The 57,325-nt window shown below is 66.9% G+C and carries 54 protein-coding genes, 1 tRNA gene and 1 pseudogene (2 of these 56 only partly in view); 26 read left to right on the top strand and 30 right to left on the bottom strand.

All coding sequences use genetic code 11. The annotated features are described in order from the left end of the window. The 9 genes from ACWDUD_RS02995 to ACWDUD_RS02955 form a co-directional block, all read right to left on the bottom strand. Window positions 1-435, bottom strand: the beginning of a protein-coding gene (locus ACWDUD_RS02995) for a DUF4082 domain-containing protein (RefSeq protein ID WP_450108266.1). Its footprint begins 1,299 nt before the window's first position; the window shows 435 of its 1,734 coding nt (coding positions 1-435); it begins with the start codon at window positions 433-435; its stop codon lies off the left edge, out of view. A gap of 37 nt (window positions 436-472) precedes the next feature. Then, the gene (locus ACWDUD_RS02990) at window positions 473-1,870 is read right to left on the bottom strand and encodes an O-antigen ligase family protein (RefSeq protein ID WP_197253018.1); all 1,398 of its coding nucleotides are present in this window, start codon (window positions 1,868-1,870) and stop codon (window positions 473-475) included. Further along, window positions 1,867-2,520, bottom strand: a complete 654-nt coding sequence (locus ACWDUD_RS02985; protein WP_450108265.1) for a hypothetical protein — start codon at window positions 2,518-2,520, stop codon at window positions 1,867-1,869. Before ACWDUD_RS02985 ends, ACWDUD_RS02990 begins: the two co-directional genes overlap by 4 nt. Before the next feature lie 243 nt (window positions 2,521-2,763). Then, a complete protein-coding gene (locus ACWDUD_RS02980) occupies window positions 2,764-3,987 on the bottom strand; it encodes a hypothetical protein (protein WP_197253016.1) in 1,224 nt (407 codons plus the stop codon). After that, on the bottom strand, window positions 3,984-5,285 hold the full coding sequence (locus tag ACWDUD_RS02975; protein WP_197253015.1) for a Wzz/FepE/Etk N-terminal domain-containing protein: 1,302 nt from the start codon (window positions 5,283-5,285) through the stop codon (window positions 3,984-3,986). Before ACWDUD_RS02975 ends, ACWDUD_RS02980 begins: the two co-directional genes overlap by 4 nt. After that, window positions 5,282-5,971 carry an SGNH/GDSL hydrolase family protein gene (locus ACWDUD_RS02970; RefSeq protein ID WP_248674951.1) on the bottom strand — a complete coding sequence of 230 codons (690 nt, stop codon included), beginning with the start codon at window positions 5,969-5,971 and terminating at the stop codon, window positions 5,282-5,284. Before ACWDUD_RS02970 ends, ACWDUD_RS02975 begins: the two co-directional genes overlap by 4 nt. Window positions 5,972-6,273: 302 nt before the next feature. After that, window positions 6,274-6,930, bottom strand: a complete 657-nt coding sequence (locus ACWDUD_RS02965; RefSeq protein ID WP_197253013.1) for an SGNH/GDSL hydrolase family protein — start codon at window positions 6,928-6,930, stop codon at window positions 6,274-6,276. Continuing rightward, window positions 6,927-8,078 (bottom strand): glycosyltransferase, encoded by a 1,152-nt coding sequence (locus tag ACWDUD_RS02960; RefSeq protein ID WP_197253012.1) that lies wholly within the window; start codon window positions 8,076-8,078, stop codon window positions 6,927-6,929. The genes ACWDUD_RS02965 and ACWDUD_RS02960 overlap by 4 nt, the downstream gene beginning before the upstream one ends. 3 nt (window positions 8,079-8,081) lie before the next feature. Further along, window positions 8,082-8,630, bottom strand: coding sequence for a WcaF family extracellular polysaccharide biosynthesis acetyltransferase (locus tag ACWDUD_RS02955; RefSeq protein ID WP_197253011.1), 549 nt, complete (start codon window positions 8,628-8,630; stop codon window positions 8,082-8,084). 73 nt (window positions 8,631-8,703) lie between these two features. Between ACWDUD_RS02955 and ACWDUD_RS02950 the strand changes: the two genes are divergently transcribed. The 3 genes and pseudogenes from ACWDUD_RS02950 to ACWDUD_RS02940 all read left to right on the top strand — a co-directional run. Then, window positions 8,704-9,972, top strand: a complete 1,269-nt coding sequence (locus ACWDUD_RS02950; RefSeq protein ID WP_248676281.1) for a hypothetical protein — start codon at window positions 8,704-8,706, stop codon at window positions 9,970-9,972. Further along, entirely contained in the window at window positions 9,969-10,877 is a 909-nt protein-coding gene (locus ACWDUD_RS02945) for a glycosyltransferase family 2 protein (RefSeq protein ID WP_197253010.1), read from the top strand. Before ACWDUD_RS02950 ends, ACWDUD_RS02945 begins: the two co-directional genes overlap by 4 nt. After that, window positions 10,874-11,764, top strand: a pseudogene (locus ACWDUD_RS02940) (oligosaccharide flippase family protein); the annotation flags it as partial. The gene ACWDUD_RS02945 and the pseudogene ACWDUD_RS02940, both read left to right, overlap by 4 nt. A gap of 400 nt (window positions 11,765-12,164) precedes the next feature. Here ACWDUD_RS02940 and ACWDUD_RS02935 read toward each other — a convergent pair. After that, a complete protein-coding gene (locus ACWDUD_RS02935; RefSeq protein ID WP_197253009.1) occupies window positions 12,165-12,779 on the bottom strand; it encodes a serine acetyltransferase in 615 nt (204 codons plus the stop codon). Window positions 12,780-12,789: 10 nt separating this feature from the next. Beyond that, a complete protein-coding gene (locus tag ACWDUD_RS02930; protein ID WP_248676282.1) occupies window positions 12,790-13,287 on the bottom strand; it encodes a YdcF family protein in 498 nt (165 codons plus the stop codon). 229 nt (window positions 13,288-13,516) lie between these two features. Here ACWDUD_RS02930 and ACWDUD_RS02925 point away from each other — a divergent pair, with 229 nt between their 5' ends. Continuing rightward, window positions 13,517-14,689, top strand: a complete 1,173-nt coding sequence (locus ACWDUD_RS02925) for a glycosyltransferase (RefSeq protein WP_197253008.1) — start codon at window positions 13,517-13,519, stop codon at window positions 14,687-14,689. On the opposite strand, the gene ACWDUD_RS02920 is transcribed toward ACWDUD_RS02925, so the two are convergent. The 4 genes from ACWDUD_RS02920 to ACWDUD_RS02905 are packed head-to-tail and all read right to left on the bottom strand — an operon-like array spanning window position 14,686 to window position 19,206. Then, complete coding sequence (locus ACWDUD_RS02920; protein WP_231610859.1) at window positions 14,686-16,167, bottom strand: lipopolysaccharide biosynthesis protein; 1,482 nt, start codon at window positions 16,165-16,167, stop codon at window positions 14,686-14,688. The genes ACWDUD_RS02925 and ACWDUD_RS02920 overlap by 4 nt on opposite strands. 45 nt (window positions 16,168-16,212) lie before the next feature. Continuing rightward, complete coding sequence (locus ACWDUD_RS02915; RefSeq protein WP_248676283.1) at window positions 16,213-17,178, bottom strand: TIGR03621 family F420-dependent LLM class oxidoreductase; 966 nt, start codon at window positions 17,176-17,178, stop codon at window positions 16,213-16,215. Window positions 17,179-17,191: 13 nt separating this feature from the next. Next, window positions 17,192-18,097, bottom strand: coding sequence for a hypothetical protein (locus ACWDUD_RS02910; RefSeq protein ID WP_450108264.1), 906 nt, complete (start codon window positions 18,095-18,097; stop codon window positions 17,192-17,194). Continuing rightward, entirely contained in the window at window positions 18,094-19,206 is a 1,113-nt protein-coding gene (locus tag ACWDUD_RS02905) for a class I SAM-dependent methyltransferase (protein WP_197253004.1), read from the bottom strand. Before ACWDUD_RS02905 ends, ACWDUD_RS02910 begins: the two co-directional genes overlap by 4 nt. A 14-nt stretch (window positions 19,207-19,220) precedes the next feature. On the opposite strand from ACWDUD_RS02905, the gene rfbC reads away from it, so the two are divergent. Then, a complete protein-coding gene (gene rfbC / locus ACWDUD_RS02900; protein ID WP_197253003.1) occupies window positions 19,221-19,775 on the top strand; it encodes a dTDP-4-dehydrorhamnose 3,5-epimerase in 555 nt (184 codons plus the stop codon). On the opposite strand, the gene ACWDUD_RS02895 is transcribed toward rfbC, so the two are convergent. The 4 genes from ACWDUD_RS02895 to ACWDUD_RS02880 are packed head-to-tail and all read right to left on the bottom strand — an operon-like array spanning window position 19,759 to window position 23,488. Next, window positions 19,759-20,787, bottom strand: coding sequence for an NAD-dependent epimerase/dehydratase family protein (locus ACWDUD_RS02895; RefSeq protein WP_197253002.1), 1,029 nt, complete (start codon window positions 20,785-20,787; stop codon window positions 19,759-19,761). The two genes, rfbC and ACWDUD_RS02895, sit on opposite strands and share 17 nt — an antisense overlap. A gap of 3 nt (window positions 20,788-20,790) precedes the next feature. Next, window positions 20,791-21,444, bottom strand: coding sequence for a PIG-L deacetylase family protein (locus ACWDUD_RS02890; RefSeq protein WP_197253001.1), 654 nt, complete (start codon window positions 21,442-21,444; stop codon window positions 20,791-20,793). Further along, entirely contained in the window at window positions 21,441-22,235 is a 795-nt protein-coding gene (locus ACWDUD_RS02885) for a glycosyltransferase family protein (RefSeq protein WP_197253000.1), read from the bottom strand. Before ACWDUD_RS02885 ends, ACWDUD_RS02890 begins: the two co-directional genes overlap by 4 nt. Next, window positions 22,232-23,488: a class I SAM-dependent methyltransferase gene (locus ACWDUD_RS02880; RefSeq protein WP_248676285.1), complete on the bottom strand. Its 1,257-nt coding sequence runs from the start codon at window positions 23,486-23,488 to the stop codon at window positions 22,232-22,234. Before ACWDUD_RS02880 ends, ACWDUD_RS02885 begins: the two co-directional genes overlap by 4 nt. Before the next feature lie 248 nt (window positions 23,489-23,736). Here ACWDUD_RS02880 and ACWDUD_RS02875 point away from each other — a divergent pair, with 248 nt between their 5' ends. The 6 genes from ACWDUD_RS02875 (at window position 23,737) to ACWDUD_RS02850 (ending at window position 31,286) form a co-directional block, all read left to right on the top strand. Beyond that, on the top strand, window positions 23,737-24,216 hold the full coding sequence (locus ACWDUD_RS02875) for a GyrI-like domain-containing protein (RefSeq protein ID WP_197252998.1): 480 nt from the start codon (window positions 23,737-23,739) through the stop codon (window positions 24,214-24,216). Window positions 24,217-24,272: 56 nt separating this feature from the next. Beyond that, window positions 24,273-24,638, top strand: coding sequence for a hypothetical protein (locus tag ACWDUD_RS02870; RefSeq protein ID WP_231610852.1), 366 nt, complete (start codon window positions 24,273-24,275; stop codon window positions 24,636-24,638). A 234-nt stretch (window positions 24,639-24,872) separates the two neighbouring features. Then, on the top strand, window positions 24,873-25,484 hold the full coding sequence (locus tag ACWDUD_RS02865) for a hypothetical protein (protein ID WP_248676286.1): 612 nt from the start codon (window positions 24,873-24,875) through the stop codon (window positions 25,482-25,484). After that, entirely contained in the window at window positions 25,481-27,610 is a 2,130-nt protein-coding gene (locus ACWDUD_RS02860; RefSeq protein ID WP_248676287.1) for an Rv1355c family protein, read from the top strand. Before ACWDUD_RS02865 ends, ACWDUD_RS02860 begins: the two co-directional genes overlap by 4 nt. Before the next feature lie 57 nt (window positions 27,611-27,667). Then, complete coding sequence (locus ACWDUD_RS02855) at window positions 27,668-29,554, top strand: bifunctional diguanylate cyclase/phosphodiesterase (protein ID WP_248676288.1); 1,887 nt, start codon at window positions 27,668-27,670, stop codon at window positions 29,552-29,554. Between the two features lie 193 nt (window positions 29,555-29,747). Then, on the top strand, window positions 29,748-31,286 hold the full coding sequence (locus ACWDUD_RS02850) for a sugar transferase (RefSeq protein WP_450108263.1): 1,539 nt from the start codon (window positions 29,748-29,750) through the stop codon (window positions 31,284-31,286). A gap of 89 nt (window positions 31,287-31,375) precedes the next feature. On the opposite strand, the gene efeB is transcribed toward ACWDUD_RS02850, so the two are convergent. Genes efeB through efeU form a run of 3 tightly spaced genes read right to left on the bottom strand, consistent with a single transcriptional unit; the run spans window position 31,376 to window position 34,716 of the window. Further along, the gene (gene efeB / locus ACWDUD_RS02845; protein WP_248676449.1) at window positions 31,376-32,650 is read right to left on the bottom strand and encodes an iron uptake transporter deferrochelatase/peroxidase subunit; all 1,275 of its coding nucleotides are present in this window, start codon (window positions 32,648-32,650) and stop codon (window positions 31,376-31,378) included. Then, window positions 32,647-33,786 (bottom strand): iron uptake system protein EfeO, encoded by a 1,140-nt coding sequence (gene efeO / locus ACWDUD_RS02840; protein WP_450108262.1) that lies wholly within the window; start codon window positions 33,784-33,786, stop codon window positions 32,647-32,649. Before efeO ends, efeB begins: the two co-directional genes overlap by 4 nt. Before the next feature lie 45 nt (window positions 33,787-33,831). Then, complete coding sequence (gene efeU, locus ACWDUD_RS02835) at window positions 33,832-34,716, bottom strand: iron uptake transporter permease EfeU (protein WP_450108261.1); 885 nt, start codon at window positions 34,714-34,716, stop codon at window positions 33,832-33,834. A 137-nt stretch (window positions 34,717-34,853) separates the two neighbouring features. On the opposite strand from efeU, the gene ACWDUD_RS02830 reads away from it, so the two are divergent. The 7 genes from ACWDUD_RS02830 to ACWDUD_RS02800 all read left to right on the top strand — a co-directional run bounded on the left by ACWDUD_RS02830 (window position 34,854) and on the right by ACWDUD_RS02800 (window position 39,525). Further along, window positions 34,854-35,639, top strand: a complete 786-nt coding sequence (locus ACWDUD_RS02830; RefSeq protein WP_450108260.1) for a lytic transglycosylase domain-containing protein — start codon at window positions 34,854-34,856, stop codon at window positions 35,637-35,639. A gap of 154 nt (window positions 35,640-35,793) precedes the next feature. Further along, entirely contained in the window at window positions 35,794-37,080 is a 1,287-nt protein-coding gene (gene eno, locus ACWDUD_RS02825; protein ID WP_450108259.1) for a phosphopyruvate hydratase, read from the top strand. Window positions 37,081-37,207: 127 nt separating this feature from the next. Next, entirely contained in the window at window positions 37,208-37,795 is a 588-nt protein-coding gene (locus ACWDUD_RS02820; RefSeq protein ID WP_450108258.1) for an FtsB family cell division protein, read from the top strand. After that, on the top strand, window positions 37,792-38,319 hold the full coding sequence (locus tag ACWDUD_RS02815; protein ID WP_197255424.1) for a DUF501 domain-containing protein: 528 nt from the start codon (window positions 37,792-37,794) through the stop codon (window positions 38,317-38,319). Before ACWDUD_RS02820 ends, ACWDUD_RS02815 begins: the two co-directional genes overlap by 4 nt. Further along, on the top strand, window positions 38,316-39,263 hold the full coding sequence (locus ACWDUD_RS02810) for a Ppx/GppA phosphatase family protein (RefSeq protein ID WP_450108257.1): 948 nt from the start codon (window positions 38,316-38,318) through the stop codon (window positions 39,261-39,263). The genes ACWDUD_RS02815 and ACWDUD_RS02810 overlap by 4 nt, the downstream gene beginning before the upstream one ends. Window positions 39,264-39,280: 17 nt before the next feature. After that, window positions 39,281-39,409: a hypothetical protein gene (locus ACWDUD_RS02805; protein ID WP_420749477.1), complete on the top strand. Its 129-nt coding sequence runs from the start codon at window positions 39,281-39,283 to the stop codon at window positions 39,407-39,409. A gap of 42 nt (window positions 39,410-39,451) precedes the next feature. After that, a tRNA-Leu gene (locus ACWDUD_RS02800) sits at window positions 39,452-39,525 on the top strand. A 169-nt stretch (window positions 39,526-39,694) separates the two neighbouring features. Here the strand turns inward: ACWDUD_RS02800 and ACWDUD_RS02795 are convergent. From ACWDUD_RS02795 to ACWDUD_RS02775, 5 genes are all read right to left on the bottom strand, one after another. Continuing rightward, a complete protein-coding gene (locus ACWDUD_RS02795) occupies window positions 39,695-40,054 on the bottom strand; it encodes a hypothetical protein (RefSeq protein WP_450108256.1) in 360 nt (119 codons plus the stop codon). Between the two features lie 11 nt (window positions 40,055-40,065). Beyond that, complete coding sequence (locus ACWDUD_RS02790; protein ID WP_450108255.1) at window positions 40,066-40,845, bottom strand: FHA domain-containing protein; 780 nt, start codon at window positions 40,843-40,845, stop codon at window positions 40,066-40,068. A gap of 76 nt (window positions 40,846-40,921) precedes the next feature. Further along, window positions 40,922-41,662, bottom strand: coding sequence for an FHA domain-containing protein (locus ACWDUD_RS02785; RefSeq protein WP_450108254.1), 741 nt, complete (start codon window positions 41,660-41,662; stop codon window positions 40,922-40,924). Window positions 41,663-41,775: 113 nt separating this feature from the next. Continuing rightward, complete coding sequence (locus ACWDUD_RS02780; protein ID WP_450108253.1) at window positions 41,776-41,955, bottom strand: hypothetical protein; 180 nt, start codon at window positions 41,953-41,955, stop codon at window positions 41,776-41,778. Window positions 41,956-42,247: 292 nt separating this feature from the next. Next, window positions 42,248-42,385, bottom strand: coding sequence for a hypothetical protein (locus tag ACWDUD_RS02775; protein ID WP_197251635.1), 138 nt, complete (start codon window positions 42,383-42,385; stop codon window positions 42,248-42,250). Between the two features lie 259 nt (window positions 42,386-42,644). Between ACWDUD_RS02775 and ACWDUD_RS02770 the strand changes: the two genes are divergently transcribed. Both ACWDUD_RS02770 and ACWDUD_RS02765 read left to right on the top strand, forming a co-directional pair. Continuing rightward, window positions 42,645-44,105, top strand: a complete 1,461-nt coding sequence (locus ACWDUD_RS02770) for a SulP family inorganic anion transporter (RefSeq protein WP_450108252.1) — start codon at window positions 42,645-42,647, stop codon at window positions 44,103-44,105. Between the two features lie 93 nt (window positions 44,106-44,198). After that, complete coding sequence (locus ACWDUD_RS02765; protein WP_450108251.1) at window positions 44,199-45,602, top strand: DUF4389 domain-containing protein; 1,404 nt, start codon at window positions 44,199-44,201, stop codon at window positions 45,600-45,602. Here the strand turns inward: ACWDUD_RS02765 and ACWDUD_RS02760 are convergent. From ACWDUD_RS02760 to ACWDUD_RS02750, 3 genes are all read right to left on the bottom strand, one after another. Beyond that, the gene (locus ACWDUD_RS02760) at window positions 45,592-45,789 is read right to left on the bottom strand and encodes a CsbD family protein (protein WP_197251633.1); all 198 of its coding nucleotides are present in this window, start codon (window positions 45,787-45,789) and stop codon (window positions 45,592-45,594) included. The two genes, ACWDUD_RS02765 and ACWDUD_RS02760, sit on opposite strands and share 11 nt — an antisense overlap. 180 nt (window positions 45,790-45,969) lie before the next feature. Further along, the gene (locus tag ACWDUD_RS02755) at window positions 45,970-46,989 is read right to left on the bottom strand and encodes a magnesium transporter CorA family protein (RefSeq protein WP_450108250.1); all 1,020 of its coding nucleotides are present in this window, start codon (window positions 46,987-46,989) and stop codon (window positions 45,970-45,972) included. A 32-nt stretch (window positions 46,990-47,021) separates the two neighbouring features. After that, a complete protein-coding gene (locus tag ACWDUD_RS02750; RefSeq protein ID WP_450108249.1) occupies window positions 47,022-50,561 on the bottom strand; it encodes a protein kinase domain-containing protein in 3,540 nt (1,179 codons plus the stop codon). 142 nt (window positions 50,562-50,703) lie between these two features. Here ACWDUD_RS02750 and ACWDUD_RS02745 point away from each other — a divergent pair, with 142 nt between their 5' ends. The 6 genes from ACWDUD_RS02745 to ACWDUD_RS02720 form a co-directional block, all read left to right on the top strand. Then, a complete protein-coding gene (locus ACWDUD_RS02745) occupies window positions 50,704-51,078 on the top strand; it encodes a hypothetical protein (protein ID WP_450108248.1) in 375 nt (124 codons plus the stop codon). Beyond that, window positions 51,072-52,205: a class I SAM-dependent methyltransferase gene (locus ACWDUD_RS02740; RefSeq protein WP_450108247.1), complete on the top strand. Its 1,134-nt coding sequence runs from the start codon at window positions 51,072-51,074 to the stop codon at window positions 52,203-52,205. Before ACWDUD_RS02745 ends, ACWDUD_RS02740 begins: the two co-directional genes overlap by 7 nt. A gap of 107 nt (window positions 52,206-52,312) precedes the next feature. Next, the gene (locus ACWDUD_RS02735; protein WP_450108246.1) at window positions 52,313-53,164 is read left to right on the top strand and encodes a Bax inhibitor-1/YccA family protein; all 852 of its coding nucleotides are present in this window, start codon (window positions 52,313-52,315) and stop codon (window positions 53,162-53,164) included. A 150-nt stretch (window positions 53,165-53,314) separates the two neighbouring features. After that, window positions 53,315-54,700: a cystathionine beta-synthase gene (locus ACWDUD_RS02730; protein WP_197257247.1), complete on the top strand. Its 1,386-nt coding sequence runs from the start codon at window positions 53,315-53,317 to the stop codon at window positions 54,698-54,700. A 102-nt stretch (window positions 54,701-54,802) separates the two neighbouring features. Further along, entirely contained in the window at window positions 54,803-55,954 is a 1,152-nt protein-coding gene (locus tag ACWDUD_RS02725; RefSeq protein ID WP_450108245.1) for a cystathionine gamma-synthase, read from the top strand. Window positions 55,955-56,018: 64 nt separating this feature from the next. Further along, window positions 56,019-57,325: the 5' portion of an SEC-C domain-containing protein gene (locus tag ACWDUD_RS02720; protein ID WP_450108244.1), read on the top strand. Its footprint extends 580 nt past the window's final position; 1,307 of the gene's 1,887 nt are visible here — the first part of the coding sequence; it begins with the start codon at window positions 56,019-56,021; its stop codon lies off the right edge, out of view.

Here is a 57,325-nt window from a genome sequence, read left to right as displayed (position 1 = left end):
GGTTCCTACGGTTGCACCCCCATCGAATGCGTCGGGATCGGCCGAATGGTTTCCCTGCGAGGCGCGATAGGAGATCACGTAGTTCCTGTCCGCCTGTATCGGAATCGGAGTGTCGAAAGGAATCTCTCGCCAACCGTCCGGCCCGGCGGGTATGGGTGTGGTTCCCAGGACGGTGCCGTCGGTCGACCACAGGGTCGCCGTGACCGGGGCAGTGTTCGCGGACCCTTGGAAAAACCTTGCTGCCGTGACGGTTCCGTTGCTGGATGCGGAGAACTCGGTGCCGAGCTCGATCGATCGACTGTTCGGATCTGCGATTACCGGCGGTACGGATCCGTCGGGCCACATGCTTTCCGCCGCCGTATCGGCGACTCGAGGCTCCTCGGACGGGATGCGCGTGCAGGAGGCGCAGATCATCGCGACGAGAATCGGAGCCACGAGCAATCGTGCGATCGATCGTCGGTCGAACACTGTTCTAGCCTTCCGGCGGCCCGGCGGTATCGTGCCCGACGAAGTGGCGGCCGGGCGTGGCAGGTTCCGGTACCGCAATGTTGTAGGTCGACCAGAGCAGGCCGAACACGATGAAGAACGTCAAAGTCGCCTGTTGGTAGTAGAACAGGTCGAAGGTGGTGCTGGAGACGAGGATTCCGACCATCACCGACCCCATCATGTAGGCCTGATCGCGTTCCCGAGTCGAGTCGGCGCGGCGTAGGCCCGCCGAGATGGCGAAGATCGCACCACCGGTCAGCAGGATCATCGCAGTGAGGCCTACGGCGCCGCCCTGGACGAGCATCCGCAGCCATTCGTTGTCCAGGAGCGGGTATGCACTCGGGGGCGCGCCCCCGAGACCGAGGCCGAAGATGGGATGTTCACGAAAGGTCTGCGACACTGCGGCATAGTCGGCCGTACGTGTCAGAATACTGTCGTCTTGTACCGATCCGGTGATCGTTCTCCACAAGGCATCGAACGTCTCCGGGAAGTACGCGATGTAGCCGAATATTGCGATAGTTCCGGCGACGACGGCAACGAGGAGTTGGCGCACCCGGAACGCGAACATGTAGACGAGCAGGCACGCGAGCAGAGTAAGCACCCCGGTGCGGGAGATGGCGGCAGGCATGGAAACCAGTGCCACACAGCAGGCGACCGCCGAAGCCCAGCGCAGCGTACGGTTCGTGGCAAAGCGCGCAAAATGAATCGTCATCGGCACGGTCACGGCAGCGAGAACGGAGAACTCGATCGCGTGCTCGGACGTTCCGAGCACGCGGACGGTGCCCATCCGCTCCGTGAGAGAGAGGTACTCGGACTCGAGGTTCGCCACGAAGCCCGGTGGCATCAGCAGAAAGCGAAGATCGAGCGAGAGCATGCTCTGGAGCAAACCGACAGAGCACGCGAAAGTGAGCCCGGCGGTGAGACAACCGAGGATGATGGTGCGCTGGCGAACAGTGTGGACTCGCACGAGGACGAACAGGGCAACCCCGACGTTTGCGATGAGGCCGATGATGGCCCGAGTCTTGTTCGCCTCCACGAGGGCGTCGCCGGTGCGGAGCAGTCCGACCCCGTAGACCAGTGTCAGCAGCAGGAAGAAGAGGAGTACGACGATCACGCCGGGATTGACGGTGCGGTGATCCGTATTGCGCCGCAGCGTGAGGAAGCCGAGAACAGCGAGTCCGAAGAGCATCACGGCGATCACGCGGGCGGGTGAGCCGTTGCTCTTGAGCGGCCCCGGCGGAACTGCATAGGCAGGCAGAGCAGGGATGAGGAGGCACAGGAAGCAGAGCAACCAAGGAGTGCGTTCCCGCTGCCCGGATGTGCCGGCCACGTCCGCGTAGCCGCCGGTATGCCGACCGAGTGCAGCGAACGAGGTGGTTTTCATCGGGCATCGACCGCGTCGTCGTCCGGAGCTGCACGCCCGCGCTCCGCGTCGGGGTCGTATGGGGTCGCACCGTCACCCGGTGTCTCGGAGATCGGCGGTCTCGGTGTTGTCGACGCGGCCGATCTCCGCCGGGTGATCAGGACGTCGACAAGCACGGTAACCAGGATCGAGAGGCCGGTACCGGCACCGAGGATCGCGACGGTCGACCGCGTGCGGGTGGGCATCGCAGCGGCCGGCGTTCCCGGTGGTGTGACGACGAACGGCGTCACCATTTGATCCTCGGGTACACGCGCCTGCTGCTGCAGGGTCCGCAGCGTCACTTCGGCCTGCGCCGCCACCAATTCGAGGGTCTTCGTCACTTCGGCGGGGTCCGAAGAGGTCTGCTCGACGAAGACCATGGGTAGTTGGGGATTCGGGGGTGGGGTTGGAAAAGCTTTCGCGGTGTAGTCGGGTGAGCCTCCGGCTGCCACAACGCGGTCCACCACAGCCGGCTCTCTCAACCCCAATGCTGTCAAATTGGCCACCAGTGAGGCTCCGCCGACATCGAGCAGGCCGTTCCGCCGGACCTCACCGCCGGCCGTGGGCGCGTCCTGCCTGACACTCGGGGGAGCCAGACCGATAATCGTGTTCGCGTAGTAGACGGGCTGCACGGAACTGTAGACGCTGTAGCTGTACCACGCCGTGATTGCCAGTAGCGGAAGCAGGACATACCACCGCCGGAAGCACGACCGCGCGACATCGAACAGGTCCACGTCAATGCTCCCTCGTCATCGGTTCAGCCACCACGTGATACGCACGCAACGTCGAACCGCACTCGACGACTCGGCCACCCTCAGGGCTCCGACCAGCATCAACCCTACCGAACAGAGCCCTGTGTGCATGTCGATTCCGTCCTAGTCGACTCCGCTTCGGTCGACTAGGACGACACCCACCGGAGAAATCCCACAGTCGCGGAGACTTTCGGTCGCTCGGGCCAGGTCCCGTCTGCGGGTCTCGGCCGGTACGACGATCAGCAGCACTCCATCGGCGTACCCACCGACTATCGATGCCGTGCAGGTTGACAGGACAGGGCTCACCGCGACGACGACGGTTGTTCCGTCGATACGCAGATCTTCGATCATCGATTCGGGATCGGCACCCCGGAAGCCGCTTTCACCGGAGGGAGGAGAATCGGACAATCCGCGTGCAGAGGGTCCTCTCGACTGTTCTTGTAGGGGGGACCGATCTCGAATCGCGCTCTCGTCGTAGTCGAGAACGACCGCACGGTCACCGGCCGAGATCATGACCTGACCGAGATTCGACGCGACCACTGCCGTATCGGCCTCGCCGTTCGGGGACGCCAGGACCCAGACCGCCGACCGGTCGTCCGGCCCGGCACGTCGCCGGGTGAAGGAGCGCAGACGCAACCGCAGTCGGCGATACTCGTCGAGTTCGTCGTCCGTCGGCGTACCGGTACCTTGGACGCGTACGAGCACCGGAGCGCCGGATACTTCGGCGGCGCAGCGCGCGGTTCGTACGAGCGGGTCGGTTCGAGCCCGGATCCATGCCGCGACGCTACCGAGTAACAGACCGAAGAGCACTACTGCGGTGGCGAGACCTGCGCGTTCGGTCCACGACTGTCGTGGCTCCGATGCTGTCGAAACGATCGTGGTTTCGACTTTCTGATCGTCTTCACCGGTGGGTGTCTCCAGAACATCGACGTATCGGACGAACTCACGTGTGACCGTGTCGGCCAGAAGGCGCGCTCGTTCGGGGTCTTCGTCGGTGACCGCGACGTCGATGAGGGAGGTCTTCGGTGGGACGATCGTTGCGCTGACCTTGCCGGCCACCTGCTGAGCGCTCATCGGCACAGCGAGCGCGTCGACGACGAGATTGCTTACGACTTCGCTGGTCAGCAGAGCGACATAGGAATTCACTCTTCCGGAGACGACCTCGTCGTTCTGGTAGGCAGTTGCCGTCGTGGAACCTTCGATCGACACCATCAGCCTGGCGGTCGATACGTATCGGCTCGGGGTCAGCAACAGCCACACGGCACCGATGGCGATCACGACTATCGTGACGACGACGAACGTCCTCCGGTAGGGCCTCGTTTCGGCGAGGAATGCATTCGATCTCAATCTGTGGCCTCGATCCGCTTGTCGGCCTCGGATTTACGGATCGAATTCGACCGAGCCCGCGCGTCGAACAGCACGACCGTATTCGCCGGCAGTAGTGGTGAGACCTGCCGGAGCTGTTCCTCCGTGGTGGCATTCTCTCTTACCGCGAGCACTGCCACATCGGATTCGGCCTCGATCGTCGCGGCGGTCGTCACCGAAGGACAGGCCAGCACCACGAACGCGTACAGCTCACGAAGCTCGTGGAGCGTACTGCGAAGCGCGGCGGACGCCGCAGGACTCCCGAGATCGCCCGGTGTGGTGCCCACGCCCACGAAGTCGCCGGCCGGTGTTCGGACAACGGCGTTCGACGCTGCCGCGTCCCCACGCGCGAGGTCGGAAATTCCCGGCACATCGAGCCCGGACAGCAGCGAGGTCGAGTCGGCGTCTCGGAAGTCGAGATCGACCAGGACCACCGAATCACCGTGCGCGGTGAATACCGACGCCAGGGCGACGGCCGAATCCGACGTGGTCGGGCCTGGGCCGGCGCCGACCACCGTGATCACCCCGCGTCCGGGCTGCGGTAGGGCGGCGAGCAAACGATGCAGGATCGCCCGCACCTCCGGCGTGAGTTCGTCGGCGGGACCACCGCGGATCGAGCCGATCAACGGCCGCCCGGAGATTCGTGCGGCATCGAGCGGGTCTCGGATCGAACGGTCGAAAAGCGAACGTAGCACCGCTGCGGTCGCGCCGAGAACCAGACCGGCCACAGCCGCCGCGAGCAGGGTGACCGGGACCGTCGCCCCGAGGAACACAACGCGGGCGGCGGGCGTCGGCGTGTCGACCACCACCAATTCGGCTCGGGGAACCAGTGATCCGGGAACCGACTCCAACGTGCGAACGGTTGCCGCCAGTTCGGAAAGTAGTACCGTCGCGATCCGATCGGCCTCGGTGGGGGAGCGGGCTCCGAATTCGAAATCGATGAGCGCGGTCCCGGACGGATTGTGTGCCGTCACCCGCTCCGACAGCTCCGTAGGGGTGACCTCGAGTCCGAGATCGGCGACCACGCGGGCCGCGAGGTCATTGCTGCGGGCCAACGCGGCATAGGTGCGGGCGCGTCCCTGGGCATAGGAGTCGCCTCCGTCGAGAACCCGGCTCACGTCTCCGGGTGTGCGAACGAAAACGGTTGCGTCGTAACGGTACAGAGGAGGTCGGATGAACAGGAACAGGGTGGTCGCGGCCAGTGCGAGCAGCGCACCCCACACGAGCCAGCGCCATCGCTCGCGTAGTACCCGGACGTATTCGGCGATCGGTCCTGTCATGGCCGGACCTGCTGTTCGAGAGGTTCGAGCGATTCGGTCAGTGCCGCGCCTATCGCCTGGGATCCCAGCGCGTTCGGGTGCCTACGGTCTTCGGCGAGCAATCTCGACGTGTCCCGATCGATCATCGATGCGATGGGATCGACGAACAGCACGTCCTGGGCGGCAGGTTCGGTGGCGAGCCGAGCGATGAATGCGTCGTCGAATCCGAGATCGTCCGCGGGATCGGTGAGGAAGCGGGGCCTGACGAAGACCACCGCGGCCTCGGGCCATGTCCGCCGGACGTCCTCGATGGTCGCCACCATTTCCCGGTAGACGTCCTCCGAAGGCGGAAAGAGATCGTTTCGACCACCGTCGAGCACGACGACATCGGGATCGTGGACGGTGGCCAGCCGGGGGATACGTTCGGTGAACGAGGTCGATCGGCCCGAGTACTCGTCGACGACGAATCTGTTGGCCGGACCGCCGCTGATGTACCCGGTTCCCGGTACGGCGGAGAGATTGCACAACCAGCCCATCTCGACCGCGGTGGTACACGCGTAGGACATCTCGGCGAGCCCGTTCCCTGCAGTGTACGAATCGCCGATGAACAGTGCGGAGGGACGGTTGTACTCTGCGACCTGTTGCCGGGTGACGTCCGTGGACGCGGCTGTGGCATCGGTCGTGACCGTCGGTCCCGCGACGATCACGACGCCGACGGCGATCGCAGCTGCCGAGACGAGCGCGGCCAGGTCCCAACGATTGAGCCGGCCCGTGGTCCGGCCATTTCCGGAAACCGGTCGTCGTCCGGAAACCGCCCGTGGTCCGGAAACCGCCCGTGGTCCGGAAACCGCCCGTGGTCCGGAAACCGCCCGTGGTCCGGAAACCGGTCGTCGTCCGGAATCCGGTCGCCGCACGCGTCGGGCATCGGCTCGGCGGCGGACCAGGACGATGCCGAGCAGGATCACTACAGCGAGCACAGTTGCGGCCACCGCCGTCCGCCGGCTGCGGGTCATCGGGAGACCTCCGTACGCACCCACGCGGCGATACTGTCGGCGAGCTCGGACTGCCCGGCGTCCGTGGGACCACTGAGATCGGGCCACATCCGATCCTCGGTCAGCAATGGGGGATCGAGCGCATCGAAGTAGGGGACCCCTGCCTGCTCGGCGGTGGCCCGCAGGGCCTCGGACACCCGGATCACCGATTCCGGAGGCGGCGACTCGAACCACGATGGCCCGACGACGAGCGTTCGCTTGCCTGCGAGAATGCTCTTGTTGATCGCGTCGATCGCCCCCACGGATATCGCATCCGTCTCCGGGAGGCCGGTATCCGCGAGTCCGCCGACGATCAGGACGACGTCCGGGTCGTCACGTAGCGCTCGGTCGACCTGGTAGGTGAAGGCGTGCCCACCCTGCCCGTCGGCGACGTAGCCGGAGTCGGGAAGAGCGAAGTTGGCGACCGACCATCCCGTTCGTTCGGCCATGAGCGTCGGCCACACCACCCGGTTGCGGAACCCGGCCGACCAGTCGTCCCCGACCACCGCGACCCTGAGCGGGGAACGGTCCGCGTCGCTGCGCGTCGCGAGCCCCGACGCGGCGAGGAGACCACCTATCAGGACGACGGCGACGACTGTCGCCAGAATGCGGGGGAGGGTGACGACGTGTTTCATCGCGTGCCCACCAGGTTGTCGTACGTGTCGAGCAGTCTGTCGGCGACTGCGGGCATGCCCTGGTGAACCTGCACGGTACGGCGTCCGTTCTCGCCCATCGCGCGTGCCAGGGAGTCGTTCGTGAGCAGGGTTGCAACTGCTTCGACCAGGGCTGGAACCGCAGGGTCCGCGACGATACCGCTACCGGTTCGCTCGATCAGGGGTGCCAGTCCGCAGTCGCGTGTCACCACGACGGGAAGGCCGACGGACATCGCCTCCAGCACCGACATCGGGTACGGCTCGCGGACCGCGGGCAGTACGTACACGCTCGCCTCGGCCATTCTGCGGGGAACATCGGCAGGGTCGAGAGCTCCTTCCCACGAGATTCGGGCATCCGGCGCGGCCGCGAGTGCGGTGCGCAACGCCCGGCCGTCGCCTCCGTCGGGCCCGATGAGGGTGAACCGCGCGTCGACTCCCGAGGACAGCAGCGCTCTCGCAGTCTCCACGAACGCCGTCGGGCGCTTGCGTGCATGGATGCGCGCAACGAAGAGGACCTCGGGAGGTTTCGTGTTCGATCGGGGAGGGGTGTTCGATGGGCGCGGCGGATAGATGGGGACGCCGTTTCCGAGTTCCACGAACCGGGGGCGGGCGGGAACGGACCTGGTTCGCGTCACGGCGTCCAACTGGTCCTTCTCCAGCGGCGTCAGGTGGAACACCGCCCCGGCGGCCAGCAGCACCTTGCGCGTCCACACGGCGTCGAGCGGACCGGCGAGCGGATGGCGGGACGGAATGATCATGCCGTGGGTCTGGACCGCATAGGGGATTTCGTGACGTCGCGCGCACACCGCCACGGGAAGAACCACGAGATCACGACCGAGGTGGATGTGGACGACATCGAAGCCGGTCCGGTTGTGGTGGAACCATCGTTGCAGACCGGGCGCGCCGACACCTGCGAACCCCGTTCCGGGAACGAGGGTTCGAGCAGTGAAGAGGCGTACCGGAACGCCGTCGACCCGGTTCGGTGGCACCCGGTAGCCGCGGGTGCCGGCGGCGACCGTCACTTCGTGGCCCCGGTCGATCAGTTCCGCACTCTGGTTGAGCGCGACGCGGGCCGGTCCCCCGTATGCGCCGTCGGGATCGAGAAGCGTGACAACCTGGAGGATGCGCACGAATCATCCCGGGGTGACGATCGCACGAGGAGCACGCACGAGTGAATCGGGAGGAACGTCCGACGTCACGAGTGCCCTTGCGCCCACGACCGAATTCGCGCCGACGGTCACTCCCCGCAGGACGGTGGCACCGGCGCACAGCCAGACCCCGTCCTCGATGACAATCGGACCGTTGTCGAATTCGAAGGTCGGCGATTGCCGGTCGTGGCTTCCGGTACACAGATATGCGTACTGCGAAACGCAGACATCCGAGCCGATGACGATCTCGTCGAGGTTGTAGAGGTCGGCGTTCGTTCCGATCCACGAATCGTTGCCGATCGTAAGCTTCCAGGGCCATTGGACATTCACGCGATGCCTGATGAGCACGCCGGTACCGATCTCGGCGCCGAACAAGCGCAGCAGGGTGCACCGCAGGCGGGCCGGACACCACACCTGGGTGAAGATCAGCGTCGATACCACGACCCAGAGGGCCTGGGCCGCGAAACCGCGGCCCTTGTCGTAGGAGTGACCTCGCCGGGATCGCAACGATCGCTTCGATTGTGCAGCGGACACACACACCTCCGCAGGGCACGGCACTACACTTCGAGAGGGTACGCCGTGTTCGGCTCCGAGCGAGGGGCATTACGTGACAGTTCTCGCGAGAGCATCCGTCCGCACCGTGGCGGAACGGCGGACCGCCCACATCCGGGTGCTGGCCCGGGTACTGCTGTTGGCCGCCGGTGCCACGTCGGGCATTCAGCTGGCGAACTTCACCGTCACCGGATTGTCGCTGGTCTGTCTCCTGCTCGCACCCGGATTCCTGCTGATGAAGCATCGGGGAGTCGATCTGCTCCCGATCGTTCTGGCTCTCGTGGGATCGTTGTCGTTTCTCGTCTCGTGTGCTGTCAACGACGTAAGCCTGCTGTGGCCGAATGCAACTGCGTTTCCGGCAATTCTGCTCTACCTCGTCGGCCTGACGGTTCTCACCGCGCGTTCGATCGATGCGATCGCCACGGTCCTCGCCGGAATCGCCACCGGCACAATGATTTTCTTTCTCACTCAGGGCATCGAACTGACCCGGACCGGAAGCATTCCGGACCTGTGGAAATACGGTATCGCTCATGCGGTGACGATTCTGGTGCTCTTCGGGATGACGACCGCCCGCGTACCTCCCTTGCTGCAGGGGGCGGCACTCATGGTGCTCGGGCTGGCGAGCCTGGGGCTGAATTTCCGGTCCCACGCCCTCGTGTGTCTGCTCGCGGGCGCAACGGTCTGCACTCGGCAGATCCTCGGCTCCCGGATCGGCCGCGTCTGGCAGTTCCTGGGAATCGGAGCGTTCGGGCTCGTCTTCGCCCAGGTGATGCCGATCGCCGCTCGAGCGGGGCTTTTCGGAGCCGCCTTGCAGCAGAAGACACTGGAGCAGGAAGCCACGAACCTGCCGTTGCTGTTGGCCGGACGCACCGAACTGCCGATGAACATCACGGCGATTCTCGAGCGACCGTTCCTGGGATGGGGCAGTGCGTTCAACCTGACTCCGGACTTGTACACACAGGCCGAGCACCTGGCGATCAGGATGGGCTTCGACCCCGGGTTTCCGTTCGACCTCTACTGGCGTCTACCGCCGAGCGACTACTCGGCAACGCATTCGATCCTGCTGGGTTCGTGGGTGGAGGGCGGCGTCCTTGCGGTTCTGCTGCCGCTGTGGCTGCTGGTCGCCTGCCTCGGCGTGGTGTGGAACAGCTCCCGCTTCGGACGGTGGACACCGCTCGTGGTGACAGTAGCGTTCCAGGGAATCTGGGATCTGCTCTATGCGCCCTGGACATACAACATGATCGCGGAGTTCGCGTGCATCGCGCTCTTCTACTGCGCTGTGCACTTCCGCCGGTCCGTATCCGTCGCACCGGATTCGTCGTGAGACCGACTGTGAGCGTCGTGATTCCCACCTTGTCCCGGCCTTCTCTGGACCGGGCGGTGCGATCCGTCCTCGAGCAGACATATCCGGTCGACGAGATCATCGTCGTGGCCGATACCGAACTGCCGGTGACGGTGCCTCCCGACGATCGCATTGTGCTGCTCCGCAGCGGGGGTAATGCGGGACCCGCCCGGTGCCGGCAAATCGGTATCGCCGCCACCCACGGTGAAGTCATCGCGCTACTCGACGACGACGACGAGTGGTGCCGGGTCAAGCTCGAACGCCAGTTGGCAGCCGTCGCGAACGATGTGGGGGCGGGGACACCCTGGATCGCATCGTCACGGATGGTTGTGGTCGGTCCCGGAGACCGGCGGCGCATCTGGCCGCGTCGCCTGGCGTCATCGGACCAATCGATAGCGGAGTACCTGTACCGGTTCACCGGATTCACGATGGGTGGCGCCGCTCTGCAGACCTCGACCCTGTGCTTTCCCAAAGAGCTCGTGCACTTCGTGCCGTGGGACGTGGATCCGGACGCGCCGCACGAAGAGGCGAGCTGGCTGCTGCGGATCCGGCGCGCTGTCCCCGATGTGCGCCTGATTCATCATCCCGAAGTGCTGAGCACCTACAACGTGGGCGACCCGTCCTTCTCCCGGGCTTCGACGGACCGCACCGACGAGTATCTGGCCTGGGGATTGAGGTATCTGGGCGGGGAATCAGCGCGTGTGCGCGGTGACTATCTCAGCACGAGTCCGGTGAGTGCAGCGGTGTCGGCGCGATCGTTTGCCGGAGTGGGACGCTCGACGTGGTCGGCGATCCGATACGGGAGACCCGGGCCGTTCGCTGTCTCGTATGCGATCCTCGGTGCCGCACGCACACTCGTGCGCGCCGTCCTCGCGCCGGTTCGATGATGGCGACGGGCAGCGACCGTCTCACGCACGACGAACGCCGTGCCCTCGTTCGCGGAACGCTCTACCGCATCGTGGGTACTCCGGTGGTCGCCGTTCTGGGGCTGGCCAACACGGCCGTGATCGCGCACGAAACCGGGTCGGCGGTCTTCGGATTGGTGTCACTCGTCGCCACGATCACGTTGCTGGTGCCGTTCGCCGACCTCGGTATCGGCGCGACGGTGCTGAGTGCCGGTTCGAGACTTCAGGACAACGGTGACGATCCGGGTGCGGCCGATGTGATCAGGCGTGCCTACCGCGTCCTGTTCGCCGTTGCGGGCGCGACGGTGGCCGTCGCCCTGATCGTGATGGCACTCGACGGTTGGACGGTATTGGTGGGCATCTCCAGCGGCCCGGCGGATCGCTGGGCGATCACGGTCGCCGCATGTCTGTTCGCCTTCACGATTCCTGCCGGTCTCGGGTTGCGGATCCTGATCGGCATCGGCCGGATTCCTTCGGCGACAGTGATCCAGATGAGCTGCCCGGCCGCTGCTCTGGTCATCACCCTGACGCTGTACGCGATCCGAGCGGACGAAATCTGGTATGCGGTCTCGGCATTGGGCGGCCTGCTAGCTGGGCAGATCCTTGGAACCGTACTGGCGCTGCGCGCGAGCGGCCTGGGATGGTCGGCCTTTGCGCGGGTCTCTGCATCGAACACCGGAACCCGGTTGCTTGCGGGGAGTGGATGGCTGTTCGTCGTCGGGGTCGGTACGGCGGTCGGATTACAAACAGGTCGGGTGCTTCTGGCGCATCTGTCCACGCCGGCGGACCTGTCGGAGTACGCGGTGATGGCGCAGATCTACGGTGTGGTCTGGTCGGTGATCTCGACGGCCGGACTGGCCTATTGGCCGGTCTTCGTGAAGCGGCAGGGCGCCGCCGAGGGGACGATCCGGATGTGGTGGCGGCTCACGGCAGTTTTCGCCGTGGGCGCCGCGGGCGCAACCATCGGACTGACGCTGCTCGGTCCGTGGGCGGCGGACGTCCTCTCCGGCGGGCAGATAGACGTGCCGGCGATGCTCGCGTTGGCATTCGGCCTGTTACTGGTGGCGCAGGCCGTGCATTTTCCGGCGAGTGTACTGCTGGTCATCCCGGGGGAAGCCCGGTGGCAGGCGTTGTGGACGGTCGTGATGGCGGCGATCGGCGTGGGTCTGGGGTGCATGCTCGCGGGGCCGTTCGGCGCTGTGGGAGTCGTGTGCGCCGCGGCGCTGGGCGTCTACCTCGCGCAGGTGCTTCCGGATCTCTTGTGGGTCCCTAGGCTTGTTCGTCGTCGAATGACCGACGGTGCAGATCGAGCGGGGTGGCAGGTGGGGCCACGACGGTCGTACCGGGAGGCACGTCGTGAATCACGGTCGCGTTCGCACCCACAACTGCCCCGTCGTGCAGGGTGACGGGCCCGATCACGATCGCGCCCGCACCGACCCGCACATCGTTGCCGAGAGTGGGTCGTCCCCGTGCGTCGTGGCCGATGGTGACTTGCTGGTTGATCCAGCAATGACGTCCGATCGACTCGGCGGTCACGATCGTGCCGACGCCGTGCTGGATGAACAGGCCCGGCCCGATCCGGTTCGCCTCGAGGGTGAGAGTCGGTGCGGGGCGGTACACCGCGCGCATCACCATCTGCACCAGTAGTGGTGTGGACCGAAGACGGAAATGGACGAGCGTTCGGAACTCGGTGAGCGCGCCGGACAGATAGGCGAACCGCGAGTAATCGTCGAGCCTCAGCAGATCGTCGTTGTCGATGCAGCGCATCCACCAGTCGACGTCCTCGGCGATGGTGTCGGCCGCGTCGGAGTGGGCACCGACCCACCACAGCGGGTATGCCCAGATTCGTGCACACCGTATGAGCAGCGCCCGGTTCCGTCGCATCGTCCGGCCCTCAGCATCCCGGCTCGAGTTCGGCCTTGAGGAATCCCGCTGTCTGATACACGTACTCGGATGCCCATCGCCAGGGCGGCAGATCCGCCGGGCTCGCGATCATGATCAGCTCACCGTCGAAGCATCGCTCGAGGATGAATCTGGCGCGGGAGATGTGCGGTACGAACGTCACCACGATCACCCGATCCCAGCCGTACTGCTCGGCCATACGGCCCAGTTCGCGTGCTTCGCCGCGCGTCGTCGGTGGATCGGGAAGGAAGCAGTCCAGTTCGAAGCCGGGAAACTCCTTTCCGCAGTTCTCGGCGGCCCAGTCTTCGCCGGGTCCGTCGGGATGGGACAGAACGACTCTCGGGGCCCATCCTTCCATTCCGAGTTCGACACCGAGAGTGTGGCGGCGCCAGTCGTCTCCGCCGAGGACGAAGATCGCGTCGGCGGGCCGCAGCGAATCGATCTGCGGTCGTACATAGACCGGCAACCCGGCGATCAGTGAGGCGATCACCAGGAAGCAGATCGATGCCGCCGCAAGTCGGAGGCGAGACCGTGTGTTTCGAAGCGTCACCCACGTGTTCTCCGTTCCGAGCCGAGGTCGGTGACTCCCGGCCAGTCTAACGACCCCGAACAGCCGATTACTTCGGATGCGCGTCGAAACCGGAACGCACAGGCTCGCTCTCGCGGTCGCGGCACGATCTGCGACCGTCCCGGACGCGATCGACCTATCATCGGAGGGTATGGAGCCAAGCCATGAGGCGTCTCCTCGGCCGGATGTGTTCTTCGGGTTCTCGTACGAGATGTTCGACGACGCGGTCGGTCGTGAATTCTGCCGGCCACCGGACCAGACGCTGCTGGCGCTTGCTCACGATTCGCGGATCGGACGATTGATGGTCGCCGATCCCTGGCGTTCCTACGTGGTGTCGGCGGCGCGGCGGCGGCCGGTTCGGCTCATCGAGGACATTTCGGTCGCGGGGCGGGACGCGATTCGTGTTCGGCCCCACCGGCTGCGGACCGATGACGCATCCGATATCGGCACCGTCGAGCGTTCCTATCGACGTTACGGTGAGGTGCTCGGCCGTGCCCTGGCCCGCAGTCGCGGTGAGCGGGAGCCCGCCCCCGATTCGGCGGCCCTGGTCACCTATCACCCGTTCGCGGCGGCGTTCTGTGACTCCGCGTGGATCAGTCGGATCGTGTACTTCGGACAGGACGACTGGGCGACCGGGGAGGGGGTGGCCAAATGGTGGGACGTCTATCGGGAGGCCTACCGGCGCATCGATCGTCGTTGCGCTGCGATCTTCGCGGTATCCGAGGAACTGGCGGACCGTCTGTCGCCGCGAACGGAGGTCGTCCCCAACGGGGTCATAGCCGATGTCTGGCGCCCGAGGCGCCCTGCCGCCGATCGCATCGCGTCATTGCCTCGGCCTCGCGTGGTCTACACGGGCACGATCGACGACCGCCTCGACCGTGCCCTCGTGGAATCGACGGCGAGCATGGTGGGTTCCGTTGTCATGATCGGGTATCCCGGGGATACGCAGACCATCGAGTGGTTGCGTTCCCTCGATCGTGTGCACGTGTTCGACCCGGTGGGTCAGGACGAACTGGCTGCGATGGTGCAGGCCTGCGACGTCGGAATGATCCCGCACCGCGACGACCCCTGTATCCGGGCGATGTCCCCGCTCAAGCTCTACGAATACCTGGCCGCGGGTCTGCCCGTACTGTCGGTCGATCTCCCGCCTGTCCACGGCGTCGACGATGAACGGGTGCGCATCTGCCGGCGGGAAGACTGGGCGAAGAGCCTGACACAGGTCCTCGGAATGGGCAGCGCGACGGAGCAACATCGCCAGGCGTTCATCGACGCAGTGTCGTGGGAACGGCGGATGCGACCGGTGGTGGACGCCGCTGTCGGCTAGCTGCGCGTCGACTGTTGCGGCACCGGTGCGGGACGGTCTTCGACGCCCAGCACCCGTCCGATGATGTGTCGAAGCTCGGCGTACTGCGCCGGATGGGCAAGGCGCAGAGTAACTCCACCTGCGGCTGCGGCCGCGAGTGATCCGAACCCGAGCACCACGAGTTCATGGCCGGGTACAGCGATGGCGATCAACAGGTACGTCGCGCCGACCCACGTGGCCGTGTGGGCGCCCGGAATCAGTAGTCCGATCTGATCCCGCAGGCCGACAGCGAGAAGCCGCCGCCGGATCAACCACTCGACCGGGACGAGAAACGCGGTGGCGAGACTGTATCCGGCGGCGACTCCGAACGGGCCGAACGGCAGTCCCGCCACGATCCCCGCCGTGGACACCGCGGTGGTGAGCCACGCGTATCGAAGGTTGAGGGTGGCGTGTCCGAGTCCGAGCATCAGCGGCGCGGTCGACGGCTGATAGATCGCCTGCATCGCTCCGGCGAGAGCGAGAACCTGGACGATGGATACCGCCGGGTTCCACTGCGGACCGAAGAGCACGAGCACCAGTTGGGGCGCAGCCACGGCCGCGAATGTCATGACGGGCAATGCCAGGGTGGCGTCGGTACGGGTCGCTCGTGCCAATTCCTTTCGCAGTGCAGCGAGATCGTCTGCGAGCCGGGAGAAGACGGGAAACAGCACGGCGCCGACGGTGATGGAGGCGAGCTGGACCGGCAGCAGGAGCAGTCGATATGCCAAGCCGTAGAAGGCGAGTGCCTGAGGTCCGTGGAACCGCCCGACCAGCAGATTGTCGATGTTGCGGGACACGGAATTGATCAGAATTCCGGCCGCGAAGGCTCGCAGGGAAAATGCGGCAATCTCGCGGAGGCGACGAAAGTGAAGGTTCGGCCACCGCCCGGCACCCACCAGGAGGAATACCACGAACAGCACGATATCGGTGATGAGGATCTGCACCACGAGCGCCCAATAGCTTCCCCCGGCAAGCGCGACGCACAATCCGGCCGCGCCGCCGGCCATTGCTGCTGTGATGTCGGCGATGCCGATCCTGCGAAACTCCATGTCGCGTTGAAGCATCGCCCGCGGGGTGATGGAGGCCGCGCGGATGATCAGGCACGGCGCCAGTGTCGCGAGAACTACAGCGAGCTCCGGGGTCTGCATGAAGGACGCCCACCAGGGGGCAATGGCGATGGTGAGGAGTGTGAAGGCCGCTCCGACCCCCAGGTTGACCGTGACGACAGCACCCGGCATGTCGGGTTCCACGTGCTCACGCTGGATCAGTGCGCTGGAGAAGCCCTGATCCAGGAGCAACCCGATCACTCCGATGTACACCAGCGCCTGGGCGACGATGCCGAAAGCCTCCGGACCGATCAGCCGGGCGAGCAGAATCGCGAACACCATCCGCGAAACTTCCCGCCCCACCATCGAGATGCCGCTCCAACGGATTCCCCAGGACAGACCACCGTCGGCCATGGTCACCTCCCGAAGGGTCGTGAGCACGAACGTCGGCTCGACACGTCAAGTCGAGGCGAGCTCGTTCGACCGGTCGAGCTGTTCGATGATCCGGGCTGCGGCACCGTCACTCCTCCCGAGGTTCCAGTAGGTGATACCGAATCGGTCGCGCCACTCCCGCAGCTGATCCGCGCACCGGGCAGCTGTGCCGGTGAGGACGGCCGGAGAGCCTTTCAACAACTCGGCGTGAGCCTCGACGCGGGCCGCCCACGACGACCGAGGGGTGGAGGGGGAGGGGAAATCCGTGACATCGACGTGGTAGCAGCTGAACTGAAATGTGGGAGGGGGACGACCCGCTGCGGCGGCGGCAGATCGGACTCGGTCGACCTTCTCCGTGATCCGGACCGCAGTGAGATCTGTGACCGCTGCGTCGTCGATCGCATTGTCGTCCATTCGCGCATGCAGTCCGACGATGTCGGCGGTCCGGCCTGCCAGGTCGAGCATCCGAGGCCCTCCTGCGCCGACGAGTATGGGAGGGCTCGGCTGCTGGACACATCGTGGAAGTGCCTCCATGTGGTCGATTCGGTAGTGTTCCCCGACGAAATCGACGGTGTCCGTGGTGAAGTACCGGCGGATGATCTCCAACGATTCCGCCAGCCGCGCGACTCGGGTTCCGCCGCTGTAGAAGGGGTGGCCCAGCGTCGTGCAATCGGCGGGTTCCCAGCCGGCACCGATGCCGAGTTCGACACGTCCCCCCGAGAGAACATCCACGGTCGCCACTTCTTTCGCGAGCAGTGCGGGGTGGTGGAGGTCGTTCGGCACCGTGAGGGACAGGACCCTCAGTCGAGTGGTACTCGCCGCTGCGTAGGCCATTGCCACGAGTGGGGACAGTTGCCAGCCCCGGGTTACATGCTCGGAAACGGAGACGGTGTCGAAGCCCATGGATTCGAGCCTGCGGACTTCGGACACCCAGGTATCGCCGTTGCCTCGGAACCGAGGCATCGGCGCGATCATTCTGATCGAGTCGGACATGTTCCTCCTGCACTCACGTGAGGGTCTCGCGCACAGGGGTGAACCGATCTTCGTAGGCACTCGCGATGTCGTCGCCGATGGGTTCGAAATCCTTGATCCGGAGGAAATCTCGCAAGGAGGTCCCCGTGCAGGCCGAATCGATGTTCGGAGCCTCTCGCCGGCGAACGACGTCGTCGAGGTGGACTGTACGGAAATCGATACTGAACCGGGTCCGGCCGGACGTGTTCGGCACGGTCGAATGCAGCTGATTGGCCGAGAACAACATGACCCCGCCTGCTTCCGGAACTACACGTACCTGGGGATCGAGTTCGATCGGCTCCTCCGGCCTGGGCTGGTCCCGTGTGTCGCTGGTGATGTGCTGCGCGGCCGTGTGCCGCGACACCCGGTTCCACTCGTAGTAGTCGTAGCGGGACGAACCGTTACGAACAGGCGTGTCCCAGTAGCGGGGATGGAACGCCATGACGTTCTCCGGCACGACCGGGTAGATGGGGATCCACCAGTTGAGCTGGCTGAACGGAGCCGAATACCAGGTATCGCGATGGGGGTGGAAGGCGTACGAGATCCCGGAATCGAGGTAGCCGTTCGAGGTCGAGGTGCGCAACCGGGGAACATCGAAGTACGTCTTGTCACTGTCGCAGTGGTATTCGGTGAGCAGATCCTGGATCAGCCGCTTCGACTCCGGATGGTGGATGAACCGAGGTTTCAACTCGGCGAGCAGTTGAGCGAAGTGCTCGACCGTCATCCGGTGTTGTGCGGTCTGTGGATCGAGTGCGCCGAAGGCTTCTTCGACCATGGAGCGCGCGTGCGCAATCAGCGCCACGGACGCCCGGCTTGCCGGATACACCAGTACCTCACCGCGGTACAGGCGTTCACGCCGCTCGTCGTCGGTGAAGGCGGGGTTGGAGAGAACGGTTGTCATATCGAGTCCTGCCTTTCGCGCTGGAGCTGCGACCACGCTCCCGGACCGTCGACCCTCCACGATCCGGCCAGCGTGGGATACCGCTGTTCGACTTCGGGCCGTAGGTCGGCAAGTGTCAGCACCACCCGGTCCGGTTCGACGGTAACGAGTTCCTCCGGCGAGATGATCGGCACGTCGGTGCCCGGCATCCGGCGGCCCTGCTTGGCGGGCGAGGCATCGGCGACCGCTGTCACGAGCCTGCGATCGATTCCGGCCAGGTGAAACAGCGCCACCGCGCGGGACGCCGCGCCGTACGCGTATACACGTTTACCGGAGCGGGTTTCGTCCTCGAGCCAGGTGCGTAGGGAACGAACGTGGTTGTCGGCCGCATGCTGCAGGCGCCCGACGACATACGGATCGGTCGTCCCGGATTCGGCGTCGACGACTCGTTGCACGGACTCGCCGGGTGTCCCGCGCCCGTGCGCGGCCGCCAGCAGAACCGTTCCCCCGTAGAGGTCGAAGGTCCACGCGTCTGTGGCTCGCATTCCGACGTCGTCGAGCAACCGGATCAGCGCTGCTGTCGAGTAGTACGCGAAGTGGCCGTGGCGCAGTGCGTTCCACTGACCGAGCCGCACGATCGTGGCCAGTGAATGGAATTGCAGCAGCAACAGTCCGTTCGGTGCAGTGGCCGCTGCTCGTTCTGCGAACGCAGCTCGCTGATCCGGGTAGTGCATGATGCCGAAGCTGTCGATCACGACGTCCGCCGGTCCGTCGCACGGGGTAAAACCGTGTTCGGCGAGCAGTGGCAACCACGTCCCGCCGTGCGGGCTTCCGAATTCGCGAACCGTCGTGCCGCGGAGTCGGCCCGACTCGCGGACTCGTGCCACGGCGTCCGCTGCCTGTTCTTTCAGCGCCTGTGGCTCGATGCCACGAGGTTCGGCCGTAGTGGTGTCGTCGTCGGCCAGCTGAGCGAGCCCGCAGGTCGCACACAGGTCCATCGCGAGGGGATGTGAGACCTCGTGTTCGCCGATGGCTTCGGAGACAGGTGGAAAGTGATCGGCGGCAGGAACCTTACCGAGGTCGAGTACTCGATCCGGATCGGACATTCCACATGCTCGGCACGCACTCATGGGACCATGTCCTCGTGCGCATCGAGGAGACCGATCTGGCCGACGTCGTCGTGCTGGTGCCGCAGCCCCACCGCGACGACCGTGGATTCTTCACCCGCACGTTCGACGCGTCGATCTTCGACGAATACCTCGGCAGACCGGGTGCGTCCGCATCGTTCGTTCAGGATTCCCAATCCCGTTCCGGCCGTGGCGTTGTCCGGGGTATGCACGGACGCGCGGGTCGCGGGGAAGCGAAGCTCGTGCGGTGCGCCCACGGTGCGATTCACGACGTGCTGGTCGATATCCGGCCCGCTTCGCCGACTTTCGGGACGAAGCAGACATTCGTGCTCGACGACGACGAGTTCCGCCACCTGTACGTTCCGCCGGGATTCCTGCACGGTTTCCAGGCGCTGACGCCGACCGCGGACGTCTGCTACCGGATCGACCGGCCGCACGATCCCGCTGAGGACCTCGCCGTCGCCTACGACGATGCCGATCTGGCGATCGAATGGCCGCTGCCCGTGACGGTCGTGTCCGAGCGCGATGCGAACGCCGGGAGTTGGCAGGAATTGCTCACGCTGCTGAGGTGACACGGCGCATCGAGTCATCGAGAACTCCCGTTCTCCTGAGCATTTCGAGTCGAGCCAGCCGGGTGAATCGTTCGTCGAAGTCCTCCGCGGTGAGTCCGGCGAGCGTGTACTGCTCGTACAACTCCGCGGCTCCGTCGGCGACACTCCATGTCGCCTCGAACTCCAGTTTCGTGCGAGCAGCACCGAAGTCCACCCGGTACGAACGCGGATCGGATCCGTACTCACCGGTGATCATCAGTGTCGAATCGGGAACGGTATCGACCACAGCCTGTGCGATCTCCGCGACGGTCTGGTTGTTCATTTCGGAGCCGACGTTGAACGCGTTGCAGTGGATCGTCTCGGCGGGCACCTCCAGACACCGCGCGAAGGCCTGCGCGATATCCCGGGCGTGGACGAGCGGCCGCCAGGGCGTGCCGTCGGACAGGACCTTGACCTTGCCGGTGAGCACCGCGTGTCCCACCAGGTTGTTGAGCACGATGTCCGCGCGCAACCGTGGAGAGAACCCGAAGGCCGTCGCATTGCGCAGGAACACCGGGGAGAATCCGGAGTCCGCCATCGCCGCGACATCGTCCTCGACGCGCACCTTGCTCTCGGCGTAGGGCGTGAGGGGACGCAGGGGCGCGTTCTCGTCGACCGGATCCGACCCGGCCGCACCGTACACCGAACACGTCGACGCATAGAGGAAGCGGCGTACACCTGCCGCCTTCGCGCACCGTGCGAGCCGGACGGAGGCCTCGTGGTTGATCTCGTAGGTGATCCGCGGCTCGAGGTAGCCGAGCGGATCGTTCGACAGTGCCGCGAGGTGGATCACCGCGTCGAAGCCCGCGAGGTGAGAGGCTGTGACGTCACGGAGATCGAGGCGCAGCGTCGGAGGGTCGTCCGGTTCGGTGCCGAGGACGCAATCGGCGAAGAGACCGGAGTCCAGACCCGTGACATCGTGGCCGTGTGCCCGGAGTACCGGCACCATGACCGATCCGAGATAGCCCTGATGGCCGGTGACGAGAACGCGCATGATTCATGCCTTTCCGAAGGCGACGGTGGCCTTCTCCACGACGAACGCCTCGGCGTGCGGTCGCCGGCACTGCACGCCGCGGAGCCGCGACAATCCGAGGAACGCGTCTTCGTCGAACCAGTCGTGATCGCTCTGGGACGGGTAGTGCTTGAGCAGGATCCGTGCCTTCTCCTCGGCGATCTTGCGCGTCAGCGGGTGATAGATCGTCGTTCGAGGGGTGTCGGACTCCCATTTGAGGATTTCGTATCCGAGGATCAGGTGATCGCGGAACGCCGTCGGCACCAGTTCCGCGAGCAGGCGGTGGTCCTGATGAGCGTCCTCACGTTGCGGCGCGAAGACCACGTCCGGTTCGCACATGCGCCGGAACGCTTCGAGAGCGGTCTTGATGGCCTCCCAGTATCCCGGGGCGCGACCGTCCGGGACGTCGAGGATGGTGAACTCGATCTCGGCGCCGGGGCACAACGCCGCGAGCGCGTGCCGTTCCTCGATCTCACGCCGGGAATCCTCCCCGGCGATGACGAAGACGTGGACGCGTGTGGGTGCGGTCGCTCGTGCCGTCAGGGTGAGCAGTGTGCCACCGACCCCGATCGCGATGTCGTCGCAGTGCGCACCGATCGCGGCGATCTCGCGTACGCCCGAGGCCAGGAGTTCGATCACGACTGCACCCCCGCGGGTTCCGATTCCCACACCGTCCACGGATGGATACCGCGCGCATAGTTGTCGTCGAGTTCGGCACGTTCCTTGAAGGTGTCCGCCGGCTTCCAGAAGCCGTCGTGGCGGTACCCGAACAGTCGCCCCTGGCCCGCGAGGGTCCCGCAGACGTCGGTGACCAGGTCGCCGCCCGGCGGCAGGAGGTCGAAGATCTCCTGACTCAGCACGAAGTACCCACCGTTCTCGAAGATCGGCAGGTTGCCGACGGGGATGATCTCCTTGATCTCGCCGTTCTCGGCGACGTTGACGCAGTGGAACGACGATTGGGGTGGAACGACGAGCATCGAGGCCGCAGCCCCGGATTTGTGGTAGCACTCGATCATGTGGTCGAGGGGGGCGTCGGTCAGTACGTCGGCGTAGTTGGCGAGGAAGTACCGGTCGCCGCCGAGATGAGCGCGGACACGACGCAGTCGCTCGCCGATCGCGGATTCGAGCCCGGTATCGACGAAGGTGATCGACCAGTCGCTGATGTCGGTGTGGAGCATCTCGATCCGGTTGTCGTGCATGACGAAGTCGTTGGACTGTTCCTCGTGATAGTCGAGGAAGAACTCCTTGATCTTGGTCGCGCCGTAACCGAGGCAGAGGATGAAGTCGGTATGGCCGTAGTGGGCGTAGTACTTCATGATGTGCCACAGCAGGGGCCGGGGCCCCACCATCTGCATGGGCTTGGGAATCTCGTCGTGGCGATCGTTGCGCATGCGCATGCCGTATCCGCCACAGAAGAGTACGACCTTCATAATCTGACGCTCCTTACGAAGTCGCTGGGACCGATAGCGGTGTGCAGGGTCGGTAGGGGGAAGACGAGACGGCCACCCCATGAGTCGATGGTTCGGAGTTGTTCCGTCAGTTCCGGCTCGAGGTTCCACGGCAGCGCGACGACGACATCGGGCCGGTCCTTCTCGAGGTCCTCGGGCGGGTGGATCGGAAGCCGGACGCCGGGCGTGTAGCGGCCGTGTTTGTACGGGTTGCGGTCGACGGTGTACTGCATCAGATCGGGGCGGATGCCGCAGTAGTTGAGAAGCGTGTTGCCTTTACCCGGGGCGCCGTAGCCGACGACCGTGAGATCGCGGTCGCGGCAGTCCAGCAGGAAGCGAAGGAGTTCGCTCCGGATCGCCTGCGTACGGGGTTCGAGATCCGTGTACCCCTGGACCGCATGTAACCCTGCTTCCCGTTCCTGTTCGAGAACGGCTTCGACCCGGGGTCCGGGGGACCCTGCGGATTCCTCGGGTCGCACCCACAGCCGGATGGATCCGCCGTGGGTGTCGAGTTGTTCGACGTCGACGACGTCCAGTCCGGCGGTCGCAAGCGCGCGCATCGCCGACAGGACCGTGTAGTACTGGAAGTGCTCGTGGTAGATGGTGTCGAACTGGGCCGAGCGGACCAGGTTCAGTGCGTGGTGCACCTCGATGCTGAGCCATCCCTCGTCGGCAACGAGGATGCGGAGTGCCCGCGTGAACTCGAGCAGGTCGGGGACATGGGCATAGACATTGTTCGCGACGACCAGATCGGCCGGACCGTACTCCCGGCGGATGTCCTCGGCGGTGCCCTCGTCGAGGAACGCGGTGAGCGTGGGCACCCCGATCCCGCGGGCGGCGGCCCCGACGTTGACCGACGGTTCGATGCCGAGGCACGGGATGCCGGCGGAGACGACGTGGCGGAGCAGGTATCCGTCGTTGCTGGCGACTTCGACGATCGACGAGTGCGGGCCCAGTTCGAGGTCGTGGACGGCCCTCTCGACGAAACGGCGTGCGTGCTCCACCCAGGAGTCGGAGTACGACGCGAAGTATGCATAGTCCGAGAACGTGTCCTCGGGCGTGATGAGCGCGGGAATCTGCAGGAGGAGGCAGTCTTCGCAGAGGCGGAGGTGGAGGGGATAGGTGGTTTCGGGGAGGTCGAGTTCCTCCTCGAGGAGGAATCGCTCGCAGGGCGGGGTGGCGCCGAGGTCCAGCACGCTCAGCAGGTGTTCGGAATCGCAGAGACGGCATCTCATCGCTTAACCCCTCGGGCGCTGAGGATCCGCACCGACACTCAAATGGCGACGCAGAGTCCGACAAGCCCAGCTAACCATACTTGAAGGCTGTAGGAAAGACGAAAAGAGACTTCGAGATTGTTTTTGGAGGTTGTGGAGAAACCGCCGGAAAGCGGCCCTAGACTCGATGTAACTCACATCGTTCGCATTCGTCGGGGGACCACGCGGGATGTGTGCTGTTCGGAACCAGAGGGTTGGGAGGTTGCCCGATGTCGTTCCATATCGTCCAGCGAAAACGAACCCTGGTGGCGGGGTTGCCGGTCCGCAGCCCCCGCCGGCCGCTGGGAAAGCTGCGTGATCGAGACCTCGAGCGAGCATGGCATGCCGTCCTCAAGCAGGAGCTCGGCGGACCGCTCGCGTCCGCGTACACCGATCCTGCGGAGGAAGTCGGCTCGTACTACACGCAAACCGTGGGATACCAATGTGATTCGCTCGACCAGGTGACACCGGGTCATATCGTGTCCTGGGTGCCTGCGGGCACGTATGCAAAGTTCTCGTCGACCGGTTCGTTCCCGGGTGTGGTCGCCGATCTGTGGGAGCAGATCCACGACGCGGAAAGTTCGGGTGCGATCGTCCGATCCTTCGTGGGCGATTTCGAGTTCTATCCGCACGCGTACGCGATCGATCTCTACGTGTCGATCAGTCTTCCGGACCACGTCGGATCATCGAAAGACGTTGGTGTGCAGTGAGTTTCGAGGTTGTGAAACTTCACTCGTTCGGAGTGGGAGGACTGGTTCTCCCGGGAATGGCACCCGGTGCAGCGGCCCAGCGTTCGGAACTGATGGCGTTCACCGAGGACCGCATACGGGCACGTGGCATCGACGAGGTCGTCGTGGCGTACGTGTGCAATCCCGAGGTGGGCTGGTCCGCGGTGGTCGGGTACCGCTGCAATGGTGTGGACGACCTCCCGGTCGGGGACTCGATGGTGACGGTACCGACCGCATATTTTGCTCATTTCACGAACGATGCCGACGACGGCGATCCGGTCGAGGACGTCTGGGATCAGGTCGAACTCGCGGAGAAGGAGGGACGAATCGAACGCGCCTACGGCGGTGAGGTGGCGACCATCCGATCGGACGGTGAAACGGACCTGTTCATCCGGTTGGTCTGATCAATCTGATCAAAAAGAGAGGGATTGAGCCGTAAACGTCTCATCCCTCCAATCCGTACGCGATGATTGTTACGAGTCGGTCGTCGCAGCGGACGTGTGCACGCCGGCCGGGGGAGTGACACGTTCGGAGGGTGAACAATGAACCGAGCCGTGCGGCTTGCGTCGAAACCGGTGGCGGAAACGACGCAGTCGCAGGTTTCTGTTCACCGGGACCATGCGTCGGGATATCACTTCGTGGCCGCCCCGCCGCGCGCTGTGCCGGATCTGTGGCGCGAGTACATTTCGGGTGCGTTGCGCGCCTACCGGCGCTTCGGGGTGGAATCCGCCCTGGACTACGAGCGGGTGCGCAGCGGTGAGACGACGGCCCTGTTCCACGCGGCACTCGATTCGCGGGGCGTCGTGGTGGGCGGGTTGCGTGCCCAGGGGCCGTACACCCGGGCCGAGGAGTCCCATGCTCTTCACGAGTGGACGACGCCGCAGGACGTCGACCGGATCCGGAGGATGATCGAGGCCCGGATCCCGGCCGGAGTCATCGAGGCGAAGGCGGCCTGGGTCGCCGAGGGACTGCCGCATCGGCGTGAACTGACACTCGCGCTGGCGCAGATGGGTGCGATGTTCATGGACCTGCTCGACGTCCGGTTCATGATGGCCACGGCGGCGGACAACGTGCTCGAACTGTGGAAGACCTGCGGTGGCGTGGTGGACCACCGTATCCGCGCGACTCCCTACCCGGACGCGCGATACCGGACACGCCTGATGTGGTGGGACAGGCATCGCAACCGTCCCCAGGCTCCGGTCGTCGTCGCCGAGATGCGGGTGCCGCCGAGCGGCGGGGACGCGAGGTGACTGCGCTCGGGCGTTCGACCTGGGAAGCGTCCGTGCTCGTGGAAGGCCGGGCAACGGACATGGAGACCCTGCATGCCCTGCGCGCGGATCCAGGCGTTGCGGTCGTCGATCGTCTGGCCGATCAGCTGAAGGAAATGCGGGGGATACTGCCCTCCCCGGATTCCGACCTGCTCGACGAGGCTCCGCGGTGGGTGCACTATCCGTGGCGGCGGACCGTGGTGCGGGTGCTCGGTCCCCGATCGTTCCGGCGACTCCGATTCGATCGGAACCGGAACAAGCTCACGGTGCAGGAGCAGGACCGGTTGCGCGAGCAGACGGTGGGTGTGGTGGGGCTCAGTGCCGGTTCCGCGGTCGCGCAGGCGCTGGTGCTCGACGGTCTGTGTGGGACGCTGCGGCTTGCCGATTTCGATGCGATCGAACTGTCGAACCTCAACCGCGTGCCCGGTTCGCTGGTGGACCTCGGTGTCAACAAAGCCGTCGTCGTGGCCCGGCGCCTCGCGGAGCTGGACCCCTATCTCGAGCTCTGCGTGTGGCCGGACGGAGTCCGGCCGGACACCGCGGCCGCGTTCGTCGACGGGCTCGACGTGCTCGTCGACGAGTGCGATTCGTTCGACACCAAGATCGGATTGCGGATCGAGGCCGCGAAGCGTGGAGTGCCCGTCGTCATGGCGACGAGCGACCGGGGGCTGATCGACGTCGAGCGTTTCGATCAGGATGCCGCAACGCCCTTCCACGGACTGTTCGAGGACGTCCGGCCGGAGCGGCTGGCAACCCTGTCCGGCCGCGAGAAGATCCTGTTCGCACTCCGGCTGCTCGGTGCCGATCGGCTCTCCTCCCGGATGGGCGCCTCGCTCCTCGAGATCGATCGATCACTGACGACCTGGCCTCAGCTGGGCAGCGAGGTGATGCTGGGGGGAGCGGCGGTCGCAGCCGCGGTGCGACGGATCGGTTTGGGTATGTCCCTGAAGTCCGGGCGGTCCGGCGTGGACATCGACGATCTCCTCGACGGGCTCGTTCCTCCGGCCGGCCGGGTGACGGCACCCGATCGGCCCGCCGACTTCGGCGGCCCTCCCGACGACCCGGTGGACCGGGTGTTGTACGCGGCTTCCCGAGCCCCCTCCGGGGGGAACAGCCAGCCCTGGTCGATCACTGCGGACGACGATTGCATCACCGTCACACTCGCGGCCGATTTCGTTCCCACCGCCATCGATATCCGATGTCGGGGCGCGTATGTGGCGCTCGGCGCTGCACTGCAGAACGCCCGCATCGCCGCAGCCGCCCACGGCATTCTCGGACCGGTGCGGTGGGCCGCCGACGGCCTCGGCCGAGTCGGGGAGCCGTTCGCGACGATGGAGTTCGCCGCCGGCGCCGACCCCTCCCTGGCCGCCCGGTACGACGCGACGCTCGCCCGCTGCACCAATCGGCGACCGTGTGACGGGACGTCGCTGTCGGAGACCGAAATCGAGGCGTTGCACGCCGCGGCCCGGCAGGAAGGCGGCGACATCCGCGTCGTCGAGGGCGCCGAGAATCTGGCCGCCGTCGCCGAAATCCTCGCCGAATCGGACCGGATCCGCTATCTGACCGAGTCGTTGCGACGCGAGATGGTGGCCGAGCTGCGCTGGCCCGCCTCCGGTGGCCTCGAGAGCGGGATCGATGTCGACGCGCTCGGTCTGGACGACGTCGAGCGCACCATGCTCGAAGTGGCGCTGCGAAACGACGTGCTCGAACAGTTGGAGGAGTGGGACCTCGGCCAGGGCCTCGGGCGCATCACCAGTGAGCGCATACGCCACAGTGCTGCGGTGATCGCCGTGACTGCGCCGGGACCGGATCCGGTCGACTACATGCGTGCCGGGATGGTCACCGAAAACGTGTGGATCTGCGCGCAGGAGCTCGGACTGTCGGTCCAGCCGACGTCGCCGGTCTTCCTCTACGCGGAGGACGACGAGGATCTGGTCCGCCTCTGCGCGCCTCGGGTACCCGCGATCCGCAGGCTGCGTTCCGCGCTCGATGACGTGCTCGGAGCGAAAGCAGGGGACCGGTACGCGATTCTGCTCCGGGTCGGTCACGGAACGCCGGAACCGATCCGTAGCGCTCGACGCTCGGATAGGGTACGAAGATCGTCCTGAATTCGGCGTCGTACGCGGTCGAGCGGAGTCGTTGACACAAATTTTCGGTGGTGAAAGATGGCTGTCGGAAGTGTCGAGAACATCGTCACACGTGTGGCCTCGTTCCTGATGCCGGTGGACGCGGTCACCCATCGGTCCGCGATCGAGCAGGTCTTGCGCACACTCGTCGAGTACTTCGGCGTGGACACCTCGTTCCTCCGGTACAACGACCACGACATCCACGCGACCGTCCTGGTGGCGGAGTGGCCCCCGCGACCGTTCGTCCCGGATCCGGACCCGTTGGGGGTCGTGTATTTCCGCGACGCCGACCCGATCTTCGCGATGACCGAGGACATGAAGGAACCCGCGGTCAGCAGTCCGTCGAAATCCGGCTCGGGTTACGCCGACCGGGTCTTCGCCGGGTCCGGCGTGCCCGCGGTCTCCGTCGCCGCGGTCCCGTTGATCTCGGGCACGGTCACGACCGGCACGCTCGGATTCATCAAGGCGGGCGAGCGGGACTGGAGCGAGGAGGAGATCAACACACTCACGATGATCGCGGCGCTGCTCGCGCAGGTGCAGGCGCGGGTGCGCGCCGAACAGGAACTGCGTGACGCGGCGTATCACGACGAACTGACCGGACTGGCCAGCCGTCGGGCACTGCTCGAACACCTCGAGCAGCGACTGCGGCCGGGGCAACCGGGACCGGTGGCGGTACTTTTCCTGGACCTGGATCGGCTCAAACCGCTCAACGACTTCCTGGGGCACGCGGCCGTCGATGTGTTCCTCTACCGCACCGCGCAGCGCCTGATCCGCGTGTGCGATCCGGGTGATCTGGTGGCGCGGCTGGGCGGCGACGAGTTCGTCATCGTTCTCGACGGTCCGGTGTCCCTCGAAGACGCTCAGCAGCGCGCCGACGCGTTGCGCTGGGCGGTCGGGATGTCGGTTCAGCTCGGAAGTCAGGTGGTCGGACGCGGGGGCAGCCTCGGCGTGGCGGTCGGAGAACCGGGTCGCATCACGCCGGTGGCGCTGTTGGGGCGCGTCGACGAGGCGATGCTGATGGCCAAGAGCAAAGGTGGCAACAGTGTCGTCGCATACACCGAGGACATGCGGGGGGCGAGCGAACGCCGCAACCTGATCGAGCTCAGTCTGCGGACGTCCATCGACAGCGAACATCTCACCCTGGAGTATCAGCCCGAAGTCGATCTCGTCGACGGCACGATCGTCGGGGTCGAGGCCTTGGTCCGCTGGAACCATCCGGTGCTCGGGAGACTGCAGCCGACGGAGTTCATCGAGGTGGCGGAGTCGACCAACCTGGCCGGTGAGCTGGGCGCCTGGGTTCTGCACGAGGCGTGCGCACAGCTGGCCCAGTGGAAGAAGGAGATCCCCGGCCTGAATCTCCGGATGAACGTCAACGTCTCGCCGGTGCAGCTGGTGAGCCTCGATTTCGTCGAGACGGTGGAGAGCACCCTCGAGGAATTCGGCCTCGACAGCTCGTCGCTGGGCATCGAGATCACCGAGTACGTCGTGGTCAGCGACCTGGAACGCTCGCGCATGACGCTGCGTCGGCTCGATCGGCTGGGTGTCCGTTGCGCGATCGACGACTTCGGTACCGGGTACAGCTCGCTCGCGCACCTGAAATCGCTTCCGGTGCAGACACTCAAGATCGACAAGGTGTTCGTACTGAACCTGCAGCGCAGCAAGAGCGACCGGGTCATCGTCGAATCGATCATGGGCCTGGCGGCGGCGTTCGGTCTGGACGTGGTTGCCGAGGGGCTCGAATCCGAAGTGGCGGCCGCGGAGTTGCTCGCGCTCGGGTGCACTCGCGCGCAGGGTTTCCTGCTGAGCCGGCCCCGGCCTGCCGACGTGATCGGCGAGATGCTCCGACGCGGCCGGATCGATCTGCCGTGGCGGCGTGAGGGCAGCCGCGAGTCGCTCGCGGCCGATCGCATCGAGGATCGGCGATAGATCCGAGACCTCTGGGCGCAGGGTGCACTACTCGTACTGGAGTGGATGCATTACATCGGTGAGGCGTGACCCGGTTCGAGAGCACGAAGTGACCCGGGTGGGGACCCGCAGTTCGTTATTGCGCCCAAAACAATCCTCAGGTAGGTTTTTAGGGAACTGGAGCCATTCATCCCCGGAATGGGGGTCCTTTTCCATGTACAAGAACGACAGAGGTGCAGGGGCCGGGGTGGGGGAATTCGTATCCCGGATTACATTCTCGTTCGAGCCGGCGACGCCTGTGGCCCGCGGAGTGCTCCCGGGATGTGCTGCTCCGGAAAAGGTTTCGCGTCCGTGGTGGGAACGCCGATATGCGGTGCTCGCGTGCTGCGTCGATCTTCTGTGTGTCCTCGCGGCCGACGCCGTGGTGACATTCGGCTACCACCATCTGGCGTTTCCGGCCGGCCGCTCGCTCGGCCTCGTCGCGGTCCTGCCGATCGTGGCGATGATTGCCCTCGCGTCTCAGAGATCTTGGGATGCAAGGATTCTCGGTTCGGGAGCCGAGGAGTTCCGGCGGGTCGGCCGCGCCTACGCGCTCGCGATCGCGGTGCTCGCGGTGGCCGGCTACGCGTGGGGAACCGCCGCCGGTCAGTCGTGGATCTTCGGTGCCCTGCCGTTGGCCGCGCTCACGACGGTGTGCGCTCGTCTGGGGCTCCGCCATTACATCCGGAGGCGGCGACGGAAGGGAGCGTATGTCTGGTCGGTTCTGGTCGCAGGGGACACGGTGGAAGTACACGAACTGCTGGCGCGATCGTCCGAGTTCCTGGATTCGGGATGGGAAATCGATGGTATCTGCCTTCCGGCCGATTCGTTCCGCGGGAAGGCACCACTCGCGATCGACGACGTACCCGTCCTGGGCACCGAGGACGACATCGTCGGCATCGTCGCCCTGCACGGATTCCAGGCGGTTGCGCTGCTGCCGTCCAGTGATTGGACGCACTCGAAGACCCGGGCGCTGAGCTGGGATCTGGAGCGGACCGGCACGGACCTCCTCATGGCACCCGTTCTCATGGATCTGGTCGGTCCGCGGCTGCACATGGCTCCGCTCGCGGGTCTTCCCCTGCTGAAGTTCTCCGCACCGCGCTATTCCGGCCCGTCCTGGCTGGTGAAGAACGTCTTCGACCGGGTCGCCGCGCTGCTGATCGTCGCGCTTCTCGCCCCGGTGCTGCTCGCCATCGCCGTCGCGATCCGCGTGACGAGCCCGGGGCCGGCGCTGTTCAAACAGACGCGGGTGGGACGGGACGGTCGAACCTTCACGATGTACAAGTTCCGCAGCATGGTCGTGAACGCCGAGGATCGGCTGGCCGAGGTCGCCGACCGGGACATCGGGGCCGGTGTGCTGTTCAAGATCTACGACGACCCCCGGGTGACGCGGGTGGGCAAGTTCATCCGGAGGTACTCACTGGACGAACTCCCGCAATTGTTCAACGTCGTCACCGGCGACATGTCGCTGGTCGGTCCGCGTCCACCGCTCGAGTCCGAAGTCGCCCGCTACAGCGAGGACGGAATGCGCAGACGCCTGTTCGTCAAGCCGGGGCTCACGGGACTCTGGCAGGTCAGCGGGCGCAGCAACCTCTCGTGGGAGGAATCGGTGCGCGCGGACCTGAGATACGTAGAGACCTGGACCTTCGCCATGGATCTCGCGATCCTGTGGCGCACGATCGGCGCGGTGTTGCGCGGCAACGGCGCCTATTGACCCCCGGTGGGCCGTCCCACCCCTCGGCGGCCCACCTTCCCCCGCCTGCGTCGGTGATTCAGGGCGAAATCACCGGCGTAGGCGCATTTTCAGGCCTCGAACAGTTGCTGCCCCCAGTACCCGCCCTCGGTGGGGCCGGGTGGACACGCGAAGACAGCGGATCCGACGTGCTGAATGTACTCGTTGAGGGCGTCGGCCCGGGCGAGTGCGAGTTGCATCGGCACGAACTGCTTCTGCGGATCGCGGCAGAACGCGATGAAGAACAGCCCGGCGTCGAGGTGCCCGAAACCGTCGGAACCGTCCGTGAAGTTGTAGCCGCGCCGCAGGATGCGGATCCCGCCGAGGTTCTGTGCCGACGCCAGTCGCACATGCGAGGTCTCCGGGACGAGCAGTCCGTCCGGACCCTTCGATTCGAGGTCGAGTTCGTCGAACTCGTTCTTCTGACCGAGCGGGGCACCCTCGCGCTTGTCTCGGCCGATCACCGCTTCCTGTTCCTTGAGGATCGCGCGGTCCCACTGCTCGATGAGCATGCGGATGCGCCGGGCCACCAGGTAGGTGCCGCCGGCGAGCCAGGCCTGGTCGTCGGCGGCGTCGACCCACACCGACTCCGCGAGCGCGGCCGGATCCTCGGCCTTGAGGTTGTTGGTTCCGTCCTTGAACCCGAACAGGTTCCGCGGCGTCACCTGCGAGGTGGACGTCGACGAGGTGCGGCCGAACCCGAGTTGCGACCACCGCACCGACGCCGTGCCGAACGCGACCCGCGCGAGGTTGCGGATCGCGTGCACGGCGACCTGGGGGTCGTTCGCGCAGGCCTGGATCGCGATGTCGCCGCCGCATCGCGCCGGATCGAGATTGTCGGCGGGGAAGTGCGGAAGGTCCTGCAGTGCGGCCGGCTTCAGATCGGCGAGGCCGAACCGGTCGTCGAACAGCGACGGACCGAAACCGATCGTGAGAGTCAGCTGCGACGCGTCCAGGTCCAGCGCCTCGCCGGTGTCGCTCGGCGGGTGGTACGCGCCGTCGCCGGTCGCGCCGTCCTCGGTGGCCTCGAGCCCGGCGGTCATCCGCTCGGCCATCGCGGTCCACGTCTTCAGCAGATCGATCAGCTCGTCGCGGTCGCGGGTGGTGACGTCGAACGTCACGAAGTGCATGCGGTCCTGGGCGGGGGTGACGATGCCCGCCTGGTGCTCGCCGTGGAACGGCACGACACCGTCGGTGCCGGGGCCCGGGTGCGGTGCGGTGGCCCGGCCGACCACCGCGCCGGCACCGGCGAGTACCGCTCCGGCGCCGACGGCGCCGAACAGCCGCCGCCTGGAGATTCCGGACGAGTGCTGCGGATCGGGTTCGGTGGTCGGCCGGCCGGTCATGCGCCCGACGCCTCCGCGACGACGCCCTGCACCTTGCTGACCTCGGCGGACAGCGCGTCGATCAGGCGGGACAGTTCCTGGCGCTGCGGCTCGGTGACGGTGTCGTAGGAGACGAACACATCGCCCTGGCGGTACTGCGCGAGTGCCGCGTCGAGATCCGCGAAGCGGGCGTCGATGGCCTGGCCGAGCTCGGGATCCTGCTCGTCGAGAATCGGGCGCAGCGCGGCGACCGCGGCCTGCGAGCCGTCGACGTTGGCCTGGAAGTCGTACAGGTCGGTGTGCGAGAAGATGTCCTCCTCGCCGGTGATCTTGGAGGTCGACACCTCGTCGAGCAGGCCCTGCGCGTCACCGGCGATGCGGGTCGGATCGACGGTGTAGTCGTCGGCGTTCACCAGGTCCGACAGCTCCTGGATGTCCACGACGAGCTGGTCGGCGATGGCGTTGGTGTCGGGCTTCAGGCCGTCGACCCACAGGTCCTTCTCGAGCCTGTGGAAGCCGGTCCACGCCTGGCCCGGTTCCAGGTCGGCTTCGCGCAGGTCGAGGCGCGGGTCGAGATCGCCGAAGCTCTCGGCCTCCGGCTCGATGCGCTCGTAGTAGGTGCGCGAGAGCGGGTACAGGCGCTTGGCCTCGTCGACGTTGCCGGCCTTGACGGCGGCGACGAACTCGCCGACGGTCGTGACCAGCGCCTCGGTCTGGCTGCGGATGTAGCGGCGGTAGCCGTCGGCGGCCTCGGCGAGCTTGCCGTCGGCGTCGGTGGCGGCCTTGGAATCACCGGTCACGGTGAACGCCTGCCGGATGCCCTCGCCGACCATCCCGGGGCGGCAGGACAGTTCGTAGTCGCCCGGCTCGGGGATGTTGACGATGAGCTGGCGGGTCAGGCCGGGGCCGATGTTCTCGACCTCGCCGAGCGCGCGGTCACCGTTGTCGAACACGTAGAACTCGGTGACCTTGGTTCCGTTGTTGGTCACCGCGAACGTGTTGTGCCCGGTGGTGCCCTCCGTGACGGCGACCTCGCACGTCGAGTCGGTGGCGGTGACCGCGACGGCCTCGGCGTCGGCCGACGACTTCTCGGTGCAGCCCGCGAGTGCGAGGGGTAGAACGGCGGCGGCCGCCAGGGCATAGGTGGTACGACGCATCGGGTCGGTGCCTTTCGGGAGGAGATTGTGCACGGAACGGAAGATTCAGACGGTGGCGGTTTCGTCGGCCGCAGGAGCCGGCGCGGGGGAGGCGGTCGGGCGCAGGAACAGGAACAGGACGACCACCAGATAGGCCAGCCAGGCGACGAACTGCAGGACCGTCGGGTCCGGGCGCACGTTGAGGATGCCGCCGAGGACGGTGCCGTACCAGCTGCCGGCGTCGTAGTGGGCCGAGACGTCGAAGGCGAGATTGCTCGCGCCGGGCAGCACGCCACCGGTCTGCAGGGCGCGGATCCCGTAGGCGAGGATGCCGGCGGCCACGACGACGAGGAACGCCCCGGTGTACTCGAAGAACTTGGCCATGTCGATGCGGACGGCCCCGAGATACATCAGGACGGTGAGGACGGCGGCCAGGGCGATGCCGAGCAGCAGGCCGACCAGCGGCCACACGCTGCCGGCGGTGTTCTCGGCGTAGCCGACCATCAGCAGCGCGGTCTCGAGTCCTTCGCGGCCGACCGCGAAGAAGGCCAGGGTCAGCACCGCGGACGGACCGACGATCAGGGCCTTCTCCATCCCGGACTTCAGATCGCCGGAGATTGAGCGGGCCGCCTTGCGCATCCACAGCACCATCGCGGTGACGATGACGACGGCAACGAGGGAGGCGATGCCGGCGGCGATCTCCGCGGCCAGGCCGTCGAGCGTCGAGGTGCCGAAATGAATGATGAGGAAGGTCGCGACGACCATCGCGACGGCGATGCCGACGCCGAGCCACACCCATTTCAACGCGTCGCGCCGCTCGGCCTTGACCAGGAACGCGACGAGGATCATCACGACGATGCCGGCTTCGAGTCCTTCCCGGAGTCCGATGAGGCCGGAGCCGGCGAGCTGCGTGGCGATGGACGGAGCGCCGGCGGCGGCAAACACGGACATATGGAACTCCAGCGCGGTTAGGTGAGGCGAACCTCTTCTTTTGGTGCGGAACGAAACATACACCGCGCGAGTGCGAATCGGGCAAGGGCCTTAAGCCCCTTTACCTGGCCTTTAATAGCGATGTGGAAGATGGGGACGTGCAGCCGACTGCGACGAATCCACCGCTCCCGCGGCCCGTGCGACCTCGTTCGCCGTGGCCGCGGCTGTTGTTCGGTGTGCTCGCGACGGTGGTCGTCCTGGCCGTCGCCGTCTCGATCCTGACGCCGAGCGAACCACCGATCCCCATCCCGGAAGGCGTTCCGCCGGGCGCGGGTTTCCCGGTGCCAGCCATCGACGTGGACGGATCGGGCCGCACCGCTGCGCAGCTGCGCGACTGGGCCGAACCGCAGGCCGAGGCAATGGGCATCCCCGTCGTCGCCCTGGAGGCCTACGGTCACGCGGCCGTCGTGCTGGCTCGCAGCCGCCCGGACTGCGGACTCGCGTGGACCACGCTCGCCGGGATCGGCAGTGTCGAGAGCGGGCACGGGCGGCACGGGGGTGCCCGCGCCGACGACAACGCCGCGGTGTCGCCGCCGATCCGCGGGGTTCCCCTCGACGGTGGACCCGGTCTCGAAGAGATCCGCGACACCGACGGCGGCCGACTCGACGGCGATCCCGTCCTGGACCGGGCGATGGGCCCGATGCAGTTCATCCCCGAAACATGGGTCCGGTGGGGTACCGACGCCAACGGCGACGGCGTCGCCGACCCCGACAATCTCGACGACGCGGCGCTCAGCGCGGGACTGTATCTGTGCGACCGCGGCGGCGACCTCACGACAGCGGAAGGCTGGACGGCCGCGCTGTTCGCCTACAACCGTTCGACCGACTACATGGCTCTGGTTCGCGACCGTGCCGCCGCCTACAGCGTCGGGGTACGACCGTGACCGGTCCGGTCGATTTGTACCGACCGGAGTCCGATCGGTCCGGGTTCGGTCGCGGCTCCGGGGCGAGTGGTGCCTCGTGCCCAGGTGGGGACCGTTAGGCTGTCCCCAGCGTGCAGACCCCGCAGCGTGAAGTCCATCGAAGGAGAATCAGCCAGTGGCCATCATTGAGCAGGTAGGAGCCCGCGAAATCCTCGACTCCCGGGGCAACCCCACGGTCGAGGTCGAGGTGCTGCTCGACGACGGAAGTTTCGCTCGCGCTGCGGTGCCGTCCGGTGCGTCCACCGGTGAGCACGAGGCGGTCGAGCTGCGCGACGGCGGCGACCGCTACCTGGGCAAGGGCGTCGAGCAGGCAGTCGAGGCGGTTCTCGGTGAGATCGCGCCGGCCATCATCGGCCTCGACGCCACCGAACAGCGCACCGTCGACCAGGCGCTGCTCGACACCGACGGCACCCCCGACAAGGGCCGGCTCGGCGCGAACGCGCTGCTCGGCGCGTCGCTCGCGGTCGCCAAGGCCGGTGCGGAGTCGTCCGGTCTGGAGCTGTTCCGCTACGTCGGTGGCCCGAACGCCCACATCCTGCCGGTGCCGATGATGAACATCCTCAACGGTGGCGCCCACGCCGACACCGGCGTCGACGTGCAGGAGTTCATGGTCGCGCCGATCGGCGCCCCCACCTTCAAGGAGTCCCTGCGCTGGGGCACCGAGGTCTACCACTCGCTCAAGTCGGTCCTCAAGAGCAAGGGCCTGGCCACCGGTCTCGGTGACGAGGGTGGCTTCGCTCCGGACGTCGCCGGCACCAAGGAAGCGCTCGACCTCATCAGCGAGGCGATCGCCAAGACCGGCCTGAAGCTCGGTTCGGATGTCGCGCTCGCGCTCGACGTCGCCGCCACCGAGTTCTACACCGAGGGCACCGGCTACAAGTTCGAGGGCAAGGTCCGTACCGCCGACGAGCTCGCCGACTTCTACAACGACCTGCTCTCGGCCTACCCGCTCGTCTCCGTGGAGGATCCGCTCAGCGAGGACGACTGGGAGGGCTGGGTCGCGCTGACCGAGAAGATCGGCAACAAGCTGCAGCTCGTCGGCGACGACCTGTTCGTCACCAACCCGGAGCGTCTCGAGGAGGGCATCGTCAAGGGTGCCGCCAACGCGCTGCTGGTGAAGGTGAACCAGATCGGCACGCTCACCGAGACCCTCGACGCCGTCGATCTCGCGCACCGCAACGGCTACAAGACGATGATGAGCCACCGCTCCGGCGAGACCGAGGACACCACCATCGCCGATCTGGCCGTCGCCGTCGGCAGCGGCCAGATCAAGACCGGTGCTCCGGCCCGCTCGGAGCGCGTCGCGAAGTACAACCAGCTGCTGCGTATCGAGGAGTCCCTCGGCGACGCCGCCCGCTACGCGGGTGAGCTGGCGTTCCCGCGCTTCAACCCCGAGGCGTGACCGGAGCGGTATGAGTCAACGCGGTAGATCCCGGCCCGGCGCCCGACGCGCCCGTTCCGAGGGTGCGGTGGGTTCGCGGCGGCCCAGCCGATCCCGGCCGTCGGGATCTACCACGTCGCCCGACCCGGTGGCCGAGTCGGCGGGTGCGCGTCCGGCAGGACGCGAAGATCCCGTCACCTCGGCGCCGGGTCGCAGCCGGGGTTCCGCCAACCGGGCCCGGCCCACCCGCGTCGGTGCGCCCCGCGAGGTCCGCAAGACCCGCACCGAACGCACCTTCCTGGGTCTGTCCACCGGCCGTGCCGTCGTGCTCGCGCTCGTCGTGTGCGGCCTGGCGCTGACCCTCGCGATGCCGCTGCGCACCTACGTCGGCCAGCGCGCCGAAGCGGACCGCGTCGAAGCCGAACGGGTCGCGCTCGAGCAGGAGATCGCCGCGTTGCGGGAGCAGAAGGCGCACATCGAGGATCCGGCGTGGATCCGGGCGCAGGCCCGGGAACGGCTGCGATTCGTGATGCCCGGCGACACCCCCTACCAGGTGCAGCTTCCCGGCGACGGCCGTCGGGTCGACGAGGAGAAGATCCAGGAACGACCCTCGACCGGCGCGTGGTACAGCGACCTGTGGCGATCGGTGTCCGAACCGCCGCCCGAACCCGAGCCCGAACCGGTGCCCCGGCAGATGCCCGTGGCACCCCCAGAAGCAGGAGAACCGACCGGGTGACCGATCCCGTCGCACAGTCCGACCTCGATGCCGTCGCCGCCCAGCTCGGGCGCACCCCGCGCGGCGTCCTCGCCATCGCCTACCGCTGCCCGGACGGCGCACCCGGGGTGGTCAAGACCGCACCGAAGCTGCCCGACGGCACGCCCTTTCCCACGCTGTACTACCTCACCGATCCGCGTCTGACCGCGGAAGCGAGCCGGCAGGAATCGGCCGGGGTGATGCGGGAGATGACCGAGCGTCTCGGCACCGACCCCGAGCTCGCCGCCGCCTACCGCCGCGCCCACGAGGCGTATCTCGCCGAACGCGACGCGATCGAATCGCTCGGCACCGACTTCACCGGCGGTGGCATGCCGGACCGCGTCAAGTGCCTGCACGTGCTCATCGCGCATTCGCTCGCGAAGGGCCCGGGGGTCAACCCGTTCGGGGACGAGGCGGTCGCCCTCGCGGCCGACGCGGGTTTGCGGGGCACCGCGATTCCCGCGGACTGGCCCACCTATGCCGAACTGCGCGGGGAGTCGGAATGAGCCGTGTCGCCGCGATCGACTGCGGGACCAACTCGATCCGCCTGCTGATCGCCGACATCGGACCCGACGGTCGACTGACCGACGTGACCCGGTTGATGCGGGTCGTGCGGCTCGGCCAGGGCGTCGACGCCACCGGCATGCTCGCTCCCGAAGCCATCGAACGCACCCGCGTCGCGCTCGCCGAGTACGCCGATCTGATCCGGGAAACGGGAGCGACCGCCGTGCGGATGGTCGCCACGTCCGCGACCCGCGACGCCGGCAACCGCGAGGACTTCTTCTCGATGACCCGCGAGGTGCTCGGCGCGGTCATCCCCGGCGCCGAGGCCGAGGTGATCTCCGGTGACGAGGAGGCCCGGCTGTCCTTCACCGGCGCGGTCGGCGAACTCGATTCCGCGCGTGGACCTTTCGTCGTCGTCGATCTCGGTGGCGGCTCCACCGAGATCGTGCTCGGCGACGCCGACGGCGTGCACGCCGCGTACTCCACCGACATCGGGTGCGTGCGGCTCACCGAGCGGTGCCTGCACGACGATCCGCCCACGGCCGAGCAGATTGCGGAGGCCCGCGCCGTCGCGCGGGAGAAGATCGGTGAGGCGCTCGCGCACGTGCCGGTCGAGCAGGCCCACACATGGGTCGGGGTCGCCGGCACGATGACCACGCTGTCGGCGATCGCGCACGGTCTCGACGAGTACGACCCGGAGAAGGTGCACCTGTCGACCGTCGGGTTCGACCGGCTCCGCGAGGTGTGCTCGACGCTGCTCGGGCAGACCCACGACGAGCGCGCCGCCTACGGTCCGATGCACCCGGGCCGGGTCGACGTGATCGGTGGGGGAGCGATCGTCACGACGGTGCTCGCCGACGAGTTCGGTGCCCGCGCCGGGATCACCGAGCTGGTCGTCAGCGAGCACGACATCCTCGACGGGATCGCGATGTCGGTGGTGCGATAGCGGGGCGCGAACGGGCGGTGCCGGTCCGCGACATTCGTGGACGCCCACGATTCTCCGGCGAGATCGTCGCCCTCGACCGCATCGGACATCCCGAGGCTGTCGCCGAATCGGTACGCGCGCTCGAAGTCGCCGAGCTCGCCGGTTAGGGTGTGAGGCGGTGCCGCGACCGGCCGACCGGTCGCGGCAGCGCCCCCATAGCCCAATTGGCAGAGGCAGCGGACTTAAAATCCGCCGAGTGTCGGTTCGAGTCCGACTGGGGGCACCGCGCCTGTTCGGTTCAGTGGCTCTCGGCGAGTTCCCGAGGACTCGTTGTGCTTCACAATCGTCGCCACGGGTTCCGTGAGGAATCGGCGTGCGGGGCTTGATCGTTGGTCGGTGCGCACGTGGCACCCCCGCAGCGACATTTCCGGTCGTCGCCGAAGGACTCCTGCTCAGAGTCCCAGGACCCGCAGAACGGGAGATCCCAGCGCGCCCAACCATCGGGCGAGTGCGACCAGCGGTCCGTGAACGGCGGAACCCGCCGCTGCGACCGCGGTGACCGTCTGCGCGATTCGCGTCAGCCGGGCGGCGATACGCTCACGGTTCGGCGTGTGCTGCTTCAGTTCCCGCTCGACGTCGTCGGCTTCGTGTGCGCTCTCCGTGAGTCCCAGTTCGCGCAGGGCGCGGGCCAGCTCACCGGCAGACGCGAGCGCCTCCGCGGTGGTGAACGAAACATGTTGCCCACCATGGATCGTCTGATCTCCCGCGACGTTGTTGATCGCTCCCTGCTGTGAGCCGATGTTGAAAACCATGACGTGCCCCTTCATCTCGATGCGGGTGCGTTCCACGGATAGCGGGGGTCGGTGTCGACTCGCCGTACACGAGCGGCTGCGACGATCCACAGGATCAACCCCACGACGAGCACGAATTGACCGATGAACGCGATCATGAAGAAGATCAGCCCGGCCGGGCCGAAACCGGTGTCCGGACCGAAGATCGGGAAACTCTCCGGTTCGATGCCCGTCTCGAACGCGGTGCTCAGGCTTCCGAGGGCGTCGACAAGGAAGTAGGCGTATCCCAGCGCCCCGACGAGCACCATCGTGAGCCCGATCCAGAACACGTACCGCGCCCGCGTCCTCGACGCAGCGACCTCACGCAGGAAGCTCTCGCGCTGCTGGACGTAGCTGTTGTATTGGTTGTGGCCGACGTTGTTGATGTGGCCGGCCTGCTGGCTCCCCACGTCGAACCTGACCGGCGGTGGGTGGCGAGGATCGATCCCGGGGAGCAGCGCCGTTACGTCCGCCGGAGCGAGTCGTGCCTCGACACAACCGAATGTGACCGACTCGCCCCTGTGCAGCTCGCGGATCCCGCGAATCCGCTCGCCGTCGATCCAGGTGCCGTTCGACGAGCCGACGTCCTCGACGAACACTCGACCGCCGAGACAGTCGATCACGGCGTGCCGTGCGCTGAGATGCCGATCGTCGATCTGCAGATCGGCGTGCGCGCTGCGCCCGACGACCTGCTTCCCCGGCCGGAGGCGCAGGACGGTCCCGGCGAGAGGGGGCGGTCCGAGGATGGTCATCGAAGGTGTGTCCGTGTCCATGACAGAAGCCTTGCAACGGCACGTCCGGAGCACACGAGTACACGGCTACCCGAATTTTCGAGTAGCGCATCGTCTCTCATTGCGCGGCGTGCGAATCCCAGGGATAACGCGGGTCGGTGTCCACCCGCCGCACGTGTGCGGCCGCGATGATCCACAGGAACGAGCCGAGAATCAGCACGAAGTGGCCGACGAACCCGATCATGAAGAAGAGCGTTCCGACCGGTCCCAGGACGGTGTGCGGCCCGAACGCGGGGAATTCGTCCGTCGCGGTGGTCGCCACCGACGCGGTGCCCGTCTCGTCGGCTCCGTCGGCGAGGAACCAGGTGCACCCGAATGCTCCGACGAGCACCGTTCCGAATCCGACCCAGAACACGAATCGGGCCCACGCCCTCGCCGTTCTGACCTCGTGCAGGAAGCTCTCCCGCTGCCGGGCGTAATCGTCGTCCGGGTTGCGGTCGTCGGAACCGGCCGGCGGGGGTCGCGGATTCGCGCGGATCGGGGGGAGTGCTTCGTCGATCTGCTCGAGCCGGACCTCGACACGGCCGAACGTGACGATCTCGCCGTCGTGCAATTCACGAGCCCCGCGGAGACGTTCGCCGCCGACCCAGGTCCCGTGGGAGGACCCCAGATCCTCGACGACGACCCGGCCGCCGAAGCGGTCGATCGCGGCGTGACGTGCGCCGACCCGATGATCGTCGATCTTCAGGTCGGCACACGCGTCGCACCCGAGGACCTGGCGTCCCGGACCTATCTGCAGGACGGTCCCGGACAGCGCCGGCGGTCCGACGATGGTCATCGACAAGGGTTCCGTGTCCATGCCGGAAGCCTGGCAGCGGTGGAACCGGAAAACACGAGTAGGCGACTACCCGAATCCGCGTGCCCGTCGACGGCCTCTGCGGGTATCGACCCGAGGATCGGTCGAGGCCGGTGTCAGGTCGGCTCGGAGCTTCCGAGCTGCTGCCACCGACCGTCCACCTGCTCCTCGAGAGACCACGGTCCCAGCTCCGACCGGGGATGGGTGGTCGCCCACGCGTGAGCCTCGTCGGCCGTGCGGAACGGCTGTTCGTCGATGACCCCGCCGTGTTCGTCGACGATTCGGAAGTGTTTCATGTGAACCCCCGCGTTCGGGACGTTGTGTGCCGACGCTACTCGCCCTGCTCGTCGACGGTGCCGGTGATGGCGCGGGTCGGTACTCCCGAGCGAAGCAGGCCCGTCACCGGACGGCAGCTCCGGTTGGGGGCGTGTCGCTTTGGCGCGCTCGGTGAGCAGCGGTCGCCGGACCGCACGCAACGTCACGGCAACACGGGAGACGGTGACGCAATCCGCCGGTAACACGTGGAACCGGTGCTGGGGGAGAGGATTTCGCCCGCACCGGTACGCGGCGGATGTCCTGGAACAGGCCTCAGGGACGCGAAGAGAACAACCCGTCGTAGTTCGGGGCGCTCTGCGGCTGCGGCTGCGTGATCTCGGGCAGCTGTTCGTCGTCCGGGTTGCTCGGCTGCAGGAACAGCGGACCGGTGAATTCGGTGTCGTTGCTCATAGCGTCCTTCTTTCGGGTACGGCTCGGTACAACAGGCGATCACGGGGTCGAGAAAGGTCCGTGACCGGGTGGAGACGTGCCAGGGTGGTTCTTCGGATGGTCGCGTGCTGCTCGGATGGTGATTGTGGACCATGGGAGCGCCGCCGACCTCGAACACTCGAAGCGAGCTGTCCGATGTGTCCACACTACACGTTGCGGCGATTCGCACCAGAGGGACACGAGACCGGCTTCGTCGTGTTTCCGTGCCTAGACTTCCCGGGTGCAAACTGTGCTCGAAACCCTCCGCTCGCCCCGGCGCCTCACCACGGAGATCCTCGCCGGTCTCGTGACCTCCCTTGCCCTGATCCCCGAGGTCGTGTCGTTCGCGGTGATCGCCGGTGTCGACCCGAAGGTCGCGCTGTACACCTCGTGCATCATGGCAATGACGATCGCGTTCGTCGGTGGCCGGCCCGCGATGGTGTCGGCCGCGGCCGGCGCTACCGCCCTGGTGATCGCCCCGCTCGTTGCGTCGCACGGACTCGACTACCTCATCGCCGCGGTGTGGCTCGCCGGTGCGGTGCAGATCCTGCTGGCCGTCGCAGGCGTCGCGAAACTCATGCGGTTCATTCCGCGGTCGGTGATGATCGGCTTCGTCAACGCCCTGGCGATTCTCATCTTCACCGCGCAGCTCCGGCACCTGTTCGACGTTCCGTGGGCGGTGTATCCGCTCGTCGCAGCCGGCATCGCGATGATCGTGTTCATCCCCAAGCTCACCACCGCCGTGCCCGCAGCGCTGATCGCGATCGTCGTGCTCACCGGCATCGTGGTGCTGTTCGGTCTGGACGTGCCCGACGTCGCTGATCAGGGCGACCTGCCCAGCGGCTTCCCGACGTGGATGATTCCCGACGTGCCGCTGACCGTCGAGACATTGCGGATCGTCGCCCCCTACGCGGTCGGGCTCGCGCTCGTCGGACTCATGGAGTCGTTGATGACCGCGAAACTCGTCGACGACCTGACCGACAGCCACTCCGACAAGACCCGCGAAGCATGGGGACAGGGCGTCGCGAACTGGGCCGGTGCACTGTTCGGCGGTATGGGCGGCTGCGCGATGATCGGCCAGACGATGATCAACGTCAAGGAAGGTCGTGCACGGACCCGCATCTCGACGTTTCTCGCCGGGCTGTTCCTGCTGGTGCTGTGCGTCACCATCGGCGAGGTCGTCGGCGCCATCCCGATGGCCGCGCTCGTCGCGGTGATGCTGGTGATCGCTGTGACAACCCTCGACTGGCACAGCATCTCGCCGCGCACCCTGAAACTGATGCCGCTCAGCGAGACCCTCGTCATGGTGGTGACGGTGGTGGTGACGCTGCTCACCGACAATCTCGCGATCGGGGTGGTCTCGGGTGTGCTGACGGCGATGGTCGCGTTCGCACGACGCGTCGCGCACATGACCCGGATCCATACAGCCGACGCGGACGGTGTCCGCACCTATCGCGTCTCCGGCGAGCTGTTCTGGGCGTCGAGCAACGACCTCGTCTACCAGTTCGACTACGCGAACGACCCCGCCCGCGTCGTGATCGACCTCACCGACGCGGAGGTGTGGGATGCCTCGACGGTCGCGACCTTCGATTCGGTGCTGCACAAGTACGCGGAGAGGGGCAAGAGCGCCGAGATCGTGGGGCTGGACGGCGCGAGTCTGCGTCGCCTCGAACAACTGTCGGGCAAGCTCGACGTGTCCTGACGAGCCTGCGAGGCGCCGTCGCACTCTTGTTCGGCACATTCGCGGAGCGCTAGGGTTGACGGGCCTGCGTGTGCGTCGAACCGGAGGTCGATCATGAGGGTCGGCAGAGTGATCATGCTCGTGGTGGGCGTCCTGATGTCGCTGCTCGGCCTGGCGTTGCTCACCGCCACCGCGTTCCTCGGCTGGGCGTACGCATTCCAGCGCGACAACGGCTTCTTCACGACCCCGACGGAGCAGTACCGGACCGACACCGCCGCCCTGGTCTCCGAGAACATCGAACTGGTCGTCGACGAGAACATGCCTGCGGGGTTCGGGCCGGACGATCTCGGCCGGATCATGCTGCGCGGCACCGCGGCCGAGCCGGACCGGGAGGTGTTCCTCGGCGTCGCGCGGCAGGACGACGTCGACGGCTATCTGGCCGGTGTCGCGCACACGGAACTCGGCGACCTCGACTTCTTCCCGTTCCAACCGGGATACCGGCAGATCCCCGGCGCCGGGCAGCCGGCCCCGCCGGGGGAGCAGACGTTCTGGTCCGCGTCGGCCTCGGGACCCGGTACGCAGGAACTGCAGTGGGACTTCCAGGAAGGGAACTGGACGATCGTCGTGATGAACGCGGACGCCTCTCCCGGCATCCGCGTGGATCTCACTGCGGGAGTGAACCTTCCGATCCTCGGTCCGCTGACGCTGTGGTGCATGATCGGCGCACTCATACTGCTGGTCATCGGCGTGCCCCTTCTCGTGCTGGGCGCGGTCGGCATCGGCAGACACCTGCCGCCGCCGGTACATGCGCCGCATCCCGCCGTGGCTGTCGTGGGTCCGTATCCGGTGACGGTGCGCGGCGACCTCGACGCGCCGTCGCGGTGGCTGTGGCTCGTGAAGTGGCTGTTGGCGATCCCGCACTTCGTCGTGTTGTTCTTCCTCTCGATCGCGCACTTCGTGATCACGGTCATCGCGGGCTTCGCGATCCTGTTCACCGCCCGGTACCCGCGTCCCCTGTTCGACTTCAACGTCGGTGTGATGCGCTGGTGGTGGCGCGTGTCGTTCTACACCTATTCCGCCCTGGGCACGGACCGGTATCCGCCGTTCACCTTGCACCGCACGGACTATCCGGCAGACTTCGACGTCGACTACCCCGAGCGGCTCTCACGCGGCCTGGTTCTGGTCAAGTGGTGGCTGCTGGCCATCCCGCACTACCTGATCCTCACCGTGCTGGTCACCGGCTCGTCGACATGGGTGGTGAGCGGCGACCTGGACAGCCCGGCCCTGTATTACGCCGGGTCGCTGCTGGGGATCCTGGTGCTGATCGCCGCGATCGCACTGCTGTTCACCGGCCGTTACCCGGACGGCCTGTTCGATCTCGTGGTGGGGATCAACCGGTGGGCGTACCGGGTGTGGGCGTACGCGGCGTTGATGCGCGACGAATACCCGCCGTTCCGGCTCGACCAGGGGCCGCGCGATCGCGCGGCCCCCGAGCCGGAGCATCCGGTTACTTCTTGAACGAGTCCTTCACGTCCTCGACGGCGTCGGTCACCTTGTCGCCGGCCTTCTTCAGGCCGCTCGCCGCCTGGTCGTTCTTGCCCTCGTCTTCGAGACGGCGATCACCGGTCGCCTTGCCGGTGTGCTCCTTCGCCTTGCCCCCGAGCTCCTCCGCCTTGTGCTTCGCCTTGTCGATGAAGTCGGCCACGAGTCCTCCTCGGTTTGTGTGATCACGGGGTTGTGATCGCTCGGGTAGGAGTTACCCCGGACGTCGGGAGTGAAACGTCGGGGCGCCCCGCGCCCGGTGTGCCTGGTGGGCGCTCCGCGCCCGGTGTGCCTTTGTGGCGGCGGGGACCGCCACAAAGGCACACGGGCGCCGAAGGCGCACCTACAACCACCCGCGGCGCTTGAACACCACGTACAGGAGCCCGGCGGACAGGACGATCACCGTTGCGCTGGTCGCGACCCCGATCGAGCCACCGAACCCGGGGAACGGGATGTTCTGGCCGTACCAACCGGTGACCGCGGTCGGAACCGCGATGATCGCCGCCCACCCGGTGAGCTTCTTCATCACCGTGTTCAGCCGGGCGTCCTGCAGCGACAGATTCGTCTCGAACACCGTCGTCACCATGTCGCGCAGCGATTCGGTCCACTCCGTCGCCCGCACCACGTGGTCGTAAAGATCCGTGTACCAGCTGTCGAGCTCGACCGAATTACCGTGCTCGGCACGGTGTCTCATGATCAGCGCGACCACCTCGCGCATCGGCAGCACCACGCGGCGCAGTTCGACGAGTTCCTTGCGGACCCGGTAGGTACGACGCTGGATCGTCTTGGTCTGCGCGTGATCGTCGAACAGTCCGTCCTCGAGGCCTTCGATGGCCTCGTCGAGCAATTCGATGGTCTCGAACTGACCGTCGACGATCACGTCCAGCAGTCCGTGCACCAGCGCCTGCGTGCCGTGCACCATCAGATCCACGTTGTCGTCCCAGCGGCGCACCAGCTCCTCGACGTCGAAGGCGTCGCCGCGCCACACCGTGACGATGCCGCGTGGCAGCACGAACGCCGAGACGCGGCTCGTCCGCAGCCGCGAGGCCAGGTCGTCGCCCGTGTCGGGGCTGCCGGAGTCGAGCCTGGTCGCGTAGACCGTGAGGAACGTGTGGGTCGCATATCGGGTCGCCTTGGTGCGTTCACCGTGCGCGAGGGAATCCTCGACGGCGTGCGGGTCGAGGCCGAGTTCCTCGGCGAGTGCGAGCAGCCGCTCGTGGTCGGGTTCCCACAGGTCGACCCACACCAGCGCGGAGTCGTCCGCGAGGTGGTCGGAGACATCGGCCAGCGGAAAATTCTCGTCGACGAGCCGTCCGCCGCGCCACAGCCGCGTGCGGACCCCGTCGGTGTCTGCGGAGCTCACAGCTCGCAGTGTGCCCGAACCGGACGCCGAACTCACGACACCCCGTCGGTACCCTTCGCGACGCCCGCGATACGCGCCGCTTCGTCGACGAATGCTTCGTCGACGGTGGGCCAGTCGGGCGGCCACCGATTCTCGCGCAGTCGCTTGTGCAGAAGCTCCAGCACGGCGATCGTGTTCGCACCTCCGTCGACGAGATACCGCAGCATGCCGCGCTCGCCGCAGATGTGGACCACCTCGGCGAGCCTCCGCTCCGCATCCTCGGTGCGTCCCGCGGCGAACAGGCATCCGACGAGCAGACGCGTGGCCATCAGTTCCGCACGGGGCCGGTTCTGGGCGCGCACCCGCCGGTGCCACCGATGCGCCCACTCGCAGGCGCGTTCCAGCGACTCGGAATCGCCGCGATCCCAGAGCAATCGGATGGCGGTGGAGTCCTCGATCTGGGCGGTCGTCTCCACGACACCGTTGGGAAAGACGGTGTCGTCGTCCAACATCGGTCGTTCGGGTGGAGCCTGTATCGGTAGCCCTATGCGCACCCGTTCGTTGTCGATCCGCGCGCGCAGTCGTGGCAGATCGAGATCGGCCGCGGTCCGAGTCCCTTCGTCGAGCAGTGCCACGGCGGTCTCGAGGTCACCGCGCGCCGCCTTCAACCGAGCTGCGGTGACGAACCGGGCGGTCATGAACTCGGAGGTACCGCCCTCGCCACCCATGTGCCGGCTCTCGTCGAGCAACTCCTCCGCCTCCGCGATCCGGTTCTGCTCGTACAGAAGTTCGCCGAGCATCGACGCGGTGAGGCGCGCCGAGTGGGAGTGCGGTCCGCTGTCACGGCGCGCCGTGCGCAACCCCGCACGGAAGAGGCTTTCGGCGGCGGCGATGTCGAGTTGCTCACTTGCGGCGATACCGGCCAGGGTCTGTCCGTAGACGGCCGCGAACGTGCCCTTCGTCAGCTTGTGGTAGCGCGCGGCCTCTTCCTGCCGGCGTCTGGCTCCTGCGAGATCGAACCGGTACAGATCGCTGTAGGTGCCGAAATCGACTGCGGCGGAAGCCACCCACGGCGGCAGAGCGTCCGGCTTCTCCATGCACTCCCGGATCAGTTCCTCGATGCGCTCGGGCCGGTCCGACTGCATCTCGATCGAGGCTTCGAGCACGTCCGCCTCGATCCGGAACAGTTCGATCTCCGATTCGGGAAGGTCGCTGTGGGCCAGAGCTTCCCGCGTGGCATCGAGTGCCCGTTTCGCCTGCGGGAGTCGTTGCAGCGGAACGTTCCCCCATCCCAGGTTCAGCTGCAGCCGAGGGCTTTTCGCCACGGCCTGCGGTGGCAACTTGTCGAGCAGTGCGAGCAGCGTCGTCAGGTGCGAGCGCTCGGCGAGGTACAGCCCGTCCTCGGTGACCAGATCCACGGCCAGCTGCTCGTCGTCGGCGCCGAATGCGTGGTCGACCGCCTCGCTGAGCATGTGGTGCCGTGCGAACCACCGTGCCGCCGTGCGGTGCAGATCCGCGACCCGGTCCGGATGGTCGCGTTCGAGACGGCGCCGCAGGAAGTCCAGGAACAGATGGTGGTAGCCGAACCAGATCCGCTCGTCGTCGAGATGACGCAGGAACAGATCGCGATCCTCGGCCTCCTCGAGCATCGCCTGCCCGCGTTTCGTGTCGGCCAGGACGGAGGCGAGACTGCCGTTGATCCGTTCGGGGATCGAGGTGGCCAACAGGAATTCGTACATGTCCGGTTCGAGGGCGGACAGCACATTGTCGGCGAGGAACTCACCGATCGCGTGGTGCCGGCCGGACAGGTGCTCGATGAGACCGGACGGATCGTCGCTGTCGCGCAGGGACAACGACGCCAGCTGCAGTGCCGCGGCCCAGCCGTCGGTGGTGCGGGTGAGATCGTCGACGTCCTCGTGGTCGAGGTGCAGACCGCTCACGTCCCGCAGGAACGAATCGGACTCGGTGACGTCGAAACGCAGATGGTCGGAGTCGATCTCGACGAGTTCGTCGCGAACACGCATGCGGCTCAGGGGGAGTCCGGACCTGCTTCGGCTGGTCACCACGATCTGCAGGTGGTGGCATCCTCGGTCGAGAAGAAAGTCCAGTGCGGCAACAGTTTCCGGTGACTCCACCCGATGCCAGTCGTCGATGACCAGTGCCGTGCGCATGTCCTGCCGGTGCAGCTCGTCGATGAGTGCGCTGAAGACGTACCGCTCCGCCTCGTCGTCCGCGTGGCTTTCGAGGATCTCCGACAACAGCTGGGCCAGAGCCGGCCGCACCTGACGCAGCGCCTCGATGACGTGGGTGAGGAACCACACGACATTGTTGTCGTCGTGGTCGACGGCCAGCCACGCCACCGGAACGCCCTCCCCGGTGAGCACCTCACGCCACTGCGCCGCCAACGTCGACTTCCCGAATCCGGCAGGTGCGTGGATGGCCGTGAGCCTGCGGCGCTGCCCGGCTCGCAGCAGATCGATCAGCCGGGTGCGAGGCACGAGCTGACGTGTGGTCGAGGGAGGACGGAATCGGGTCGCCGGCGCCGTCGACGGTGTCGTCGCCCCCGACGTGCCGTACCGATGCGATCCGGTGGTGGGCATCGCTCCGGTGGGAATTCCGCCGGTCCGGTGCGTGGCGGAGCCGAGCGGAGGGCGGTCGGCCTGGCCGGGGTGGGTCGGCAGCGCCATCTCGTCGACGTCGAGCGAGTGCGCCTCCTCGACCTGCCGGAGGATGTCACCGAATGCGAACGCCGTCTGCGGCCGGTTGTCCGGATCGGTGGCCATGCCCTGCTCGATTGCCGCGCACACGTCGTCGGGGATGCCCTCGCCGCGCAGGTCCGGGATCGGTTCGGTGGTGATGCGCACGAACTGCGCCACCACTCGTTCGCCCTTGCGGCGCTCGAACGCCGCGTGCCCGGTCAGTGCGCAGAACAGCGTCGCGGACAGCGAATACACGTCGGAGGTCGCGGCGGGCGGTTTGCCCTCGAGGATCTCCGGTGCGGTGAACGCCGGAGACCCGGTGATCTCGCGCGACGTGGTGCGGAATCCGCCTGCGACCCGGGCGATCCCGAAATCGGTGAGCTGCGGCTCGCCGTACTCGGTGATGAGGATGTTCGCGGGCTTGACGTCGCGGTGCAGGATGCCCGAGCGGTGAGCGGTTTCCAGAGCGCCGGCGAGCTTGACCCCGATGCGCAGCACGTCCCGCCACGCCAACGGCCCGTGGCGGCGGATGCGGGCTTCGAGCGAGTCGTGGGGGTGATAGTGCATCGCCAGGTAGGGCTGACCCCCCGGCGTCGAGCCGGCCTGCAGCACCGTCACGATGTGCGGATGTCCCGACAGGCGGCCCATCGCGCGCTGCTCACGGAGGAAGCGTTCGAGATTCTCCGGTTCGAGTGTGGAAGCCAGGACCTTCACCGCGACCGTGCGGTCGAGCTCCTCCTGGCGGCAGCGGTAGACGACCCCGAAACCTCCGCGACCGATCTCCTGCGGGTCCGCGAACCCGACTGCCTCCAGATCGCGCGCGGTGGCATCCTCGTCGTCGGTGACGTCGAGGAACGGTGCTCGTTGCGTCTCGAGCGGATTCTGTTCGACCATCGCTGCAAACCGCCTCGTCGCCCGGTTTCTCCAGGATAGTCGGGTCCGGTACCGCCCGGCGCTGATCCATCCAGCGGATTCGTTTACCGTGTTGCCGCCGGGACTACCGGAAAACGACACTGCGACCAGAAGTGGGACATAGATGAAGAAGACTCTCGCGGCGCTGTTGGGTGCAGGTGCGGTCCTGCTTGCGGCGGCGTGCGGATCCTCCGACGAGGGATCCGACTCGGCCGGCGACACCACCACGGCCACCACCACGACCAGCGCGGCGGCCGCCGCCGGCGATTCCGGCGCCACCGGGTCCACCGGCGTCGAGCTCGGCCAGAGCTACGACGAGATCTGCACCGCGATGCTGCCGTACTTCGAGCAGCTCGAAGGCTGGGGCCAGGACCGCGCGGAAGCCGCCAAGTCCGTCGCCGACGCCCAGCAGATGCTCCCGGGCTGGGAGGGCCTCTCCGAGGACCAGAAGGCCGACACGCTCCGCGCCATCGAGAACGCCGGCAAGGGCGAGTGCTGATCGACTGCCAGGAGTTGTTCGCCAGGTTGCGGCGCTTTCCCGACGTGGAAGCGCCGAACCTGGTTGCCGTGGATGCCGCCGATCGGCTGCTCCTCGACGAAGCCGGCGCCGCGCTCGCCGCGGCGCCGGCGGGCACCGTCGTGGTCGTCGACGACCAGTACGGTGCCCTCACGCTCGGTGCCGCCGTGCGATACGGCAGCACCGGTATCCGTGTCCATCAGGATTCGGTGGTGGGGGAGCGGGCACTGGCCGCCAATGCCGACCGCGAAGGCCTCACCGACCACTACACCCGGCACGGCCTCGACGCCGCCCTGATGACCGGCGCGCGGGTGGTGCTGCTGCGGCTGCCGCGGTCGCTGAGCGCGCTCGCCGAGATCGCCGAGACGATCGCCCGCCACGCCGACCCCGAGGTCGTCGTCTTCGCCGGTGGTCGCGACAAGCACATCTCCCTGGCCATGAACGACGTGCTGGGACGTTCCTTCGCCGACGTGCAGGCCTCCCGCGGACGGCAGAAGTCGCGGGTGCTCACCGCCCGCACCCCGATCCCGGGCCCGTCCACCTATCCGGTGACCGAGACCCTGGCCGACATCGAGCTGACGGTCGTCGCGCACGGAGCCGCGTTCGCCGGTCCGCGCCTCGATATCGGCACCCGGTTCCTCCTCGAGTTCCTGCCGCGTATGCGTCCGGACGCGGCGGTGGCCGTCGACCTGGGCTGCGGGACCGGGATCCTCGCGGTGTCCCTGGCCCGGCAGAACCCGGACCTGCGGGTCGTCGCGACCGACCAGTCCGGGGCGGCGATCGCGTCGGCCGCTGCGACCGCCGCCGCGAACGGCGTCGCCGACCGGGTGGAGGTGCTGCGCGACGACGCCGCCTCGACGCTGCCCGACGACTCCGTCGACCTGGTGGTCTGCAATCCGCCCTTCCACGTCGGCGCCGCGGTGCACACCGGTGCCGCCGAGAAGATGTTCGATGCCGCCGCCCGGATCCTGCGCGACGGCGGCGAACTGTGGACGGTGTACAACTCGCATCTCAACTACCGGGGAACCCTGCGGCGGGTCGTCGGACGGACCGACATGGCGGGACGGAACCGCAAGTTCACGGTGACCAGGTCCGTGCGAACCCGGTAGAGTCCGGTTCGTCCGATCTCGAGTGTGCCGGGCCGGTGTCTGCGGGAACTCCCGCGACCCGCAGCACGTTGAACGGACAGAACCGACCACGAGAAGGGATGTGCACGGTGCGCACCACCAGTAACCCGGTGTTCCGCAACCTGCCCAAGCAAGAGGGCGGCGGATACGCCACGTTCGGCTCTGCGACGGCGGGCGCCGCGCAGGTCACCCAGCAATTCGGTCAGCCGCAGTACGCGCAGCAGGATCCGTGGGCCCGCCCCGCGACCACCCGCGCGATGACCATCGACGACGTCGTGACCAAGACGGGCATCACCCTCGGTGTGCTGACGGTCTCGGCGCTGGTCTCCTACTTCCTGGTCAACTCCAATGTGAACCTGGCCGCGCCGTTCGTCATCGGCGGCGGTCTGGTCGGCTTGGTGCTGGTCCTCGTCGCGACCTTCGGCCGCAAGATGGACAACCCGGCGATCGTCCTCGCCTACGCCGTCGCCGAAGGCTTCTTTCTCGGCGCGCTGTCGTTCATGTTCACCGACATCACGTTCGGTGGAACAGGCGGATCGACCCTCATCGCGCAGGCCGTTCTCGGCACGTTCGGCGTCTTCTTCGGCATGCTCGTCGTGTACCGGACCGGCGCGATCCGCGTCACCCCGCGACTGACCCGCATGATCGTGGGCGCGCTGATCGGCGTGCTGGTCCTGGCTCTGGGCAACCTCGTCGCCGGCTTCTTCATCGACGGCGGCCTGGGCCTGCGTGACGGCGGCGCTCTCGCCATCGTCTTCAGCCTCGTCTGCATCGGCATCGCCGCGTTCAGCTTCCTGCTGGACTTCGACGCCGCCGACCAGCTGATCCGCGCCCAGGCGCCGGAGAAGGCCGCGTGGGGCGTCGCGTTCGGTCTCACCGTCACCCTGGTGTGGCTGTACGTCGAGATCCTGCGACTGCTGAGCTACTTCCAGAGCGAATAGTCCTGCCCTGAACCTCGCTTGCCCGTGCGTGTTTTCGGTAGTTCCCACTACCGAAAACACGCACGGGCAGCGGTGTTTCTGTCGTGTTTCCGCCCGGCCGCCGAGACGGCCGCCGGGCCGGACCACATCGTGAAATGAGAACATGGAGCCATGCGCATCGCGGAAACCGTCGTCGACCTGATCGGGAACACCCCCCTCGTCAAGCTCAACTCGGTCGTCAAGCCGGGCTCGGCGCTCGTCGCGGCGAAAGTGGAATACCTCAACCCCGGCGGCAGCTCGAAGGACCGCATCGCGGTCAAGATGATCGACGCAGCCGAGGCGTCCGGCGCGCTGAAGCCGGGCGGCACCATCGTCGAGCCGACCTCCGGGAACACCGGCATCGGCCTGGCCCTCGTCGCGCAGCAGCGCGGCTACAAGTGCGTGTTCGTCTGCCCCGACAAGGTGAGCGAGGACAAGCGCAACACCCTCAAGGCGTACGGCGCCGAGGTCGTCGTGTGCCCGACCGCGGTTCCGCCGGAACACCCGGACAGCTACTACAGCGTCTCCGACCGCCTCGCCCGTGAACTGCCCGGCGGCTGGAAGCCCGACCAGTACTCGAACCCCGGCGGCCCGGAAAGCCACTACGAAACCACCGGCCCGGAGATCTGGCGCGACACCGACGGCAAGGTCACGCACTTCGTCGCGGGTGTCGGCACCGGCGGCACCATCACCGGCACCGGCCGCTACCTCAAGGAGGTGTCCGGCGGCAAGGTCAAGGTCATCGGCGCCGACCCCGAGGGCTCGGTGTACTCCGGTGGTACCGGCCGCCCCTACCTCGTCGAAGGTGTCGGCGAGGACTTCTGGCCCAGCGCATACGACCCGTCGATCCCCGACGAGATCATCGCCGTTTCCGACGCCGACTCGTTCGAGATGACCCGGCGGCTCGCCCGCGAGGAAGGCCTGCTCGTCGGCGGTTCGTGCGGCATGGCGGTCGTCGCCGCCCTGAAGGTCGCCGAGCGTGAGGGCCCCGACGCGCTCGTCGTGGTGCTGCTTCCGGACGGTGGCCGCGGCTACCTGTCGAAGATCTTCAACGACAAGTGGATGGCGTCCTACGGCTTCCTGCGTTCGCCGCTCGACGGCAAGCCCGACGATTCCACCGTCGGCGACGTGCTGCGCGCCAAGTCCGGCGACCTGCCCGACCTGGTGCACACCCACCCGTCGGAGACCGTGCGCGACGCCATCGAGATCCTCCGCGAATACGGCGTCTCCCAGATGCCGGTCGTCGGTGCGGAACCGCCCATCACCGCCGGTGAGGTCGCCGGGTCCGTAAGCGAACGGGAACTGCTCAGCGCCGTGTTCGAAGGCCGCGCGAAGCTCGCCGACTCGGTCGCCGAGCACATGAGCCCGGCCCTGCCGCTGATCGGTGTCGGCGAGTCGATCGGTGCCGCGACCAAGGCGTTCGGCGACACCGACGCGCTCATGGTCATCGACGACGGCAAGCCCGTCGGCGTCATCACCCGCCACGACCTGCTCGGTTTCATCAGCGCCGGTTCCTGACGGACGAACACTGCAGTCCGGTGACGTCTTCGACGTCGCGGTCCGGTGATGTCTTCGACGTCACCGGACCGCGGTGTCTCCGATGTCGATAGGCTGGACCGCATGAGTGAGCAGCACAGCCACGGATTCTCCACCCGAGCCGTCCACGCCGGATACGATCCCGACCCGCAGACCGGCGCGGTCAATGTGCCGATCTACGCGAGTTCGACGTTCGCGCAGGACGGCGTCGGCAACATGCGCAGCGGATTCGAGTACGCCCGGACCGGCAACCCGACGCGGCGACCGCTCGAAGCGAACCTCGCCGCACTCGAAAACGGAACCTACGGACGGGCGTTCGGTTCCGGCATGGCCGCCACCGACTGCGTCCTGCGGTCGGTGCTGCGCCCCGGCGACCACCTGGTGATCCCCAACGACGCGTACGGCGGCACGTTCCGTCTCATCGACAAGGTTTTCACCCAGTGGGGCATCGAGTACACGCCGGTCGCGGTCAACGATGTCGACGAGGTGCGCGCGGCGATCCGTCCCGAAACCAAGCTGGTGTGGCTCGAGACGCCGACGAATCCGCTGCTCAACATCGGCGACATCGCCGCGATCGCCGAGGTCGCGCATGCCGGTGACGCAAAGCTGGTGGTGGACAACACTTTTGCTTCTCCGTACCTGCAGCAGCCGCTGACGCTCGGCGCCGATATCGTGCTGCACTCGACCACGAAGTACATCGGCGGCCACTCCGATGTGGTCGGCGGCGCGCTGGTGACGAACGACGAGGAACTCGACCACAAGTTCGGGTTCCTGCAGAACGGCGCCGGTGCCGTGCCCGGACCGTTCGACGCGTACCTGACGCTGCGCGGCATCAAGACGCTCGCGCTGCGCATGGAGCGGCACAGCGACAACGCCGAGCAGATCGTCGATCTGCTGTCCGGCCACAAGGCCGTGAGCCATGTGCTCTACCCGGGGCTCGAGTCCCATCCCGCACACGAGGTCGCCGCCAAGCAGATGCGCCGGTTCGGCGGCATGATCTCGGTGCGCCTGGCGGGCGGCCGGGAGGCTGCGCTGGACTTCTGCAAGCGCACCGAGATCTTCACGCTCGCCGAATCCCTCGGCGGCGTCGAATCGCTCATCGAACACCCGGGTGCGATGACGCACGCGTCGACCGCCGGTTCGGTGCTGGAGGTGCCGGAAGACCTGGTTCGGCTGTCGGTGGGCATCGAGGACGCCGCCGACCTGCTCGCGGACATCGAGCAGGCGCTGGGATAGACGACACGGTCCGCCGGTCGGTTGCGTCCTGCGACCGGCCGGCGGACCCGTACGATCGACAGTTGTGAGCACAGACCTCGACGCCCTCACCGACGCCGCACTCGATGTGCTCCGTCGGCACGGACCGCTGACCGACGACGACCTCGCCGCGCATCTCGCCGACGAGGGATTCGGTGACGCCGACGAACTGGGGTACGCGGTCGTCGACCTCGATCATCCGTACCTCGACCTGCTTCCGGACGGGCGCAACGTCGCCGTGGACACGCTGCTCGAGGGGCGGGTGTTCACCCACCGTCTCTCGGCTGCGGAGATCGCGGCCGACGCGACCGGCGCCGACGAGCTCGGCCTGCCGACGAGAGCGCTGTGGGGCAACCCGGACGAGGACCGCGTGGAGTACGTCTTCAACGACCCGGAAGACGAACGCCTCGTCGAGCGGGGTATCGGGGACGGTGACATTCCGGACGAGGACATCCTGCTGCTCCCGCCGGGAACGTTCGCGGGGTGGTCCCCCGGTGACGTGGTGGCGTTCACCGTGACCGACGGACGTGTGCAGTGGCGACGCGTCGACGGCGACCTCGCCGCCGGGCCCGACCTTGCGGCCGGCATCGGTGCCGACACCGAGTTCCCGGTTCTGCTCGAAGATGTGTTGCTGAGTCTCGTGGCAACCGATCCGGCCGGATTCGCCGAACCGGCCGTTCCGTTGAACGAGTGGATCGACGCCGCCGGTTTCGACCGGCATCAGGACGACATCGCGCCGCGCGGTTTCGACTTCGCCGAATACCTGCGCGAACAGCGGCTCGCCGTCTATGCCGAGGAGCTCGACCTCGACCGGGAAGCCGTCCCGGACGTGCTGATGTTCGTCGGGCTCGTCGAGTCGATCGAGGACGGTGACGAGCTCGACCCGCAGTTCGTCGAGCACGGCGCCGGGCTGTACCGGCATCTCGCCGACCCGTACGTCGCCGCGGTGGCACTGGGGCAGGTCATCGAACACGAACTTGCGCCGGCGGCGCTCGCGCAGGCGGCAGAAGTGTTGCTGTCCTTCGGATCTCGCGAACTTGCCGCACCTGCGCACTGGTTCGCCGGACGGGCCGCCGAATACGACGGACGGATGCGGGATGCCGAGCGCCACTACGAGCAGTCGGCCGGAGCCGATGTCGAGTTCGTCCCGAGCCTGATCGACCTCGCCCACTTCGCCTCCGACCGCGGGGACGCGGTGCGCGGCCTCACCCTCCTCGACCGGATCGAAGGCGGCGACGAAGAGCCCCTGTACGAACTACTGCAGTTCTTCCGGCCCGTCGACCGGCCCGACCTCGGCCGCAACGACCGCTGCTGGTGCGGTTCCGGACGCAAGTACAAGGTGTGCCACCTCGG

The sequence above is a fragment of the Rhodococcus sp. NPDC003382 genome (assembly GCF_053589135.1).
This window is presented reverse-complemented; position numbering and strand designations above follow the sequence as displayed.

What these genes read in the sequence shown, in the direction of transcription:
- ACWDUD_RS02880 (WP_248676285.1), bottom strand. Translation starts at nt 23,488, where the DNA reads ATGAGATGCCGTCTCTGCGATTCCGAACACCTGCTGAGCGTGCTGGAC.
- ACWDUD_RS02765 (WP_450108251.1), top strand. Translation starts at nt 44,199, where the DNA reads ATGAGGGTCGGCAGAGTGATCATGCTCGTGGTGGGCGTCCTGATGTCG.
- ACWDUD_RS02915 (WP_248676283.1), bottom strand. Translation starts at nt 17,178, where the DNA reads ATGTCCGACTCGATCAGAATGATCGCGCCGATGCCTCGGTTCCGAGGC.
- efeO (WP_450108262.1), bottom strand. Translation starts at nt 33,786, where the DNA reads ATGCGTCGTACCACCTATGCCCTGGCGGCCGCCGCCGTTCTACCCCTC.
- ACWDUD_RS02775 (WP_197251635.1), bottom strand. Translation starts at nt 42,385, where the DNA reads ATGAGCAACGACACCGAATTCACCGGTCCGCTGTTCCTGCAGCCGAGC.
- ACWDUD_RS02745 (WP_450108248.1), top strand. Translation starts at nt 50,704, where the DNA reads ATGAAGAAGACTCTCGCGGCGCTGTTGGGTGCAGGTGCGGTCCTGCTT.
- ACWDUD_RS02895 (WP_197253002.1), bottom strand. Translation starts at nt 20,787, where the DNA reads ATGCGCGTTCTCGTCACCGGCCATCAGGGCTATCTCGGATCGGTCATG.
- ACWDUD_RS02730 (WP_197257247.1), top strand. Translation starts at nt 53,315, where the DNA reads ATGCGCATCGCGGAAACCGTCGTCGACCTGATCGGGAACACCCCCCTC.
- ACWDUD_RS02855 (WP_248676288.1), top strand. Translation starts at nt 27,668, where the DNA reads ATGGCTGTCGGAAGTGTCGAGAACATCGTCACACGTGTGGCCTCGTTC.
- ACWDUD_RS02975 (WP_197253015.1), bottom strand. Translation starts at nt 5,285, where the DNA reads ATGACAGGACCGATCGCCGAATACGTCCGGGTACTACGCGAGCGATGG.
- ACWDUD_RS02780 (WP_450108253.1), bottom strand. Translation starts at nt 41,955, where the DNA reads ATGAAACACTTCCGAATCGTCGACGAACACGGCGGGGTCATCGACGAA.
- ACWDUD_RS02920 (WP_231610859.1), bottom strand. Translation starts at nt 16,167, where the DNA reads ATGGCCGACGGTGGTCTGTCCTGGGGAATCCGTTGGAGCGGCATCTCG.
- ACWDUD_RS02910 (WP_450108264.1), bottom strand. Translation starts at nt 18,097, where the DNA reads ATGACAACCGTTCTCTCCAACCCCGCCTTCACCGACGACGAGCGGCGT.
- ACWDUD_RS02810 (WP_450108257.1), top strand. Translation starts at nt 38,316, where the DNA reads ATGAGCCGTGTCGCCGCGATCGACTGCGGGACCAACTCGATCCGCCTG.
- ACWDUD_RS02905 (WP_197253004.1), bottom strand. Translation starts at nt 19,206, where the DNA reads ATGAGTGCGTGCCGAGCATGTGGAATGTCCGATCCGGATCGAGTACTC.
- ACWDUD_RS02725 (WP_450108245.1), top strand. Translation starts at nt 54,803, where the DNA reads ATGAGTGAGCAGCACAGCCACGGATTCTCCACCCGAGCCGTCCACGCC.
- ACWDUD_RS02790 (WP_450108255.1), bottom strand. Translation starts at nt 40,845, where the DNA reads ATGGACACGGACACACCTTCGATGACCATCCTCGGACCGCCCCCTCTC.
- ACWDUD_RS02875 (WP_197252998.1), top strand. Translation starts at nt 23,737, where the DNA reads ATGTCGTTCCATATCGTCCAGCGAAAACGAACCCTGGTGGCGGGGTTG.
- ACWDUD_RS02870 (WP_231610852.1), top strand. Translation starts at nt 24,273, where the DNA reads ATGGCACCCGGTGCAGCGGCCCAGCGTTCGGAACTGATGGCGTTCACC.
- ACWDUD_RS02785 (WP_450108254.1), bottom strand. Translation starts at nt 41,662, where the DNA reads ATGGACACGGAACCCTTGTCGATGACCATCGTCGGACCGCCGGCGCTG.
- ACWDUD_RS02965 (WP_197253013.1), bottom strand. Translation starts at nt 6,930, where the DNA reads ATGAAACACGTCGTCACCCTCCCCCGCATTCTGGCGACAGTCGTCGCC.
- ACWDUD_RS02885 (WP_197253000.1), bottom strand. Translation starts at nt 22,235, where the DNA reads ATGAAGGTCGTACTCTTCTGTGGCGGATACGGCATGCGCATGCGCAAC.
- efeU (WP_450108261.1), bottom strand. Translation starts at nt 34,716, where the DNA reads ATGTCCGTGTTTGCCGCCGCCGGCGCTCCGTCCATCGCCACGCAGCTC.
- ACWDUD_RS02850 (WP_450108263.1), top strand. Translation starts at nt 29,748, where the DNA reads ATGTACAAGAACGACAGAGGTGCAGGGGCCGGGGTGGGGGAATTCGTA.
- ACWDUD_RS02750 (WP_450108249.1), bottom strand. Translation starts at nt 50,561, where the DNA reads ATGGTCGAACAGAATCCGCTCGAGACGCAACGAGCACCGTTCCTCGAC.
- efeB (WP_248676449.1), bottom strand. Translation starts at nt 32,650, where the DNA reads ATGACCGGCCGGCCGACCACCGAACCCGATCCGCAGCACTCGTCCGGA.
- ACWDUD_RS02990 (WP_197253018.1), bottom strand. Translation starts at nt 1,870, where the DNA reads ATGAAAACCACCTCGTTCGCTGCACTCGGTCGGCATACCGGCGGCTAC.
- ACWDUD_RS02925 (WP_197253008.1), top strand. Translation starts at nt 13,517, where the DNA reads ATGGAGCCAAGCCATGAGGCGTCTCCTCGGCCGGATGTGTTCTTCGGG.
- ACWDUD_RS02935 (WP_197253009.1), bottom strand. Translation starts at nt 12,779, where the DNA reads ATGCGACGGAACCGGGCGCTGCTCATACGGTGTGCACGAATCTGGGCA.
- ACWDUD_RS02795 (WP_450108256.1), bottom strand. Translation starts at nt 40,054, where the DNA reads ATGGTTTTCAACATCGGCTCACAGCAGGGAGCGATCAACAACGTCGCG.